This window comes from Blastomonas sp. AAP53 (assembly GCF_000331245.1).
Classification (GTDB): Bacteria; Pseudomonadota; Alphaproteobacteria; order Sphingomonadales; family Sphingomonadaceae; genus Blastomonas.
On record NZ_ANFZ01000009.1, the window covers coordinates 342,466 to 400,136 of the forward strand.

Annotated in this window: 50 protein-coding genes; 31 read left to right on the forward strand and 19 right to left on the reverse strand. The window is 63.1% G+C overall.

Translation table 11 applies throughout. The features are described 5' to 3' along the window. Positions 1-212: 212 nt before the first annotated feature. From D618_RS0108560 to D618_RS0108580, 5 genes are all read left to right on the forward strand, one after another. Positions 213-1,358 carry an acyl-CoA dehydrogenase family protein gene (locus tag D618_RS0108560; RefSeq protein WP_017671094.1) on the forward strand — a complete coding sequence of 382 codons (1,146 nt, stop codon included), beginning with the start codon at positions 213-215 and terminating at the stop codon, positions 1,356-1,358. A 10-nt stretch (positions 1,359-1,368) separates the two neighbouring features. Beyond that, the gene (locus D618_RS0108565; RefSeq protein WP_017671095.1) at positions 1,369-2,424 is read left to right on the forward strand and encodes an enoyl-CoA hydratase/isomerase family protein; all 1,056 of its coding nucleotides are present in this window, start codon (positions 1,369-1,371) and stop codon (positions 2,422-2,424) included. Beyond that, positions 2,421-3,194 (forward strand): enoyl-CoA hydratase, encoded by a 774-nt coding sequence (locus D618_RS0108570; protein ID WP_017671096.1) that lies wholly within the window; start codon positions 2,421-2,423, stop codon positions 3,192-3,194. The genes D618_RS0108565 and D618_RS0108570 overlap by 4 nt, the downstream gene beginning before the upstream one ends. 87 nt (positions 3,195-3,281) lie before the next feature. Then, the gene (locus tag D618_RS0108575; RefSeq protein ID WP_017671097.1) at positions 3,282-4,064 is read left to right on the forward strand and encodes an alpha/beta fold hydrolase; all 783 of its coding nucleotides are present in this window, start codon (positions 3,282-3,284) and stop codon (positions 4,062-4,064) included. Between the two features lie 103 nt (positions 4,065-4,167). After that, positions 4,168-4,359 carry a hypothetical protein gene (locus D618_RS0108580; RefSeq protein WP_017671098.1) on the forward strand — a complete coding sequence of 64 codons (192 nt, stop codon included), beginning with the start codon at positions 4,168-4,170 and terminating at the stop codon, positions 4,357-4,359. Here D618_RS0108580 and D618_RS0108585 read toward each other — a convergent pair whose 3' ends face one another. Beyond that, positions 4,360-5,916 carry a CpaF family protein gene (locus tag D618_RS0108585; protein ID WP_017671099.1) on the reverse strand — a complete coding sequence of 519 codons (1,557 nt, stop codon included), beginning with the start codon at positions 5,914-5,916 and terminating at the stop codon, positions 4,360-4,362. A 264-nt stretch (positions 5,917-6,180) separates the two neighbouring features. On the opposite strand from D618_RS0108585, the gene D618_RS0108590 reads away from it, so the two are divergent. Then, the gene (locus D618_RS0108590; RefSeq protein WP_152414606.1) at positions 6,181-7,047 is read left to right on the forward strand and encodes a DMT family transporter; all 867 of its coding nucleotides are present in this window, start codon (positions 6,181-6,183) and stop codon (positions 7,045-7,047) included. 13 nt (positions 7,048-7,060) lie between these two features. Continuing rightward, positions 7,061-7,513, forward strand: a complete 453-nt coding sequence (locus D618_RS0108595) for a DUF6265 family protein (protein WP_017671101.1) — start codon at positions 7,061-7,063, stop codon at positions 7,511-7,513. 45 nt (positions 7,514-7,558) lie between these two features. Here the strand turns inward: D618_RS0108595 and D618_RS0108600 are convergent, their stop codons facing one another. The 5 genes from D618_RS0108600 to D618_RS0108620 all read right to left on the reverse strand — a co-directional run bounded on the left by D618_RS0108600 (position 7,559) and on the right by D618_RS0108620 (position 12,422). After that, a complete protein-coding gene (locus D618_RS0108600; protein WP_017671102.1) occupies positions 7,559-7,816 on the reverse strand; it encodes an ATP synthase F1 subunit epsilon in 258 nt (85 codons plus the stop codon). 54 nt (positions 7,817-7,870) lie between these two features. Beyond that, positions 7,871-9,313, reverse strand: a complete 1,443-nt coding sequence (gene atpD / locus D618_RS0108605) for a F0F1 ATP synthase subunit beta (protein ID WP_017671103.1) — start codon at positions 9,311-9,313, stop codon at positions 7,871-7,873. Positions 9,314-9,337: 24 nt separating this feature from the next. Further along, a complete protein-coding gene (locus D618_RS0108610) occupies positions 9,338-10,213 on the reverse strand; it encodes a F0F1 ATP synthase subunit gamma (RefSeq protein ID WP_017671104.1) in 876 nt (291 codons plus the stop codon). A 117-nt stretch (positions 10,214-10,330) separates the two neighbouring features. After that, positions 10,331-11,860, reverse strand: coding sequence for a F0F1 ATP synthase subunit alpha (gene atpA, locus D618_RS0108615; RefSeq protein WP_017671105.1), 1,530 nt, complete (start codon positions 11,858-11,860; stop codon positions 10,331-10,333). A 7-nt stretch (positions 11,861-11,867) separates the two neighbouring features. Beyond that, positions 11,868-12,422, reverse strand: a complete 555-nt coding sequence (locus D618_RS0108620; protein ID WP_017671106.1) for a F0F1 ATP synthase subunit delta — start codon at positions 12,420-12,422, stop codon at positions 11,868-11,870. A 225-nt stretch (positions 12,423-12,647) separates the two neighbouring features. Here D618_RS0108620 and D618_RS18075 point away from each other — a divergent pair, with 225 nt between their 5' ends. Further along, entirely contained in the window at positions 12,648-14,438 is a 1,791-nt protein-coding gene (locus D618_RS18075; RefSeq protein WP_193746700.1) for a methyl-accepting chemotaxis protein, read from the forward strand. An 85-nt stretch (positions 14,439-14,523) separates the two neighbouring features. Next, on the forward strand, positions 14,524-15,579 hold the full coding sequence (gene ada / locus D618_RS0108630) for a bifunctional DNA-binding transcriptional regulator/O6-methylguanine-DNA methyltransferase Ada (protein WP_238550627.1): 1,056 nt from the start codon (positions 14,524-14,526) through the stop codon (positions 15,577-15,579). Positions 15,580-15,585: 6 nt separating this feature from the next. Here ada and D618_RS0108635 read toward each other — a convergent pair whose 3' ends face one another. Genes D618_RS0108635 through lepB form a run of 5 tightly spaced genes read right to left on the reverse strand, consistent with a single transcriptional unit; the run spans position 15,586 to position 21,801 of the window. Next, positions 15,586-17,226 (reverse strand): serine protease, encoded by a 1,641-nt coding sequence (locus D618_RS0108635; RefSeq protein WP_193746701.1) that lies wholly within the window; start codon positions 17,224-17,226, stop codon positions 15,586-15,588. Next, positions 17,201-19,366, reverse strand: a complete 2,166-nt coding sequence (locus D618_RS0108640; RefSeq protein WP_017671110.1) for a primosomal protein N' — start codon at positions 19,364-19,366, stop codon at positions 17,201-17,203. The genes D618_RS0108635 and D618_RS0108640 overlap by 26 nt, the downstream gene beginning before the upstream one ends. Before the next feature lie 46 nt (positions 19,367-19,412). Next, positions 19,413-20,321: a GTPase Era gene (gene era, locus D618_RS0108645; RefSeq protein WP_017671111.1), complete on the reverse strand. Its 909-nt coding sequence runs from the start codon at positions 20,319-20,321 to the stop codon at positions 19,413-19,415. After that, a complete protein-coding gene (gene rnc / locus D618_RS0108650) occupies positions 20,318-20,992 on the reverse strand; it encodes a ribonuclease III (RefSeq protein ID WP_017671112.1) in 675 nt (224 codons plus the stop codon). The genes era and rnc overlap by 4 nt, the downstream gene beginning before the upstream one ends. Next, positions 20,989-21,801 carry a signal peptidase I gene (gene lepB / locus D618_RS0108655; RefSeq protein ID WP_017671113.1) on the reverse strand — a complete coding sequence of 271 codons (813 nt, stop codon included), beginning with the start codon at positions 21,799-21,801 and terminating at the stop codon, positions 20,989-20,991. Before lepB ends, rnc begins: the two co-directional genes overlap by 4 nt. A gap of 124 nt (positions 21,802-21,925) precedes the next feature. Between lepB and pgi the strand changes: the two genes are divergently transcribed. Together pgi and gor are read left to right on the forward strand one after the other, a co-directional pair. Further along, the gene (gene pgi / locus D618_RS0108660; protein ID WP_017671114.1) at positions 21,926-23,443 is read left to right on the forward strand and encodes a glucose-6-phosphate isomerase; all 1,518 of its coding nucleotides are present in this window, start codon (positions 21,926-21,928) and stop codon (positions 23,441-23,443) included. A gap of 25 nt (positions 23,444-23,468) precedes the next feature. Further along, positions 23,469-24,815, forward strand: a complete 1,347-nt coding sequence (gor, locus tag D618_RS0108665) for a glutathione-disulfide reductase (protein ID WP_017671115.1) — start codon at positions 23,469-23,471, stop codon at positions 24,813-24,815. 21 nt (positions 24,816-24,836) lie between these two features. Here the strand turns inward: gor and D618_RS0108670 are convergent, their stop codons facing one another. Further along, positions 24,837-26,243: a helix-turn-helix transcriptional regulator gene (locus tag D618_RS0108670; RefSeq protein ID WP_017671116.1), complete on the reverse strand. Its 1,407-nt coding sequence runs from the start codon at positions 26,241-26,243 to the stop codon at positions 24,837-24,839. A gap of 116 nt (positions 26,244-26,359) precedes the next feature. On the opposite strand from D618_RS0108670, the gene D618_RS0108675 reads away from it, so the two are divergent. The 9 genes from D618_RS0108675 (at position 26,360) to alr (ending at position 38,329) form a co-directional block, all read left to right on the forward strand. After that, on the forward strand, positions 26,360-27,886 hold the full coding sequence (locus D618_RS0108675) for an acyl-CoA carboxylase subunit beta (RefSeq protein ID WP_017671117.1): 1,527 nt from the start codon (positions 26,360-26,362) through the stop codon (positions 27,884-27,886). 131 nt (positions 27,887-28,017) lie between these two features. Continuing rightward, positions 28,018-28,461, forward strand: coding sequence for a methylmalonyl-CoA epimerase (mce, locus tag D618_RS0108680; protein WP_017671118.1), 444 nt, complete (start codon positions 28,018-28,020; stop codon positions 28,459-28,461). 177 nt (positions 28,462-28,638) lie between these two features. Next, positions 28,639-29,421, forward strand: coding sequence for an enoyl-CoA hydratase-related protein (locus tag D618_RS0108685; RefSeq protein WP_017671119.1), 783 nt, complete (start codon positions 28,639-28,641; stop codon positions 29,419-29,421). A 23-nt stretch (positions 29,422-29,444) separates the two neighbouring features. Then, positions 29,445-31,583, forward strand: a complete 2,139-nt coding sequence (gene scpA / locus D618_RS0108690; RefSeq protein ID WP_017671120.1) for a methylmalonyl-CoA mutase — start codon at positions 29,445-29,447, stop codon at positions 31,581-31,583. A 107-nt stretch (positions 31,584-31,690) separates the two neighbouring features. Further along, the gene (gene bioB / locus D618_RS0108695) at positions 31,691-32,677 is read left to right on the forward strand and encodes a biotin synthase BioB (RefSeq protein ID WP_017671121.1); all 987 of its coding nucleotides are present in this window, start codon (positions 31,691-31,693) and stop codon (positions 32,675-32,677) included. Positions 32,678-32,810: 133 nt separating this feature from the next. After that, positions 32,811-33,677 (forward strand): alpha/beta hydrolase-fold protein, encoded by an 867-nt coding sequence (locus tag D618_RS0108700; RefSeq protein ID WP_017671122.1) that lies wholly within the window; start codon positions 32,811-32,813, stop codon positions 33,675-33,677. Next, positions 33,656-35,653 (forward strand): acetyl/propionyl/methylcrotonyl-CoA carboxylase subunit alpha, encoded by a 1,998-nt coding sequence (locus tag D618_RS0108705; protein ID WP_017671123.1) that lies wholly within the window; start codon positions 33,656-33,658, stop codon positions 35,651-35,653. The genes D618_RS0108700 and D618_RS0108705 overlap by 22 nt, the downstream gene beginning before the upstream one ends. 23 nt (positions 35,654-35,676) lie before the next feature. Continuing rightward, positions 35,677-37,293 carry an MFS transporter gene (locus tag D618_RS0108710; protein ID WP_017671124.1) on the forward strand — a complete coding sequence of 539 codons (1,617 nt, stop codon included), beginning with the start codon at positions 35,677-35,679 and terminating at the stop codon, positions 37,291-37,293. 1 nt (position 37,294) lies between these two features. Then, entirely contained in the window at positions 37,295-38,329 is a 1,035-nt protein-coding gene (alr, locus tag D618_RS0108715; RefSeq protein WP_017671125.1) for an alanine racemase, read from the forward strand. A 4-nt stretch (positions 38,330-38,333) separates the two neighbouring features. Here the strand turns inward: alr and D618_RS0108720 are convergent, their stop codons facing one another. Next, complete coding sequence (locus tag D618_RS0108720; RefSeq protein ID WP_017671126.1) at positions 38,334-39,506, reverse strand: acetyl-CoA C-acetyltransferase; 1,173 nt, start codon at positions 39,504-39,506, stop codon at positions 38,334-38,336. Positions 39,507-39,547: 41 nt separating this feature from the next. Beyond that, positions 39,548-40,438: an alpha/beta fold hydrolase gene (locus D618_RS0108725; RefSeq protein WP_152414608.1), complete on the reverse strand. Its 891-nt coding sequence runs from the start codon at positions 40,436-40,438 to the stop codon at positions 39,548-39,550. Between the two features lie 223 nt (positions 40,439-40,661). Here D618_RS0108725 and phaR point away from each other — a divergent pair, with 223 nt between their 5' ends. The 3 genes from phaR to rnr all read left to right on the forward strand — a co-directional run bounded on the left by phaR (position 40,662) and on the right by rnr (position 45,216). After that, complete coding sequence (gene phaR / locus D618_RS0108730) at positions 40,662-41,243, forward strand: polyhydroxyalkanoate synthesis repressor PhaR (protein WP_026091468.1); 582 nt, start codon at positions 40,662-40,664, stop codon at positions 41,241-41,243. A gap of 111 nt (positions 41,244-41,354) precedes the next feature. Beyond that, positions 41,355-42,893: a proline--tRNA ligase gene (proS, locus tag D618_RS0108735; protein WP_152414609.1), complete on the forward strand. Its 1,539-nt coding sequence runs from the start codon at positions 41,355-41,357 to the stop codon at positions 42,891-42,893. A gap of 61 nt (positions 42,894-42,954) precedes the next feature. Next, the gene (rnr, locus tag D618_RS0108740; protein WP_081590492.1) at positions 42,955-45,216 is read left to right on the forward strand and encodes a ribonuclease R; all 2,262 of its coding nucleotides are present in this window, start codon (positions 42,955-42,957) and stop codon (positions 45,214-45,216) included. A 3-nt stretch (positions 45,217-45,219) separates the two neighbouring features. On the opposite strand, the gene D618_RS0108745 is transcribed toward rnr, so the two are convergent. Further along, positions 45,220-45,675 (reverse strand): universal stress protein, encoded by a 456-nt coding sequence (locus D618_RS0108745; RefSeq protein WP_017671131.1) that lies wholly within the window; start codon positions 45,673-45,675, stop codon positions 45,220-45,222. Positions 45,676-45,807: 132 nt separating this feature from the next. Here D618_RS0108745 and D618_RS0108750 point away from each other — a divergent pair, with 132 nt between their 5' ends. From D618_RS0108750 to lpdA, 4 genes are read left to right on the forward strand one after another with little or no spacing between them, the layout of a single operon-like run. Further along, entirely contained in the window at positions 45,808-47,100 is a 1,293-nt protein-coding gene (locus D618_RS0108750; protein WP_026091469.1) for a pyruvate dehydrogenase complex dihydrolipoamide acetyltransferase, read from the forward strand. A 59-nt stretch (positions 47,101-47,159) separates the two neighbouring features. After that, complete coding sequence (locus D618_RS18080; protein WP_081590462.1) at positions 47,160-47,603, forward strand: endonuclease domain-containing protein; 444 nt, start codon at positions 47,160-47,162, stop codon at positions 47,601-47,603. Next, complete coding sequence (locus D618_RS0108760) at positions 47,600-48,007, forward strand: hypothetical protein (protein ID WP_017671134.1); 408 nt, start codon at positions 47,600-47,602, stop codon at positions 48,005-48,007. Before D618_RS18080 ends, D618_RS0108760 begins: the two co-directional genes overlap by 4 nt. Next, positions 48,000-49,394, forward strand: coding sequence for a dihydrolipoyl dehydrogenase (gene lpdA / locus D618_RS0108765; protein WP_017671135.1), 1,395 nt, complete (start codon positions 48,000-48,002; stop codon positions 49,392-49,394). Before D618_RS0108760 ends, lpdA begins: the two co-directional genes overlap by 8 nt. A gap of 56 nt (positions 49,395-49,450) precedes the next feature. On the opposite strand, the gene D618_RS0108770 is transcribed toward lpdA, so the two are convergent. After that, the gene (locus tag D618_RS0108770) at positions 49,451-50,242 is read right to left on the reverse strand and encodes a DUF4019 domain-containing protein (RefSeq protein ID WP_238550628.1); all 792 of its coding nucleotides are present in this window, start codon (positions 50,240-50,242) and stop codon (positions 49,451-49,453) included. A 165-nt stretch (positions 50,243-50,407) separates the two neighbouring features. Here D618_RS0108770 and D618_RS0108775 point away from each other — a divergent pair, with 165 nt between their 5' ends. The 3 genes from D618_RS0108775 (at position 50,408) to pip (ending at position 53,104) form a co-directional block, all read left to right on the forward strand. After that, complete coding sequence (locus tag D618_RS0108775; protein ID WP_017671137.1) at positions 50,408-51,700, forward strand: amidohydrolase family protein; 1,293 nt, start codon at positions 50,408-50,410, stop codon at positions 51,698-51,700. A gap of 104 nt (positions 51,701-51,804) precedes the next feature. Beyond that, positions 51,805-52,143 carry a hypothetical protein gene (locus D618_RS0108780; protein ID WP_152414610.1) on the forward strand — a complete coding sequence of 113 codons (339 nt, stop codon included), beginning with the start codon at positions 51,805-51,807 and terminating at the stop codon, positions 52,141-52,143. 13 nt (positions 52,144-52,156) lie between these two features. Continuing rightward, a complete protein-coding gene (gene pip / locus D618_RS0108785) occupies positions 52,157-53,104 on the forward strand; it encodes a prolyl aminopeptidase (protein WP_017671139.1) in 948 nt (315 codons plus the stop codon). 21 nt (positions 53,105-53,125) lie between these two features. On the opposite strand, the gene D618_RS0108790 is transcribed toward pip, so the two are convergent. Beyond that, positions 53,126-54,313 (reverse strand): VWA domain-containing protein, encoded by a 1,188-nt coding sequence (locus D618_RS0108790; RefSeq protein ID WP_026091470.1) that lies wholly within the window; start codon positions 54,311-54,313, stop codon positions 53,126-53,128. A 161-nt stretch (positions 54,314-54,474) separates the two neighbouring features. Here D618_RS0108790 and D618_RS0108795 point away from each other — a divergent pair, with 161 nt between their 5' ends. Further along, positions 54,475-55,875, forward strand: a complete 1,401-nt coding sequence (locus D618_RS0108795) for a methyl-accepting chemotaxis protein (RefSeq protein WP_017671141.1) — start codon at positions 54,475-54,477, stop codon at positions 55,873-55,875. A gap of 21 nt (positions 55,876-55,896) precedes the next feature. On the opposite strand, the gene D618_RS0108800 is transcribed toward D618_RS0108795, so the two are convergent. Together D618_RS0108800 and D618_RS18085 are read right to left on the reverse strand one after the other, a co-directional pair. Next, on the reverse strand, positions 55,897-56,739 hold the full coding sequence (locus tag D618_RS0108800) for a MoxR family ATPase (protein WP_017671142.1): 843 nt from the start codon (positions 56,737-56,739) through the stop codon (positions 55,897-55,899). A 120-nt stretch (positions 56,740-56,859) separates the two neighbouring features. Next, positions 56,860-57,552, reverse strand: a complete 693-nt coding sequence (locus D618_RS18085; RefSeq protein WP_017671143.1) for a hypothetical protein — start codon at positions 57,550-57,552, stop codon at positions 56,860-56,862. Positions 57,553-57,671: the final 119 nt, after the last annotated feature.

A 57,671-nucleotide genomic window follows, 5' to 3' on the forward strand; every position in this document is an offset into this window, starting at 1 on the left:
GGCGCTCTGCTAACAGCAGCGGGCCGCTACGTCATCCCGTCGAATGGCATAACTTCTGCAAATCTTCACAGTGCGGGCATTGCACCGGCATTTTCGCATTGGGCCTGACCAAAAGGGCAGGGCGACGCGCTCTGGCCAAAACGGTGCGATTGCATTATTCGCCAAGGCCATAGCGGGGCGGCACGACCCCCAGCCACAGCGACAGGATAGCCATGACCACCCAGTTCGAGCTTACCGAAGACCAGCTTGCCATTCAGGAAGCGGCGCGCAAGTTCACCGCCGACCGGATCACGCCCTTTGCCGCCGAATGGGACGAGAAACACATCTTCCCGCGTGACACGATCAAGGAGGCGGCGGACCTTGGCTTTGCCGCGATCTATGTCAGCGAGGAGAGCGGCGGTATTGGCCTCGGACGGCTTGAAGCCGCGTTGATCATGGAGGCGATGGCCTATGGCTGCCCCTCGACCAGCGCTTTCATCTCGATCCACAACATGGCGGCATGGATGATCGACACCTTCGGATCGGATGATCTGAAGAGCCGCTATCTTCCTGATCTTGTGACGATGGACAAGATCGCCAGCTATTGCCTGACCGAGCCCGGCTCCGGATCGGACGCGGCTGCGCTCAAGACCAAGGCGGTGCTCGATGGCGACCATTATGTCGTCAACGGTTCCAAGCAGTTCATCAGCGGCGCCGGCGCGAATGACGTCTATGTCACCATGGTCCGCACTGGCGAGGATGGCCCCAAGGGGATTTCGTGCCTGGTGATCGACAAGGACACGCCCGGCGTCAGTTTCGGCGCGAACGAGAAGAAGCTGGGATGGCACAGCCAGCCGACCGCGCAGGTCATCTTCGACAACGCCCGCATCCCCGTCGCCAACCGCGTCGGTGCCGAAGGCGATGGTTTCCGTTTTGCGATGATGGGGCTCGACGGAGGCCGCCTGAACATTGGCGCCTGTTCGCTGGGCGGGGCGCAGCGCTGCCTGGACGAGGCGGTGGCCTATACCAACGATCGCAAGCAATTCGGCAAGCGGATCAACGAATTCCAGAACACCCAGTTCATGCTCGCTGACATGGCGACCGATCTGGAGGCGGCGCGGGCTTTACTCTATCTGGCTGCCGCCAAGGTTTCGGCCAATGCGCCCGACAAGACCAAGTTTGCTGCGATGGCCAAGCGTTTGAGCACCGACAGCGGTTCGAAGATTGTCAACGATGCGCTGCAACTGTTTGGCGGCTATGGCTATTTGCAGGATTATCCGATCGAGCGCTTCTGGCGCGACCTGCGGGTGCATTCGATCCTCGAAGGCACCAACCAGGTGATGCGGATGATCGTCGCGCGCGAAATGCTGCGCCAGTAAGGATGTGACCATGACCACCGATGTTATCACCCGCGTCGAAGGGCGCACCGGCATCATCAGCCTCAACCGCCCCGGCGCGCTTCATGCGCTGACCACCGCGATGTGCCAGGCGATGACCGACGCGCTGACCGGATGGATCGACGATCCAGCCGTCGATGCCGTGATGATCGACCATGCGGAAGGGCGCGGTTTCTGCGCGGGCGGCGACATCCGCATGCTGGCCACCAGCGGCGCGAAGGACGGCATCGAGGCGCGCGAATTCTTCTTCGTCGAGTACCGGCTCAATCACCTGCTGTTCGTCTATCCCAAGCCGATCGTCGCATTCATGGATGGTATCACCATGGGGGGCGGGGTTGGGCTTTCGCAGCCCGCGCGGTACCGGATTGCCACCGAGAACACGCGCTTTGCCATGCCGGAGACCGGTATCGGCCTGTTCCCCGATGTCGGCGGCGGCTGGTTCCTTTCGCGCCTGCCTGGGCGTACAGGCCAGTTCCTGGCGCTGACCGGCGCGCGGCTGGATGGTGCGGAGTGTCTGGCGCTGGGTCTAGCGACGCATTATCTGCCCTCGGACGTTCTGGAGAATGCCAAGAGCCAGATAGCCGAGGCTCCCGACCAGATCGACACGATCCTCGCCGGACTAGCCGTCGAGCCTGCGCCCGCCCGCATCCTGAACAACCGTGAGACCATCGATCGCCTGTTCGCTTCCGATCGCTACGAAGACATTCTGGCGGCGCTGGATGCCGAAGGCTCGGAATGGAGCGCCAAGGAGCTCACGACGCTCGCCTCCAAGTCCCCCCAGACCTGCAAGGTTGCGCTGCGCCAATTGAAGGAAGGCGCGCAGATGCCTGATTTCGCTGCGGAAATGGTCCAAGAATATGCCATCGGCGCACGCGTCGTGCAGATGCATGATTTCATCGAGGGCGTCCGTGCGTTGATCATCGAAAAGGACCATGCGCCGCGCTGGAACCCGGAAACGCCCGAGGGTGTGACCGACGACCTGCTCGATACCATTTTTGCGCCGCTTCCCGCCGATCAGGCCTGGACGCCACTGGAGATTGCACGATGACCTATGAAACCCTGCTCGTTGAACAGCGCGGCGCTGTCACGCTGATCACCCTGAACCGCCCGCAGGCGCTCAATGCGCTCAACAGCCAGGTGCTCGCCGATCTGATCGCCGCCCTGGCGGCGTTCGATGCTGACGCGTCGCAAGGCTGCGCCGTGCTGACAGGCAGCGAAAAGGCGTTCGCCGCCGGCGCGGACATCAAGGAAATGGCGACGCAAAGCTTTGCCGACATGTACGGCAGCAACTTCTTTGCCGGCTATGACCGGGTCACTGCCACGCGCAAACCGGTGATCGCGGCAGTGGCTGGATACGCCCTGGGCGGCGGCTGCGAACTGGCGATGATGTGCGATTTCATCATCGCGGCCGACAATGCCAAGTTCGGCCAGCCCGAGATCAAGCTTGCCGTCACCCCCGGCATGGGCGGATCGCAGCGCATGGCGCGCGCCATCGGCAAGGCCAAGACGATGGACATGTGCCTGACCGGGCGGATGATGGACGCGACCGAAGCCGAGCAGTCGGGCCTCGTTGCGCGCGTCGTCCCGGTCGCCGATCTGGTCGAGGAAGCCGTCAAGGCAGCAAGCACGATCGCCGGCATGGCGCCGCTCGCCACTTTGGCGGTCAAAGAAATGGTCAACGCCGCGTTCGAGACGACATTGCAGCAGGGCGTGGTGTTCGAGCGCCGCCTGTTCCACGGGCTGTTCGGCAGCGAGGACCAGACCGAAGGCATGGCAGCATTCGTCGAGAAGCGCCCCGGCAACTGGACGGGCCGCTGATCGACGCCGGGCTATCGTTGGTGGAGTGAGGCTTAAAACCGCGCCGGCGCGTTCCTATCTTCCTTTGCAGACAGGAACTGCCACACCATGACCCAGACCGCGAATAGTCCTTCCAAGGCTCGCCCGCCGCATCCCTTGCTCACGCTGACCGAGGGACGCGCGGTGTTCGAGCTGGGCACGTTCATTGCGCTTCGCCAGGCGATGAAGCGCCTGCCCAAGGGCGATGGCCATGCGGTGATCGTTCTGCCCGGGTTTCTGGCGGGCGACACCTCTACGCGTCCCATGCGCGGGTTGCTCAAGGATCTGGGTTACGCGACCCATGGCTGGGATCTGGGGCGCAATCTGCGGTTCACCACCGAGCGCGAGCAGGCGCTCTATGCGTTGCTCGACCGGGTCCATGATGAGTCCGGCAGTCCGGTCTCGCTGATCGGGTGGAGCCTGGGCGGGTTGTTTGCGCGCGAGATGGCCAAGCACAGCCCGGACAAGGTGCGGCAGGTGATCAGCCTGGGCAGTCCCATCTCCAGCGACCGCGGCTATACCAACGCCCGCCATCTGTTCGAACGGTTGAACGGCAAGACCCCCGAGCCGCTGCAGCAGGGCCGTTTCCAGTCACTCGAAGAAGCGCCACCAGTTCCGACCACCTCGATCCTCAGCCGTAGCGATGGCATCGTCGCGTGGCGCGCATCGGTGCAGAAGGCCGGCCCGCAGGCCGAGACGCTTGAAGTCCTCGCCAGCCATTGCGGACTGGGGGTCAACCCGATGGTGATGGTCGCGATCGCTGACCGGCTGGCGCAGCCGCTGGATGATTGGAAGCCGTTTGATCGCTCTGGCTGGCGATCGCTGCTGTACCGGAGCAACGCTCAGACGTGATCAGCGTCCGGACCGGAGCCGCAGCCCGTCACCGGGATATTTCAACCGGGGGATGGACAATCGCGGATGCCTCCCCACATGCCGCCATCAACGAGGAGCGCGCATGATGCACAGTGTCTGGGCCCAACTGGCCATTGCCATGTCGGCGCTTGCGGGAACGGCGGTGATTGCGGATGCGCGTCGGATGCGGAGGCGCAATTTCGATCGCGTCGGCTTCATGCCGTGGACGGCGATTTCGGTGCTGTCGCTGACGATCGCGGCCTTCGCCGCCGCGATCGCGCTCAAGGGCTTCTGATTACAGGCAGGCTTCCAGATACGCCTGTTCGAACCCGAACTGCCGCGCTTTTTCGAGCGTATAGGGGCGCAGGCCGGTCGAACGATATTCGCCGATGATCTTGCCGTCGGCGCCTTCATCCATGTATTCGAACTTGAACAGCTCCTGGGTGACGATAACCTCGCCCTCCATGCCGATCACCTCGGTGACATTGGTCACGCGGCGCGAACCATCGCGCAGACGCTTGACCTGTACGATGATGTCGACCGACTCGGCGATCTGACGGCTGATCGCTTCCTTGGGGATCTTGATGTCGCCCATCAGGATCATGTTTTCCATACGACCCAGCGCCTCGCGCGGGCTGTTGGCGTGGAGCGTACACATCGATCCGTCATGACCCGTGTTCATCGCGGCGAGCAGATCGAAGCACTCCGCGCCGCGGATTTCGCCCAGGATGATCCGGTCAGGACGCATACGCAGCGCGTTCTTGACGAGATCGCCGATGCTGATCGCGCCCTTGCCTTCCAGGTTGGGCGGGCGGGTTTCCAGCGGCAGCCAGTGCGGCTGCTGCAGGCGAAGTTCGGCGGCATCCTCGATCGTCAGCACGCGCTCGCCCGGATCGATCATCTTCGACAATGCGTTGAGCATCGTCGTCTTGCCCGAGCCGGTACCGCCCGAGATGACGACGTTGAAGCGGCAGGCGCCTGCGATCTTGAGCGCGGTCGCCATCTTTTCCGACATCGCGCCCCAATCCTTGAGGTTGTCGAGCGTGATCGGTTTTTCGGAAAACTTACGAATCGAGATCGCGGTGCCGCGCAGCGACAGCGGCGGGATGATGACGTTGACGCGGCTGCCGTCCTTGAGGCGGGCGTCGGCCAGCGGCGTGGTCTGGTCGATGCGGCGGCCGACCTGGTTGACGATGCGCTGGGCGATCTGCAGCAGATGTTCCTCATCGCGGAACTGGATCGGCGCGATGGTGAGCTTGCCCTTCTTTTCGATATAGGTCTGCTCAGGGCCATTGACCATGATATCGGTGATGTCCGGATCGTTGAGCAGCTCCTCGAGCGGACCGAAGCCGAGCAGCTCGTCGATCAGCACCTTTTCCAGCGCGAACTGTTCGCGGCGGTTAAGGGTGAGCTTCAGCTCGGCCAGCACTTCGAGAATGATCGGACGAAATTCTTCGGCAAGCTCGTCCTTGGTCAGCGTGGCGGCGGCTTCGGGGTCGACGCGTTCGAGCAGGCGCGGCAACACCTGCTCCTTGATCTTGTGGACCGACGCTTCGAAACCTTCGACCTTGGGGCCGGTATCGGCGACCGAATTGGCCCGATCGGAAAGGCGGGTCATGGCATCGGTCAATGCGACGCTTTCGGGCGTCATGTCCATGATGTCGAGACCGAGAAGGTCGACGGAATCAAGGTCAGGAAACTGATCGCCGCCCATGTCCATCGACAGGCCAAGCCGGGGTTCGGTGGGAGCTGGCGCCGGAGCGCCGCCTTTCATCGGGCGGGCAACCCCGAAGCTGGGCCGTGTGCCCGAGCCCATATTGCCGATTCCGTTCTTTCTGCCAAACGCGCTCATGGTGACCGATTTTCCCGGATAGATGTCGCGAACAGCCCAGATGAGCTGTTCTGGTTCTACGTGGTGAATAGCCTGGAAACTTTGATAATGTCCTAACAGCCTGTGAATGCAGGCAAACAGGAGCTGCCTGGCAGTTCCGCATGGCGCTTGCATCGCCACAATATCGGGCATTAAGCCGGGCAAAAGTTAACAACATCCCAGCAGGCGCACCACTTGGTCAAAAATTCCACAAGCAAGCCTACGTCCAAAGCGTCTGGTAACAACATGGCAGCCGGAATGCTCTATGCGCTGGCGGGCTTTGCTCTGCTGTCGTGCGGTGACGGCCTGATCAAGTCGACAAGCGGCCAGTGGCCAGGCACCGCCGTGGCCGCCTTGCGCTTCACCCTGGGGGCGATGGGTCTGGGGTTGGTGCTGTTAATCCGCGAGGGCCCCCAGGGCTTCCGTTTCCCTAGGCCAAAGGTGCAGTTGGCACGCGGCTTTTTCCTCGCGGCTGCCACGGTGACCTTCTTTTCGAGCATCTTCCTGATGCCACTGGCCACGGCCACGTCGATCCAGTTCATGGCGCCCTTGCTGACTGCGGTGATATCGTCGATCCTCTACAAGGAAACACTCAGCCGTGGCCGGTGGATCGCCACGGTGGCGGCGTTCATCGGTGTGATGATCGTTCTGCGCCCCAGCTTTGCTGATCTGGGCTGGGCGGCGTTTCTGCCGCTGGCGGCAGCGTTTGGCATGAGCGGGTTGATGCTGACGAATGCGCGCGCTGCAGGCTCGGGCAGCGTCCTGCTCAACCAGTTTCTGGTGGCCGCACTCGCTGCGCCGCTGCTGGTGCTTTATGCCGTGATCGGGCATGTGTCCGGCATCGAGCCTCTGCAGGTTGGCTGGCCCAGCACGTATGTGATTGGCGTCTGCGCAACCATCGCCGTCACGGCAAGCTTCAGCCATATGCTGATCTATCTTGCCACAGCGCGCAGTTCGGCAGCCACCGTGGCACCGATGGTCTATATCCAGATCATCGTCGCGATTGCGATTGGCGTGGTCTTCTACCGCGACTATCCTGATCTGGTTGCGCTGGCAGGCACTGGCGTGATCATTGGCAGCGGCGTCTATCTGCTTCGCAGTGGCCGCACATGAGGGCAGGGGTGGCATGGCACTGACGGGCTGGATGATCGCAATGGCGCTGCAGGCGGCAAGCCTGCCCGCCCCACCTGCGTTACCGTGCTGGATCGAGGGGCGCTGGCTATCCGAGGAAGCCGAGGGGCGCTGGACCGAGGAAAACTGGACCGGCTGTCGTGCCGATACCATGATGGGCACAGGCCGTGGCGGACGCGGTGAAACGGTGTCGAGCTATGAATTCATGCGCATTGCGCGAAATGAGAATGGCGATCTGATGTTCTACGGATCGCCGTTCGGCAACCCGGCAGCGGCCTTTCGTGCGGTCAAGGCGGGTCCGAAAGAGATCGTGTTCGTCAACCCGAACCATGACTATCCGCAGCGCATACGCTACTGGATGGAAGGCGACTTGCTGCTGGCCGAAGCGAGCATGCGCGACGGCAGCAAGCCGCAAGCCTGGCGCTACAAACGGATCGTTGGGAAATGAACCAGCTAGCCTGTTACTGGCACGGAGAGTATGGAAAGCGTGGGCTTAGCCCGAAACGCGCTCTGCCAGGATCGTCAGGCCCTGCTCGTTGACTTCGGCAAAGCCACCTTCGATCGCGATCGTCTCGGGCTGGCCACCTTCAGTCTTGTAGATCGAGACCAGACCGTCGCGGACGGTCGACATCAGCGGCGCATGGCCCTCGAGCACACCGAACTCACCCTCTGCGCCGGGCACGACGACCATGTGCACCGCTTCCGAGCGGACCAGCTTTTCAGGGGTTACGAGTTCAAACTGCAGTGCCATTTACAAATTCCTCAATACCCTCTCCCCGCAGGGGGGAGAGGGTAACATTTCCAGTTAAGCCGCTTCAGCCAGCGTCTTGGCCTTTTCGACGGCCTCTTCGATGCCGCCAACCATGTAGAAGGCTGCTTCAGGGAGGTGGTCGTATTCGCCATCGACCACAGCCTTGAAGCTCTTCACGGTGTCTTCGAGCGAGACGAACTTGCCCGAGATGCCGGTGAACACTTCTGCCACGTGGAAGGGCTGCGACAGGAACTTCTGGATCTTGCGCGCGCGGGCGACGGTGAGCTTATCTTCTTCCGAAAGCTCGTCCATGCCCAGAATGGCGATGATGTCCTGAAGCGACTTGTACTTCTGCAGCGTCGACTGAACGGCGCGCGCGGTTTCGTAATGCTCCACGCCGACGACGCGGGGTTCCAGAACGCGGCTGGTCGAATCGAGCGGATCCACCGCAGGATAGATGCCGAGTTCCGAGATCGCGCGGTTGAGCACGGTCGTTGCGTCCAAGTGAGCGAACGAGGTGGCAGGGGCAGGGTCGGTCAAGTCATCTGCGGGAACGTAGATGGCCTGCACCGAAGTGATCGAGCCCTTGTTGGTCGAGGTGATGCGCTCCTGCAACTGGCCCATGTCGGTCGACAGGGTCGGCTGATAGCCCACGGCCGAAGGAATACGGCCGAGCAGAGCCGACACTTCCGAACCCGCCTGCGTGAAGCGGAAGATGTTGTCGACGAAGAACAGCACGTCCTGGCCTTCCTGGTCGCGGAAATATTCCGCGATGGTCAGGCCCGACAGAGCAACGCGGGCGCGCGCACCCGGAGGCTCGTTCATCTGGCCATAGACCAGCGCAACCTTGGAACCTTCGCTGATCGCTTCGCCAGCTTCGTTCTTGGCGATAACGCCTGCATCGAGGAACTCGTGGTACAGATCGTTACCTTCGCGGGTACGCTCACCGACGCCCGCGAATACCGAGGTGCCGCCATGGCCCTTGGCGATGTTGTTGATCAGTTCCTGGATCAGCACGGTCTTGCCGACGCCGGCGCCGCCGAACAGGCCGATCTTGCCGCCCTTGGCATAAGGGGCGAGCAGGTCGATCACCTTGATTCCGGTGACCAGAATTTCCGATTCGGTCGACTGGTCGACGAATGCGGGAGCCTGTGCGTGGATCGGGGCGGTCTGCTTGGCACCGATCGGGCCACGCTCGTCGATCGGCTCGCCCACGACGTTCATGATTCGGCCGAGCGTTTCGGGACCAACCGGCATGCGGATCTGCGCGCCGGTGTCAGTGACGTTCTGGCCGCGGACCAGGCCGTCGGTGCCGTCCATGGCGATGCAGCGCACGGTGTTTTCACCCAGATGCTGGGCGACTTCGAGGACGAGGCGGTTGCCGTTGTTCACGGTTTCCAGCGCGTTCAGAATGGCGGGGATTTCGCCGTCAAAGGTCACGTCGACGACCGCGCCGATGACCTGGCTGATCTTGCCGATATTGTTGGTGGTTGCCATGAGCTGTTTCCTGCTTTCGGACGGTTAAAGGGCTTCGGCGCCCGAGATGATTTCAACGAGTTCGGTGGTGATCGCGGCCTGGCGGCTGCGGTTGTATTCGATGGTGAGCCGGTTGATCAGATCGCCCGCGTTGCGCGTGGCGTTGTCCATCGCGGTCATCGATGCACCCTGTTCAGACGCAGCGTTCTCAAGAAGTGCGCCGAAAATCTGCGTCGTGACGTTGCGCGGCAGCAGCTCGGCGAGGATTTCTTCCTCATCGGGCTCATATTCCACCGCAGCGTCGGTTGCGGGGGCAGCGCCAGTCGGGATCGCTACAGGGATGATCTGACGACCTACCGGTTCCTGCAGCAGTGCCGAGCGGAACTTGGAATAGAACAGATGGGCGACATCGAACTCGCCCTTTTCGAACATCGCAATCAGTTCGGCGGAAATCGCCTGTGCTTCGGCAAAGCCCTGATTCTTGAGCGCGGTGGTGTCGAAATAGCGCACGACCTGCTTGGGATATTCGCGGATGATCATCGCGCGGCCTTTGCGGCCCACGAGATAGAACAGCACCGTCTTGCCGGCGGCTTCCAGTTCGCGCGCCTTCAGCTTCGCAGCCTTGACGATGTTGGCGTTGAATGCGCCGCACAGGCCACGGTCGGATGAGGTCACGATGATCAGGTGAACCTGATCACGGCCTGTTCCGGCCAGCAGCTTGGGGCTCGAATCGCTGATCGAGATCTTCGATGCCAGCGACGCCATGACCCGCTCCAGGCGACCGGCATAGGGACGCGCAGCTTCCGCTGCCGCCTGCGCCTTGCGCAGCTTGGCGGATGCCACCATCTGCTTGGCCTTGGTGATCTTCTGGGTCGACTTGACCGAGGCGATCCGGCCCTTGAGTTCTTTCAGACTGGCCATGGTGTCCTAACTTCAAACCCTGTTCGGTCTCCCCCGGAACATCGGGGGGCCATCTTCTGCTCTAAACCCTCTGCCTGAGGCGGAAGGCTGCCCCCCGCTTGCGCAGGGGGCCAGCAATCAAGCAAACGTCTTCGCGAACGCGTCCAGAGCGGCCTTGAGGCTCGCCTTGGCTGCATCACCCAGATCCTTGGTATCGCGGATCGTGGCGAGCAGGTCTGCGTGTTCGGTACGCAGGAAGCTGAGCATGGCAGCTTCATACTCGTTCACGCGGTTCACCGGCATCGCATCGAGATAGCCGTTGGTGCCAGCGAAGATCGAAGCGGTCTGCTCTTCGAACGGCAGCGGGCTGAACTGAGCCTGCTTGAGCAGCTCGGTCAGGCGCTGGCCGCGGTTAAGCAGCTTCTGCGTCGAGGCATCGAGGTCCGAACCGAACTGCGCGAACGCCGCCATTTCGCGGTACTGCGCCAGCTCCAGCTTGATCGAGCCCGAAACCTTCTTCATCGCCTTGGTCTGCGCAGCAGAACCCACGCGCGACACCGACAGACCAACGTTAATGGCCGGACGGATGCCCTGATAGAACAGGTTGGTTTCAAGGAAGATCTGGCCGTCGGTGATCGAGATCACGTTGGTCGGAATATAGGCCGACACGTCGCCTGCCTGGGTTTCGATGATCGGCAGAGCGGTCAGCGAGCCCGAGCCATTGGCCGAGTTCATCTTTGCAGCGCGTTCCAGCAGACGTGAGTGCAGATAGAACACGTCGCCGGGATACGCTTCACGGCCCGGAGGACGACGCAGCAGCAGCGACATCTGACGATAGGCAACAGCCTGCTTCGACAGATCGTCATACACGATCAGCGCGTGCATGCCGTTGTCGCGGAAATACTCGCCCATGGTGCAGCCGGTGTACGGTGCCAGGAACTGCAGCGGAGCGGGCTCCGACGCGGTCGCGGCCACGACGATGGTGTATTCCATCGCGCCCGATTCTTCGAGCTGACGGACGATCTGCGCCACGGTCGAACGCTTCTGGCCGATGGCGACATAGATGCAGTAAAGCTTCTTGCCTTCATCGTCGCCGGCGTTGGCGCCCTTCTGGTTGATGAAGGTGTCGATGGCGACAGCGGTCTTGCCGGTCTGACGGTCACCGATGATCAGCTCGCGCTGGCCACGGCCGACGGGAACGAGTGCGTCAATCGCCTTGAGGCCGGTCTGCACGGGTTCGTGCACCGAGGTGCGCGGGATGATACCCGGAGCCTTGCTTTCAACGCGCATGCGCTTTTCGGCGACGATCGGGCCCTTGCCATCGATGGGATTGCCCAGGCCGTCGACGACGCGGCCGAGCAGGCCCTTGCCGACGGGGACGTCCACGATGGTGCCGGTCCGCTTGACGACATCGCCTTCCTTGATCTCGGCATCCGAGCCGAAGATCACGACGCCGACATTGTCGGCTTCGAGGTTGAGGGCCATGCCCTGCACGCCGTTGGAGAATTCGACCATTTCACCGGCCTGGACATTGTCCAGCCCGTGGATGCGCGCGATGCCGTCGCCGACGCTCAGCACGCTTCCTACTTCGGATACTTGCGCATCCGTGCCAAAATTGGCGATCTGATCCTTGATAACCTTGGAGATTTCTGCGGCACGAATGTCCATGAGAATGTTAGCCTTTCATCGCTTGGCTGAGCGTGTTGAGACGGGTCTTGATGCTGGAGTCGATCATCTGGCTGCCCATGCGGACAATCAGGCCGCCCAGGATGGACGGATCGACCTTGGCGGTGATCTTGATGCTGTGACCGGCGCGGTCTTTCAGCTGCTTGCGGATTTCGTCGATCTGCGCTTCGCTGAGCGGAAAGGCAGAGGTGACCTCGGCGGTGACTTCACCGCGATGGGCCGCGACAAGCATGTCGAAAGCGGCCAGAATGTTCGAGAGCTGGCCCAGGCGACGGTTGGTCGCCAGGACGCCCAGCAGGTTGCCGGTCATCGTGTCGAGCTTCAGCATGGTGGACAGCGAAGCGACGATGCCTTCGGCCGCCGCGCGGCTGACGGTTTGGCTCTTGGTCAGCGTTGCGAAATCTTCCGACTCGTTCAGTGCGGCGCGCAGCGTGGCAACGCTGCCTTCCACTTCGGCAAGCTGCTTGTCGTCGCGTGCCAGTGAAAAGAGTGCCGAGGCGTAACGCCCTGCCAGACTGGCCTGTATCCCGCCGGAAATGTCCACGCGAATGCTATCCCTTGCCGTTATGGTATTGCATCAGGCTTCAACGGGAGATGTTGACCTCCCTCACCTGTCGGCGCGGCGGTTAGCACTCATCATGTTGCATTGCAAGACGGGGGAACAGATCGCCGATGATGGGGATAATCGCAGGGAATTGGCCGCGTTGCGAACCTTTGGTGAAGGATGCCTTTACCATTTGTTTGTATCGGTGAGGACATATCGCCTCGCATGAAGGCTCACGACAGGTCCACCATGGAATCGCCGCCACTGAAATTGAAATTCGCACAATCGCGGTCGGAACTCGTGGCGTGGCTCGCCGGTCTGAGTGTCCAGGCCAAGATGCGATTGGTGCTGACCGTGATGCTGGGCATGCTGGCCTTGCTTGCCATCGGAGCAATCTCCGTGGTTGGGATCACCCAATACACCACCAGCATGCTGCTAAGCGACAGGATCCAGCCGACCATAAGGCTGCAAGCGGTGGTCGATGGCTATCGCGAGTCCCTGGTGGTTTCAACCAAGGTCAAATCGGGGTTGATGTCGGCCAAGTCCGGGCTTGCGGCGCTCGACACGCTGGACCGGAAAATCGAACAGAACTGGAATTGGCTGGAAAGCAGCAAGTTCGCTCTGGAATTTCCGCAGATGACCAACGGTCTGGAGCGAAACCGGGCGACCGCGGACGCTGCAAAGCTCAAGCTGCGGACGCTGCTGGAGGCTGGATCCAGTGACAAGATCAACGGCTTGATCGAGACCGATCTTCACCGAGGTCTGGATCCGATGCTGGCGACCAGCCAGAACGCGATCGATGTGATGCGTCTGCGGGGGTCGGCGCAGCTCAAGGCCTTGCGCCGGGTGTATATCGTGGCGCTTGTCTTTTCCACGGTGCTGATGCTGGTTGCCGGGTTCTTCGTGCATTGGTGCATGCGCTTTGCCAACAGGGACGTGATGCTTCCGCTGATGTCGCTCGCGCAATACGCCATGCCGGAAAATCGTGACAAGGTTGCTGTACGCAATCTGGGGCTGCGGCGCCGAGACGAGATTGGTGCGATTGCCCGGGCGATCCACCGTTCGCATGCCAAGGCGGATGCGGTGCTGCAGGCTGAAAAGGATCGACAGGCTGCAAAGCTGCAACTCCAGGCCGAACAGATCGATCGTCAGGAAGAACGCAATCGCCGGTCGATCGTGATCGACAGACTTTTTGCCACCTATGAAGCGAGGCTCTCGGAACTCTCGGAAAAACTGGCCAGCGCGGCCCTGGGCATGCGCGAAGGCGTTGAGGAGATGAAGCGCAATGCGGCGCAGGCGCAGGACCTGAGCCATCAGTTCGCCGACCGTGCGAGTCGCGGGGCGCAGTCCGTGAAAGCTATCGACGGCCATGGTCGCAGGTTGCACGAAACCGGAGACGGCGTGCGGGCTCTGGTCGCGGACAGCACCCGCAACATCTACGACGCCCATCACGCCAGCCGGTCAAGCCGCGATACTGCAGCGCAGCTTCAGGCGGTGGCTGGCGAGATTTCGGGAATTCTCGGGCTGATCACGCATATTGCCAAGCAGACCAATCTTCTGGCGCTCAATGCGACGATCGAGGCTGCGCGTGCGGGCGAGGCCGGGCGCGGCTTTGCGGTTGTCGCCCAAGAGGTGAAGAATCTCGCAAGCCAGACCCAGAATGCGGCAGCATCGGTGGAACAGCGTCTTGGCAGTATCGCATCGATGACCGAGCAGGTTTCAAGCGCAGTGGTATCGGTCGATCGGCACGTGGATGTGATTCGCCTGAACGCCGACCGAATCGATGCGGCTGTTTCAGAGCAGGATGACGCCAGCCATGACATCCTGCAGGCACTGGGCGTTCTGCTGGAAGGATCGGGCAAGGTCGTTGCAGAAATCCACGAACTGACCGAAATTTCGAGCATCGCCAATGCGTCGGCAGAAGCCGTGAGCCAGACGGCCGAAAACGTTGCCCGACAATCGCAGGAATTGCGCGAACAGATGCTGGAACTGGCGCAGGCCGTCCGCGCGGCGTGATTTTTTCGCTTTGACCGCATGAAGCAGGACGCAGCGCTTGTCCTGACCGTCTATCTGGGCAACCTCATGCCTTGAGGAGATGGCCGTGCCTGCTTTAGACACCCAATCGCTGCCCGATTGTTCGCTGGATGATGCCGTGGCCTGGGATGCGGTGCTGCGGCGGGACCGGGCGTTTGATGGCCGGTTCGTCACCGGTGTGCTGAGCACCGGAATCTATTGCCGTCCGTCTTGCGCCGCCCGGCATCCTGCGCGGCAAAACGTCCGGTTTTTCGCGGATGGTGCGGAGGCGCGCGCTGCAGGGCTGCGCGCCTGCAAACGGTGTCTGCCCGATGATGTCACCCGCGATGAAGCGGCTGTTCTGACTGCGATCCATGCCATTCGGGCCAGCGAGGAGCCTCTGGCACTGTCCGTGCTGGCGGCGAAGTGCGGCTATTCTCCTGGCCACTTCCAGCGAATTTTCACCCGTCATACCGGTCTTTCCCCCGCTGCCTACGCCCGCGCCCTGCGCGCAGAACGCGCGCGCGAGGCATTGACGGGCAGCGACCGCGTCACCGATGCAATCTACGCGGCAGGGTTCAGTGCGCCCTCCGGGTTTTACGGAACACTTAAGGGGCGGATCGGCATGGAACCTTCGGCATGGAAGAACGGCGGGCAGGGCGTGGTCATCCACTGGACCCAGAGCGACACCAGCCTCGGTCGCATGCTGGTGGCCTGGACCGGCAAGGGCGTTTGCCGCCTGTCGTTCAACGAGGACGCCCATAGCCTGGCGCAACGATTTCCCGGCGCGCAGTTGATCGAGGCAGGGGCAGAGGCGAGCCAGTTCGTGTCGGCGGTTGTCGCCGGTATCGAGGCGCCGTCCAGCAACGCCAGCATTCCTGTCGATGTTCGCGGAACGGCGTTTCAGGAGGCGGTGTGGAAAGCCTTGTCCGACATCCCGACCGGCGAAACGCGCAGCTACGCCCAGCTGGCAGCGAGCATCGGCAAACCTGCGGCTGTCCGGGCGGTGGGCTCTGCCTGCGGTGCCAACCCGGTCGCGGTGCTCATCCCATGTCACCGTGCCTTGCGCAGCGACGGGACGCTTGGCGGCTATGCCTATGGATTGCCAATCAAGGTCGAACTGCTCAAGCGCGAGAGCGATTGAACCGCGCTATTGCCCGGTTCCGGTCCTGGCCTTCGCCTTGGCGGTGCAGCTATAGGTCAAAACCTCGTTCGGCTGCGCTGGCAGCGCCTGGCGCAGTGCCTTTTGCATATCCTCCAGATCGGCCATCATTGCAGGGTCGGTGGTGCAGCTCTTGTTCGAATAGCGCGCGCGTATCTTGCGGGCGTTATCCATGGCCGCCAGCCCCAGCTGGAAATTCTCGGTGCGAAATTCGCGCGTTTCGGGGTTGAACTGGTTGATCGCCACGAGCTGATCCTCGTTGCGCACGAACACGCGGGTCCAGCCGTCTGCATCTTGCCCGTATTGCGTGCGGTCATTGACACACCCGCTTGGCGTCCAGTCGATGTCGACAGAGGGCGGCGTGGACGAGATGATCTTGCTGCGTTCGGGCACGATGCGGCACTCGAACATGCCGGCACTCGCCCCGGCAAGCGCGTCCTTCTGGCCCAGCTCCGCCTTGACGGCTGCGAGCGCGATGTCCTCTGCCTGATCGAAGCCGGGACGCAGCGCGAAGCCCAAGGCAGAGGTCAGCACCAGCGCCGCCGTGACGCCTCCGGCAATCTTGCGCCGGTCCATATCGCCGCGATCGTGCAGCACCCAGGTCGCTCCTGCACCCAGTCCCGCCAGCACTAGCATGACCGCGGCAAAGGCGACATGGTTCTCGCGCGCAGCGATGACAGCGTATTCGGCATCGCGCAGGGCCCGCTCTTCGATGTCGCGCTGGTCTGCCCTGGCGGACTGTTGCCGCTCGCGTGCATCGACCGCTGCCTCGGCAGCGCGGGTGCGTTCCTCAGCCGACAGGTCGGCGACAGAGCGGCAGGGCGAATCGGCGAGTTGATACTGGACCTTGGCCGATCGCAGGAAGGTGAACAGCTCGCGGTTGGAGACGGCAAAGCCATATTCGGCATCATTGCCATCGGAGAGCGATCCGAAGCTGTTCACGCCAGCGACGCGGCCGCACAGATCGACCAGCGGGCCGCCGCTGTTGCCCTTGGCCAGCGCAGCGGTGTGCAGGATCGTGTCGAAATCGCGTGTCGTCCGCCCGCCGGATATGACCCCCGGTGTCTTGACCGGGGCCATCGGAGCCACCGTTTCGCGCGCATCGAGCCCCTGCGCGCGGTCTACCGCAGCCGGATAACCGATTGCCATCACCGACGCGCCATCGTCCAGCGGTGTCGCCAGCAGCGCCACGCTGGGCAGGCGGCCCTTTTCCAGCTGGATCAGCGCCAGATCATTGCGCACTGATATTGCTGTCAGCTTGCCACCATAAGTGGTGGTGCCTTCCGACGGGATGATGCCGATGCGGATGCTGGCATCCTCGCGCATTGGGGCGACCAGGTGTGCGTTGGTGATGATCTTGTCAGGCGCGACGGCAAAGCCGCTGCCATGGCCGACGTAGAATGTCTCGCCGTCTTCCTCTGCGACCAGCACGACGCGGACCACGGAACGGCTGGCCGCTTGAATGTCGTTGGGGTCGGCGGAAAGTGGGGTGGCCACCACTGTGGCGAGCATGGCGAGGGCGAGGGCGATCAGGCGCATCGGGTTCATGTCGGCCATCTCATAGTCGCTGGTGACCGAGCGTCCAGCGGGAAACGAACGGCGGTCACACAAAGCTGTACGGATCGACATCCACCGCCAGTCGCACGCCCGGCGGCCAGCGCAGCGGTTGCAGCCATTCGCGGATGATCCGCTGCATTTCCACGTTGCGCCGGGCATGGACGAGCAGGCGGAAGCGGTGCCGTCCGCGCAGCAGGGAGAGCGGGGCAGGGGCTGGGCCATAGACCGCAAAGCCATCGAGCTCCGGCGCGGTGGCACCGGCCTGGCGCGCTGCATCGCGCGCCTCGTCATGGTCCTCTGACGAGATGATGATCGCCGCCAGCCGCCCGAATGGGGGGACGTTGGCATCGCGCCGCGCCTGGGTTTCGGCGGTGTAGAACGCCTCGCGGTCGCCCTGGACCAGAGCATCGATCACTGGTGCGTCGGGGTGACGGGTCTGGATGAACACCTCGCCGGGCTTGGCCGCTCGCCCGGCGCGACCTGCAACCTGCGCGATCTGCTGGAACGTGCGCTCGCCCGCGCGCAGATCGCCGCCCTCCAGCCCGATATCGGCATCGATGACGCCAACAAGCGTCAGTTCGGGGAAGTGATAGCCCTTGGTGACCAATTGCGTGCCGATGATGACGTCGATCGCATGCGCTTCCACGGCAGCCACGAACTCCGCCGCCTTTTCCGGCGACCAGATCGTGTCCGATGTCACGATGGCGCGCCTGGCTTGCGGGAACAGGGCAGCGACCTCATCGGCGATGCGTTCGACGCCGGGGCCGCAAGCGACCAGGCAATCGCTTTCACCGCATTCGGGGCAGGCGCTGGGCGAGGGTTCGGCATGGCCGCAATGATGGCAGGCCAGGCGGCCCGTCAGCCGGTGATCGACCATCCAGGCGCTGCAATTGGGGCATTTGAACCGGTGCCCGCAGTTGCGGCATAAGGTCAGCGGCGCATAGCCGCGCCGATTGAGGAACAGCAGCGATTGCTCGCCCTTGTCGAGCCGTTCCTGCATCGCAGCCAGCAAAGGCGGCGCGATCCACTGCCCGCGCGGGGGAGGGTTTTCGGTGAGGTCGATCAGCGCAATGCTCGGCAGCTGCGCACCGCCATAGCGGTGGGTGAGCACCAGCGCTTCGTAGCGACCCGCCTCGGCCATGACGCGGCTTTCCAGCGCGGGCGTGGCGCTCGACAGCACCACCGGGCAACTATCGAACCGTCCGCGCATCACCGCGACATCGCGGGCGTTGTAGCGAACGCCATCTTCCTGCTTGAAGCTGGTCTCGTGCGCCTCGTCGACGATGATGACGCCCAGGTTGGCATAGGGCAGGAACAGGGCGGAGCGTGCGCCGACGATGATGCGGGCATCGCCGTTGATGATCGCGTTCCACGCCCGCCGCCGCTCGGTCTGTTTCAGGCCGGAGTGCCAAGGCACCGGCGCTGCACCGAAGCGCGCCTCAATGCGGGTGAGGAACGGCTGGGTCAGCGCAATCTCAGGCAGCAGCAGCAGCGTCTGCTTGCCTTGCCGCAAGGCCTCTGCGACGGCCTCGAAATACACCTCGGTCTTGCCCGAACCGGTCACGCCGTCGAGCAGGAACGGCATGGGCTCGCTGCCGCGCACCGCCTGCGCAATGCGATCTGCAGCGGCCTGCTGTTCATCGTTGAGCGCGGGCGTGATGAACGCGGGGTCGGGGCGCGGATAGGGGCGATCGACGGGAACCGCGATTGCTTCGAACGCGCCTGCCTGCACCAGCGAGCGGATCACGCCTTCGGACACCCCGGCCAGCGCGGCCAGTTCGCGCACCGTCGCCTGCGCATCGCCGAGCGTGTCATAGGCGATCTGGCGCTGCGGCGTCATGCGGGGAGGGGGCGTGCCGTTCAGCCGGTATTCGGTGATCGCCTTGCCCGGTCCCAGCAGCGACCCGCTGGGCAGCGCCATGCGCGCAACGGCTGCGGGGCTGGCGAGGTAATAATCCGCCGTCCATTCGATCAGACGGCGCAGCGCTGCAGACAATGGCGGGATATCATATCTTGCCGCCACCGGGCGCAACCGGCTGGCCTCGATGTCCTCGGCACCAAAACCGTCGGTTTCCCAAACAATCCCATCGATGCGGCGCGGGCCCAGCGGCACCTGAACCACCGACCCTGCAGGCAGGTCCATCCCTGCAGACACGCTGTAGTCCAGCGGGCCGATGGCGGAATTGAACAGGAGGACGCGCACGCGATTCATCGTGCCTTATCCCATAGGGAGTGCGAGGGCGTGCGTACAGGCGGCGTTACTTCACCCAGCCCAGCCCGATGGTCTCATAGATTTCGCGGTCCTCGTCCCAGCCTTCCTGCACCTTCACATGCAGGAACAGGTGGACATTGACACCCAGCACCTTGGACAGCTCCGCGCGGGCCTTTTCGCCGATTTCCTTGATCCGCGCGCCGCCCTTGCCCAGCACGATGGCACGCTGCGTGTCGCGGGCGACCAGGATCTGCTGATGCACCTCGACCGACCCATCCTTGCGGGTGATATACTGTTCGGGCACCACCGCGCTGGCATAGGGCAGTTCGGCGTGGAGCTGGTTGAACAGCTGTTCGCGGGTGATTTCGGTGGCCAGAAGCCGTTCGCTGGCATCGGACACCTGATCTTCCGGGAAATGCCATGCGCCTTCGGGCATTGCTGCCGCCAGCCAGGTCTTGAGTTCCGCCACGCCATCGCCGGTCAGCGCGCTGACGAAGAACACCTCGTCGAAGCCGCCCGCCGCATGCAGATGCTGCGCCTGTACCAGCAGCTTGTCCTTTGCGGCGATATCGACCTTGTTCAGCACCAGGATCTTGCGCTCGGGCCGCATCGCAACCTGCTCGATCAGCCGCTCGAGACGCTCCGACCGCTTCGCCTTGGCATCGACCACCAGAGCGATGACATCGGCCCCGTCCGATCCTTCCCAGGCGGCGCTGACCATCGCGCGGTCGAACCGGCGATCGGGATCGAAGATGCCGGGCGTGTCGACCAGCATGATCTGCGTCTTGCCCGCCAGCGCGATGCCCAGCAGCTTGGTGCGCGTCGTCTGCGCCTTGGGGCTGGTGATCGCGACCTTCTGCCCCACCAGATGGTTGACCAATGTCGATTTGCCGGCATTGGGCGCGCCCAATACGGCCACCAGGCCGCAGCGCGAGGGGGTGTTGTCTTCGCTCATCGTCCATGCTCCGCGAGAAATTGTTTTGCCGCCAGCGTCTCCGCCTCCTGCTTGCTGGTGCCGGTCGCCTCGGCGCTGCCGAGTCCCTTGACCTCTACCCGTACATTGAACCTCAGATCGTGGTCCGGCCCGGACTTGCCGAGCAGCGTATAGACCGGGGTCTTGCGATTGCGCGCCGCCGCCCATTCCTGCAACTCGGATTTCGGATGACGCGGCGCTTCGCTGATCGCGCCGATGCGATCGGCCCAATGGCGCTCGATAAACGCCCGTGATGCCTCAATCCCGCCATCGATGTACAGCGCGCCGATCAAAGCCTCGACGACATCGCCCAGAATGTTGGTGCTGCCCGCGCCGCCATCGTCACGCGCCTGCTTGCCCAGCCGCATCAAGGGACCCAGGTTGCAGGCGCGCGCAATCTCGGCACAGCTTTCGCGCGAGACCAGCCGGTTGAGAAACGCCGACATCTGACCTTCTGCTGCCTTGGGGAAGCGGGTGTAGAGCAGATCGGCCACGACCATGCCCAGCACCCGGTCGCCCAGAAACTCGAGCCGCTGGTAATCAGGGGTGATGCCGGTGCTGCCGTGGGTCAGTGCCTGCACGAACAGCGCTGCGTCGCGCGGCTGATGATCGATGATGGGCAGCAGCGCCGACAGATTGATGTCCGGGTTCAAAACCCTTCCCCGATGCGGTCCCACCGCGCGGCGGTGAACCAGGTCCATGGCAGCAACCAGTTGGCGGACCCGTCGGTGGAGAACACCGATACCAGCGCCCTGCCGACCAGATATTCCTGCGGAACGATGCCGATTCCCTGGCCTTCGACGGCAGGGAAGCGACTGTCGAGACTGTTGTCGCGGTTGTCGCCCATCAGGAACATATGGCCCTGCGGCACGATGATCGCTTCGGTCGTGTCGCGCGGCGCATCGATCAGGTCGAGCACGAAATAGCTTTTGCCATTGGGCAAAGTCTCGCGGAAGCGGGGATAGCTGCACACCGCGGTGCCATCCTTGGCGGGGATTTCGAAGCTGCGGTCATAGCAGCGCGTGTTGGGGGAAACCGGGATCGTGAAATCGGCAACGCGCTCCTTGCGGATCGGCTCGCCATTGAGCCACACGGTGCCATCGCGCATCTGGATGGTATCGCCGGGCAGGCCGATCACGCGCTTGATATAGTCTGCGCTGGCACTCGGCGGGGCCTTGAACACCACCACATCGCCGCGCTCGGGCTGGCTTGCCATGATCCGCCCGGGGATCAGCGGCAGATTGAACGGCAGGCTGTAGCGCGAATAGCCGTACGACCATTTCGACACCAACAGATAGTCACCGACCACCAACCGGGGCTGCATCGATTCCGATGGAATGTTGAACGGCGAGATGATGAAGCTGCGCAGGATGAAAAAGAATATCGCAAGCTTGACCAGAAATTGCAGAAAATCCGCCGTTTCCGACTTGGGCTTGGGCGTGGTGGCAGCGGTTTCGTTCATCCTACCCCTTTGCTGACCCGCATTTGCGGCGTCAAGTCCTGACGCATTTCGGCAAACCCTCTCGCCAAGCCCAGAGCGGGTCGCTAAACCCCCCACCACGCCCGCTGAGCCCGAAAGGTACACCATGTCCGACAAAGCCGATACCATCTGGCAATCGATTGCAAACGCACCGCGCCACACGCTTTCCAAACTGTTCGCCGAGGATGCGGCGAGGCTTGAACTGCTTTCGACGAGAGTAGCGCTGGCAGGTACCGATATTCTTTTCGATTTTTCCAAGACACACCTTGATGCAGCGCTGCTGGCGCAGTTCGAGCAGCTCGCCGAGGCGATGCATCTCGCGCAGATGCGCGATCAGTTCCTGTCCGGCGCGAAGATCAACTCGAGCGAGGATCGCGCGGCCGAACACACCGCTGAACGCGGCATGGGCGCCGCGGATTCGGTCGAGAGTGCAAACACCTTGCACGCCCGCATGGCCGCATTGGTCGATGCGATCGATCAGGGCGTATTCGGCGAAATCAGGCATGTGCTGCATATCGGCATCGGCGGATCGGCGCTGGGCCCCAAGCTGGTGATCGACGCTTTGTGCCGCGACAGCGACCGCTATGACATCGCCGTCGTCGCCAATGTCGATGGCGAAGCGCTGTCCGAGGCGGTGGCGAAATTCGATCCGACCAAGACTTTGGTCGCCATTGCGTCGAAGACCTTCACCACCACCGAAACGCTGATGAATGCCACCAGCGCCATCGAATGGATGCGTGAGGGCGGGGTCGAGGACCCTTATGGTCAGCTGGTGGCGCTCACCGCCGCACCCGACAAGGCCGCCGAATGGGGCATCGATGAAACCCGCATCCTGCCGTTTTCCGAAACCGTGGGCGGGCGCTATTCGGTCTGGTCGAGCATCGGCTTTCCGGTGGCCATGGCGCTCGGCAACGAAGGCTTCGCCGCGTTCCGCGCTGGCGCTGCTGCGATGGACGCGCATTTTGCCAGCGCGCCTTTCACGCGCAACATGCCGGTACTCGCCGCCTTTGCCGACCTGTATTACGCGCAGGTCCGCGGCTGCCAGACCCGCGCCGTGTTTGCCTATGACGAGCGCATCCGCTTGTTGCCCGATTATCTCCAGCAGCTGGAGATGGAGAGCAACGGCAAGGCGGTGCAGCGCGATGGCACCGCTCTGGGTCGCCCGAGCGCGCCGGTTACCTGGGGCGGGGTGGGCACCGATGCGCAGCATGCGGTGTTCCAGCTATTGCACCAGGGCACGCACCTGATCCCGGTCGAATTCATCGCGGCGCGGCTGGCAGCGCACGAGTTCGACGAGGCACACCACCGGGCCTTGCTCACCAACTGCTTTGCGCAAGGGGCGGCGCTGATGCAGGGCAAGGCCAGCGAAGATCCGCAGCGCAGCTACGCCGGCGATCGCCCGTCGGCCACCATCCTGCTCGACAGCGTCGATCCCGAAAGCCTCGGCGCGCTGATCGCGTTCTACGAACACCGCACGTTCGCCAATGCGATGTTGCTGGGGATCAATCCTTTTGACCAGTTCGGAGTTGAACTGGGCAAGGAAATCGCCAAATCCATGGGCAACCGCCAGTCCGGCGATTTCGACCCGTCCACCGCCGCCCTTATCGAGGCGGCAGGCCTGTAACGGTCGATCCCAGGAGTAAGATTGAATGAGCGAATATGATTATGACCTGTTCGTCATCGGTGCAGGGTCGGGCGGGGTGCGCGCCTCGCGCATTGCATCGTCGTACGGCGCCAAGGTTGCTGTAGCAGAGGAATATCGCGTCGGCGGCACCTGTGTCATCCGTGGCTGCGTGCCCAAGAAGCTGCTGGTCTATGGATCGCACTTTGCCGAGGATCTGGAAGACGCGCAGAACTATGGCTGGACCATCGAAGGCACCAAGTTCAGCTGGCAGGTGCTGCGCGACCGCGTGCTGGCAGATGTTGACCGGTTGAACGAGGCATACAAGAACACGCTCAACAACCATAATGTCACCATCATCGAGGAACGCGCGACGATCATCGCGCCGCACCGCGTCAAGCTTGCCAGCGGGCAGGAGATCAGCGCCAAGTACATCCTGATCGCGGTTGGCGCGCGGCCCTATGTGCCGGAATTCCCTGGCGCCGAACATTGCCTCACCTCGAACGAGATGTTCCACCTCGACGAACTGCCGCGCCGCGCGGTGATCGCGGGCGGCGGCTATATCGCCAACGAGTTCGCCGGCATCCTCAACGGCCTTGGAGCCAAGGTCACGATCGTCAATCGCGGCGACACCATCCTGCGCGGCTATGACGAATCGCTGCGCGACCGCTTGCTGCAGATTTCGATGACCAAGGGCATCGAATTCAAGTTCAAGGCGCCGTTCGAGAAGATCGAGAAGCGCGAGGACGGCACGCTCGATGTGTTCCTGAAGGGGCAGGACCCTATCCATACTGATCTGGTGATGGTCGCGACAGGCCGCGTGCCCAATGTCGAGGGTCTGGGGCTCGAACATGCCGGCATCACCACCGACGATCAGGGTGCGATCCCGGTCGACGAATACAGCAAGACGACCTGCGACAGCATCTACGCAGTGGGTGATGTCACCAACCGCGTGCAGCTGACCCCGGTCGCCATCCGTGAGGGCCAGGCCTTTGCCGATACCGTGTTCGGCGGCACGCCCAAGACGGTGGATTACAACTGCATCCCGACGGCCGTGTTCTCGCAGCCGCCGATCGCATCGGTCGGCCTGACCGAGGGCGAGGCGCGCAACCGCTATGGCAATATCCGCGTGTATTCGTCCGACTTCCGCCCTATGCGCAATGTGTTTGCGCACCGTGCCGAACGTGGGCTGTACAAGATGATCACCGAAGAGCCTTCGGGCAAGATCCTGGGCCTGCACATGATTGGTCCGGATTCGCCTGAAATCCTGCAGGCGGCAGCGATTGCGGTCAAGGCGGGGCTGACCAAGCAGGCGTTCGACGATACCGTCGCGCTCCACCCCAGCATGGCCGAAGAGCTGGTGCTGATGAAGTAAGCGCCGATGCGCGCTTGATCGTTACCCGATCTGGTACGGCACCATGCCGCGCCGGTCGGGATCGATCAGCAACGGGCGATCAGTGGGCGGAAACGCGCGCTGATCGCAATTGTCGCGCGGGCAGGTGCGGCAACTTATCCCGATCGGGGTGATGGCTCCGGCAGAGGCGGTGTCCAGCCCGTCAGCGTATATGAAATGCTTGGCGTGCTCGACCTCGCAGCCCAGGGCTACGGCATAGCGGCGGGGCTTGCGGCCATAGCTTCCCGAGGGCTTGACCAGTCCCTTGGCCATCGAGACATAACGCACGCCGTCGGGTGTTTCGGCCAGCTGCACCAGGATGCGGTCGGGGATCGCGGCGGCCTCATGCACCACCCACAAGGGACACGCCCCGCCGAAGCGCGCGAACTGCAGCCGCGTCGCGCTGTGCCTTTTGGTGATATTGCCCGCCATGTCGACCCTGCAGAAGAACACCGGAAGCCCGCGCGCGCCGGGGCGCTGCAGCGTCGATAGCCGGTGGCAGGCCTGCTCGAAGCTCACCCCGAAGCGGTGGGTGAGCTGGTCGATATCGTGGCGGCATGCCATCGCCGCCTCGCGAAACCGCCTATAGGGCATCATCAGCGCGCCGGCGGCGTAATTGGCCAGACCCACCGAGACGAGCTGCTGCGCCTGCGTGCTGCGCAGGCTGGCATTGGCCACCAGAATGGCGATCGCAAAGCGCATCTCGAGCGCCATCAGCCGGTGCGCGAGCAGGAAGTAGCGCGATTCCGGTGCCAGCCCGTCCGCGAGGGACAGCGTCCGGCTGGCCGCGTCGAACTGGCTCAGCGGCGAGACCGGATCGGCAGCGCGCAGCGACTTGACGGTGATGCCATGGTCGCGCTGCAGGCGGGCGGTCAGGCCCTCGATGCTGAGGCCATCGCCCAGCTCCTCGGCGATCGCTTCTGCGGTGCGGTCGAGCTGGTCGATATAATTGCCAGCCTCGTGAAACCAGTCGCGCACCTCTTCCCAGGGCAGGCGCGCGCTGTGCTGACCTGTCGCCGCGAGGCTGTCATCGAGCATCGCGGCGCGCTCCTGCGCCTGGCGATAGCCCTGGTACAGGTTGGTGACGATATGGCTGAGTTCGGGGTGGCTGTCGCGCAGCCGGGCAAAGCGCACCGGGTCGACCTCGATCCCTGCCAGCACCGGATCATCGAGCAGCGTCTGCCAGTTGACCGAGGGCGCTTCGCCGGGGGTCTCTTCCAGCTCGAACGCGAAATGGCGCGAGAGCGCGGTCAGCACCTGCGGCGTGATCGGCCGCTCGTCATTCTCGATCTGGCTGAGATAGCTGGTCGAGATGCCCAAAGCCTCGGCCATCGCGGCCTGATTGAGCCCCGAGTGGCGGCGGACGGCGCGGACTCTTTGCCCGGCGTAAAGGCGTTTGCGGCGTGACATTGCCTGTCCGCGCCTAGTTTGCAAAGTCGTGCTTTGCAAGTTCGCTATTTAACATTTGCCTGGGGGCGCAAAGGCTGGAAAGGAAGCATCCCGAGTTTCTGAAACAGGATGATGCGATGCAGGCCATATTGGAAGAACTGGAAGTCCGGCGCGGCAAGGCGCAGCTGGGCGGCGGCATCAAGCGGATTGAAGCGCAGCACGCCAAGGGCAAGCTGACCGCGCGCGAGCGGCTCGACGTGCTGCTCGATCCCGGCAGCTTCGAGGAACTCGACATGTATGTCGAGCACAACTGCACCGACTTTGGCATGCAGGACCAGATCATCCCCGGCGATGGCGTGGTCACCGGATCGGGCACGGTCAATGGCCGCCTGGTCTTCGTGTTCAGCCAGGACTTCACCGTGTTCGGCGGATCGCTGTCCGAGCGGCACGCGCAGAAGATCTGCAAGATCATGGACATGGCGCTGAAGGTCGGCGCGCCGGTGATTGGCCTCAACGATTCCGGCGGCGCGCGCATTCAGGAAGGCGTGGCGTCGTTGGGCGGTTATGCCGAGGTGTTCCAGCGTAACGTGCTGGCCTCCGGCGTGGTACCGCAGCTCAGCCTGATCATGGGGCCTTGCGCGGGCGGCGCGGTGTACTCGCCTGCGATGACCGACTTCATCTTCATGGTGAAGGATTCAAGCTACATGTTCGTCACCGGTCCCGATGTGGTCAAGACCGTGACCAACGAGGTGGTGACGCAGGAAGAGCTGGGCGGTGCGGTGACGCACACCGCCAAGTCGGGCGTCGCTGATGTGGCGTTCGACAATGACATCGAGGCCTTGCTCGCCGCGCGCGACCTGATCGATTACCTGCCGCTCTCGAACCGCGAAGACCTGCCCGAACGGCCGACCGCCGACCCGTTCGACCGGATCGAGAACAGCCTCGACACGCTGATTCCGGCCAACCCGAACATGCCGTACGACATGCACGAGCTGATCAAAAAGACGCTCGACGAGGGTGAATTCTTCGAGATCCAGCCGACGCACGCGGGCAACATCATCACCGGCTTCGGCCGCATCGAGGGCCGCACCGTGGGCGTCGTCGCCAACCAGCCGATGGTGCTGGCGGGCTGTCTCGACATCAACTCGTCGAAGAAAGCCGCGCGCTTCGTCCGCTTCTGCGATTGCTTCGACATTCCGATCATCACCTTCGTCGACGTTCCCGGCTTCCTGCCCGGCGTGGCGCAGGAACACAGCGGCATCATCAAGCACGGTGCGAAGCTGCTGTTCGCTTATGCCGAGGCGACGGTCCCCAAGATCACCGTCATCACCCGCAAGGCTTATGGCGGCGCATACGACGTGATGGCCTCAAAGCACCTGCGCGGTGACCTCAACTACGCCTGGCCCACCGCCGAAATCGCGGTGATGGGGGCAAAAGGCGCGGTCGAGATCATCTTCCGCGGCAAGACGCCCGAAGAAATCGCCGAGCGCACCAAGGAATATGAAGCCCGCTTCGCCAACCCGTTCGTCGCGGCGAGCAAGGGCTTTATCGATGAGGTGATCATGCCGCATTCGACCCGGCGACGGATCGCGTTGGGGCTGCGCAAGCTGCGGAACAAGCAGCTGGAGAATCCCTGGAAGAAGCATGACAATATTCCGCTGTGATTGCGGATGATCGGATATTTTCCCGTCACCCTGAACTTGTTTCAGGGCCCATTTCGCCGGATTGAGCCAAAGCGCGAGACGCGAAATAGGTGCTGAAACAAGTTCAGCATGACGGAATTGGAGCAAGCGTGATGAAACTAGGCCGTCTCAACCATATCGGCGTCGCCACGCCTTCGATCGCGGATGCCATCGTGTTCTACCGCGATGTCATGGGCGCGACCAAGATTCATGATCCTTTCGACCTGCCCGAGCAGGGGGTGAAGGTGTGCTTTGTCGATACGCCCGGAGCTGATGGCGCGATGAATGGCACGCAGATCGAACTGATCGAGCCGCTGCCGGGCAATGCCTCGATCGCGGCGTTCCTCGAGAAGAACCCGAACGGCGGGCAGCATCATATGTGCTATGAGGTACCCGATATTCACGCAGCGAAAGCGGAGTTCGAGAGCATCGGCAAGCGTGTGCTGGGTGAGCCCCGCATTGGTGCGCATGGCACGCTGATCTTCTTCGTGCACCCCAAGGATATGGGCGGGGTGCTGACCGAGATCATGGAGACGCCAAAGGGCGAGGAGCACTGATACTTGCTCCTCCCCCCAACGCGGGGGAGGATAGGGAAGGTTGCCGACGTGTCGGCTACCGAACCTTGGAGAGGGGGAGCACCCTCTCCCAGCTTCGACTAGGCGCTTGCAGCGCCAAGTCTGCGCAACCCTCTCCCGTCAAGGGAGAGGGACGAATAACAGGAGAGAGTTGCGACCATGACCTACGAAACCATAAAGCTCGATATCGCCGACCAGATTGCCACCATCACGCTCAACGTGCCCGAGCGGCTCAATGCCTGTTCGCTGCCGATGGCGGGCGAGATCAACGATGCGCTCGATCACCTCGGCGATGCGCGCGCGCTGGTCATCACCGGCGCGGGCAAGGGTTTCTGTTCGGGCGCGGATCTGACCGGCGGGCGTGACAGCTCGATCTCGGGCGGGCAGGGCAGCTACAAGGCGCTGACCCAGCATTACAACCCGATGCTGCTCAAGCTGCACCGGCTGCACATCCCGACGATCAGCGCGGTCAACGGCCCCGCCGCCGGCGTCGGCTGCTCGATCGGCCTTGCGCCCGATTTCGTCGTCGCGAGCGAGAAGGCCTATTTCCTCCAGGCATTCGTCAACATTGGCCTGGTGCCCGATGGCGGCGCGAGCTGGATGCTCACCCGGCTCATCGGTAAGGCGCGCGCGACCGAGATGATGATGCTGGGCGAGAAGATCCCCGCCGCGAAGGCGCACGACTGGGGCATGGTCTACAAGGTCGTCGAGCACGACAGCCTGATGGACGAGGCGATGGCGCTGGCGAAGCGTCTCGCGTCGATGCCCACCGTGGCACTCGGCATCATGCGCAAGAATCTGGTCGAAGCGCTCGAATGCGATTTCCACACTGCGCTCGCACGCGAGGCCGAGGGCCAGCGGATCGCAGGCGACACCAACGATGCACGCGAAGGCGCAATCTCCTTCCTGCAGAAGCGCAAGCCCAACTTCACCGGCAGCTGATCCAAACACACGGGACCGATAGAATGACCGACACACCCAACATCACCGACTGGCAGGCGCTCGCCGAAAAGGAGGTCAAGGGACGCGATCTCACCTGGCAGACGCCAGAGGGGATCGCGGTCAAGCCGCTGTACACGGCGGACGATGTGTCGGTCGATCCCGGCCTGCCGGGCTTTGCGCCGTTCACCCGCGGGGTGCGCGCCAGCATGTATGCGGGCCGCCCCTGGACGATCCGTCAGTACGCCGGCTTCTCCACCGCCGAGGAATCGAACGCCTTCTATCGCCGCAACCTGGCTGCGGGTCAGAAGGGGCTGTCGGTCGCGTTCGATCTGGCCACGCACCGCGGCTATGACAGCGACCACCCGCGTGTCACCGGCGATGTCGGCAAGGCGGGCGTCGCCATCGACAGCGTCGAGGACATGAAGATCCTGTTTGACGGCATCCCGCTCGACAAGATGTCGGTCAGCATGACGATGAACGGCGCGGTGATCCCGATCCTCGCGTTCTTCATCGTTGCGGGCGAGGAGCAGGGCGTTGACCGCAAGCTGCTCGACGGGACCATCCAGAACGACATCCTCAAGGAGTTCATGGTCCGCAACACGTACATCTACCCGCCCGAACCGTCGATGCGGATCATCTCGGACATATTCGGTTACACGTCGCGCGAAATGCCCAAGTTCAACAGCATCTCGATCTCGGGCTATCACATGCAAGAAGCCGGCGCGACGCAGGTGCAGGAGCTCGCCTTCACCATCGCCGATGGCATGGAATATGTGAAATACGGCGTTGCCTCGGGGCTGGACATCGACAAGTTCGCCGGGCGCCTCTCGTTTTTCTTCGCGATCGGCATGAACTTCTTCATGGAAATCGCCAAGCTGCGCGCCGCGCGCGTTCTGTGGCACCGGGTGATGACGCAATTGGGCGCGCAGGACGATCGCTCGAAGATGCTGCGCACCCACTGCCAGACATCGGGCGTGTCGCTGACCGAGCAGGACCCGTACAACAACGTCATCCGCACCACGATCGAGGCAATGGCCGCGATGTTGGGCGGTACGCAATCGCTGCACACCAATGCGCTGGACGAAGCCATCGCATTGCCCACCGATTTCTCCGCACGCATCGCCCGCAACACGCAGATCGTGCTGCAGGAAGAGACCGGGATGACCAAGGTGGTCGATCCGCTGGGGGGCAGCTATTATATCGAGAGCCTGACGCAGGAGCTGGTCGACAAGGCGTGGGAGATCATCGAGCGCGTCGAGAGCGAAGGCGGAATGGCCAAGGCCGTGGCGGCTGGTTGGCCCAAGGCGATGATCGAGGAAGCCGCCGCCGGACGCCAGGCACGCGTCGATCGCGCGGAGGACGTCGTGGTGGGCGTCAACAAGTATCGCCTGCCGAGCGAGGACCAGCTCGAGACGCTCGATGTCGACAACGCGAAGGTTCGTGAAGGCCAGGTCGCACGGATCGCGGCGGTCAAGGCCTCGCGTGATGAGGCTGCGTGCCAGGCCGCGCTCAATGCTTTGCGCGAAGGTGCAAAGGGCGATGGCAATTTGCTCGCGCTCGCGGTCGATGCCGCGCGTGCCCGCGCGACGCTCGGCGAAATCAGCCAGGCGATGGAGGACGTATTCGGGCGCTATGCAACCGTCCCGACCCCGGTCAAGGGCGTGTACAGCGCGCCGTATGTCGATGATGGCCGCTGGGCGCAGGTGGTCGAGGGCGTAAAGGCCGTTGAGCGGCGGTTGGGTCGCAAGCCCAAATTGCTCGTCGCAAAGATGGGGCAGGACGGGCATGATCGCGGAGCGAACGTGATTGCCTCGGCGTTCGGCGACCTCGGCTTCGAGATCGTCTCGGGGCCATTGTTCCAGACGCCCGAGGAGACCGTCGTGCTTGCGCTCGAGAGCAACGTCGATGTTGTCGGCGCATCCTCGCTCGCCGCCGGGCACAAGACGTTGATCCCTTCGCTGATCGCAGGTCTCAAGGATGCCGGGCGCAACGACATCAAGGTGATCGTCGGCGGCGTCATCCCGCCGCAGGATTATGACTTCCTCCGCGATGCCGGGGTGCAAGGCATCTACGGCCCCGGATCGAACGTCGTCGAGTGCGCAGCCGATGTGCTGCGTCTGCTGGGGCATAACATGCCACCAGTTCAGGAAGCTGCAGAGTGATAGCCCCAACCACCCCCACCCGTTTGTCCCGAGCGACGTCGAGGGACCTGCCGCATACGTGTCTCGACTTCGCTCGACACAAACGGAGATTTTGAGTGACCACCGAAATGAGAACCGACTGGACCCGCGAAGACATTACCGCGCTGTTCGACCTGCCGTTCAACGACCTGATGTTCGAGGCGCAGAGCGTCCACCGCGCGAACTTCCCGCGCAACGAAGTGCAGCTTTCGACGCTGCTGTCGATCAAGACCGGCGGCTGCCCCGAGGATTGCGGCTATTGCAGCCAGTCCAAGGACGCTGACAGCGGCGTCAAGGCGACCAAGCTGATGGACGTGCAGGCGGTGCTGCAGGCAGCCGCCCAGGCCAAGGACCATGGATCGGGCCGGTTCTGCATGGGCGCTGCGTGGCGCAACCCCAAGGACAAGGACATCCCCAAGCTCGCTGCGATGGTCAAGGGCGTGCGCGAGATGGGCATGGAAACTTGCATGACGTTGGGGATGCTCACCGCTTCGCAGGCCAAGCAACTCGCCGATGCGGGGCTGGATTACTACAACCACAATATCGACACCGCGCCCGAAAACTACGCCAACGTCATCACCACCCGCACCTTCGAGGACCGGATGGAGACGCTGGACAATGTCCGCTCGGCGGGCATCAACGTATGCTGCGGCGGCATCGTCGGCATGGGCGAGACACGCTCGGACCGCATCGGCTTTATCCACGCGCTCGCCACCATGCCGCACCCGGAAAGCGTGCCGATCAATGCGCTGGTGCCTGTCAAGGGCACGGTGCTGGGCGACATGCTCGCCGATACGCCGCTCGCCAAGATCGACGAGATCGAATTCGTCCGCACGGTCGCGGTCGCGCGTATCACGATGCCGCACTCGATGGTGCGCCTCAGCGCGGGCCGCGAAAGCATGTCCGAAAGCTGCCAGGCCCTGTGCTTCATGGCGGGCGCGAACAGCATCTTCACCGGCGACAAATTGCTCACCGCACCCAATGCCGGCGATGACAAGGACGGCGCGCTGCTGTCCAAGCTCGGCATGAGGGCGATGGCCGCGCAGCCGCACGGGCATCTGGAGGCGGCGGAGTGAAATCCCGTTTGCCTTTCCGTCCCCCTGAACTTGGTTCAGGGCCCATTTCTCCCCACGCGGCTTCGGCTGTTGGGGCGGGATGGATCCTGAAACAAGTTCAGGATGACGGATTGGTGATGGCAGAAGCCCGCGCATGAATTTCGTCCGATCGGCCTTTATTGCGATCGCACTCGCCTGCGCTGTGCCCGCCGCTGCGCAGCCGGTGCCGATCACCATCGGCGAGACCCACACTTTGGCGTCGAAACCGCTGGCGCAGGAGCGGGCGGTCAACGTCTATCTGCCCGCTGATTACGCGACTTCGGGCAAGACCTATCCGGTGCTGTACCTGATCGACGGCGGGCTGGATCAGGACTTTCTGCACATCACCGGCACCAGCGCGCTCGGCGCATTATGGGCGCGGTCACGGGATGTCATTGTCGTGGGGGTGGCGACGCAGGACCGCAAGCGGGAGCTGATCGGACCGACACAGGATACGACGCTGCTCAAGGAGTTTCCGACCGCAGGCGGTGCTGCGGCGTTCCGCGCATTCATCCGCGATGAGGTCATGCCGCTGGTCACCAAGACCTATCGCACCAGTGGCGAAACCGCCGTGATCGGGGAATCGCTCGCCGGGCTGTTCATCGTCGAGACCTACCTCACCGAGCCCGACCTGTTCGATCACTATGCTGCGATCAGCCCCAGCCTGTGGTGGGAGGGCGGCAAGCTCGCCAAATCTGCTGCCAGCTTGCTCAAGACACCAACATCACGGCCGCATCGGCTGTATCTCACGATCGCCAATGAAGGCGGCCAGATGCAGGCGGCCATGAACCAGCTGGTCAAGGCGCTTGCCGCCAGCCCGCGCGAGGGCCGTACCTGGTGCTATGCGCCGCACCAGAAGCTGACCCACGCCACCATCTACCACAGCGTCTCGCCCGAGGCGTTGCAGTATCTGTTCCCAACCGAGGTCGACCATGACCCGCAAAGTGGATTTGACGTATCATGCCAATCACCAAGATCCTGATTGCCAACCGCGGCGAGATCGCCTGCCGCGTCATCCGCACCGCCAAGAAGATGGGCATCAAGACCGTCTCCGTCTATTCGGATGCCGATGCGCGCTCGCCCCATGTCGAGATGGCCGATGAGGCCGTGCACATCGGTCCGTCGCCTGCCGCGCAGTCCTATCTGCTGGCGGACAAGATCATCGAGGTATGCAAGGCGACCGGCGCGGATGCGGTGCATCCCGGTTACGGTTTTCTGTCCGAACGCACGAGCTTTGCCGAGGCGCTGAAGGCAGCCGGCATCACTTTCATCGGCCCACCCCCCGGCGCGATTGCCGCGATGGGCGACAAGATCGAATCCAAGAAGCTCGCGCTGGAAGCGGGCGTCAACGTCGTCCCCGGCTTCGTCGGCGAGATCGACGATACCGAGCACGCGGTGCGGATTTCCGAGGAGATCGGCTATCCGGTGATGATGAAGGCGTCGGCAGGCGGCGGCGGCAAGGGCATGCGCCTAGCCTATAACGAGCAGGACGTGCGCGAAGGCTTCGAGGCGACCAAGCGCGAGGGGCTCGCCAGCTTCGGCGATGATCGCGTGTTCATCGAGAAGTTCATCCTCCAGCCGCGCCATATCGAAATCCAGGTGCTGGGCGACCAGCATGGCAACATCGTCTATCTGGGTGAGCGCGAATGCTCGATCCAGCGCCGCCACCAGAAGGTGGTCGAAGAAGCACCGTCGCCCTTCGTCACGCCCGAGATGCGCAAGAAGATGGGCGAACAGGCTGTCGCACTGGCGCGCGCAGTCGGCTATTATAGCGCGGGCACGGTCGAACTGATAGTCTCGGGCGCGGACAAGACCGGCGATGGCTTCTACTTCCTCGAGATGAACACCCGGCTTCAGGTGGAGCATCCCGTCACCGAACTGGTCACCGGTCTCGATCTGGTCGAACAGATGATCCGCGTCGCCAATGGCGAGCCGCTCGCCTTCACGCAGGACGATGTGAAGCTCACCGGCTGGGCGGTCGAGAACCGGGTGTACGCCGAAGACCCGTATCGCGGCTTCCTGCCCTCGATCGGCCGTCTGGTGCGCTACAATCCGCCGAAGCAGAAGAAGGGCGTGCGCGTCGATGATGGCGTCGAAGAGGGCGGTGAGGTCTCGATCCATTACGACCCGATGATCGCCAAGCTGATTACCTATGGTGAAACGCGGCTTGAGGCGATTGACCGGCAGATCCTCGCCATCGACCGGTTCGAGCTGGAAGGCCCGGGGCACAATCTCGATTTCGTCTCGGCGCTGATGCAGCATCCGCGCTTCCGCTCGGGCAACATCACCACCGGCTTCATCGCCGAGGAATATCCCGATGGCTTTCATGGGAGCCCGGCATCGCCCGAACTGCTCCAGCGGCTGGCGGCGATGGCGGCGTTCATCGCCACCGCCGAAGCTGACCGCGCACTGCGGATCAGCGACCAGCTGGGCAACCGGCTCACCCCGCCGTCCGAGTGGCGCATCCGCCAGGGTGATATCGCGATGGAGGTCTCGGTCAGCGAGGACGCGATCGTGGTCGATGGCGCGATCGTCGACATGAGCATGGGCTACACGCCGGGCGACCGCATGGCCGTGGCCGATTTCGGTGACGAGGAAGACAGCGACGAGCTGGCGGTCAAGGTGCAGCGCACCCGCACCGGCTTTGCGCTGACCGCGCGCGGCGCGACGCACCGGTTCGAGGTCCTGCCCGCGCATGTTGCGCAGCATGCCCGGCACATGATCGAGAAGGTGCCGCCCGATCTGTCGCGCTTCCTGCTGTGCCCGATGCCGGGCCTGCTGGTGAAGCTGCACGTGGCTGAAGGCGACAAGGTACAGCCCGGCCAGCCGTTGGCGATCGTCGAAGCGATGAAGATGGAGAACATCCTGCGCGCCGAAAAGGCAGCGACGGTCAAGACGATCAGCGCTGCCGAAGGGGATAGCCTTGCTGTCGATGCAGTGATACTCGAACTCGAATAGGGACGCATTTGGGGAGATGCTGGATGACCGCAACGGTCGCAGCGGACGGGGATATCGTGACGCCAAGCAAGTCGGAAATCCGGCTGGTGATCGGCGCATCATCGCTTGGCACCATTTTCGAATGGTATGATTTTTTCATCTACGGCACGCTGGCCGCGATCATCGGGCGCACGTTCTTCCCCAGCGGAAACGTGACGCTCGAGACGCTGCTGGTCTGGGCGGGCTTTGCTGTCGGCTTTGGCTTTCGTCCACTGGGCGCGATCCTGTTCGGCTTTCTGGGTGACAGGCTGGGGCGCAAATATACCTTCCTCGTCACGGTCACGCTGATGGGAATTGCCACCGCCGGCGTCGGCCTGATCCCGTCTGCCGACACCATCGGCATCGCCGCGCCGATCATCATCATCTTGCTGCGCATCCTGCAGGGGCTGGCGCTGGGCGGTGAATATGGTGGGGCGGCGATCTATGTTTCCGAGCACGCGCCGCCTGAAAAGCGCGGTTTCTATACCAGTTTCATCCAGGCCAGTGTTGTCGGCGGTTTCGTGCTCAGCCTCGTGGTCGTGCTCGGCTGCAAGGCGATCATGAGCGACGAGCTGTGGAACGACTGGGGCTGGCGGGTGCCGTTCCTGCTCTCGCTGCTGCTGCTCGCGGTGTCGCTATGGATGCGCCTCAAGCTGTCCGAAAGCCCGGTGTTCAAGGCGATGAAGGCGGGCGGCGAGCTCGCTGGCAACCCGTTTGTCGAAAGCTTCACCTATCCCGGCAACAAGCAGCGGCTGTTCGTCGCGCTGTTCGGGATCGCAGCGGGCCTGACGGTGATCTGGTACACCGCGATGTTCTCTGCATTGTCGTTCCTCAAGGGGCCGATGCGGGTCGATGATACCGCAGCGGAAATCATCGTCGGAGCGTCCGCCTGCATCTCGATGATGTTCTACATCTATTTCGGTTCGCTGTCGGACAGGGTCGGTCGCAAGAAGCCGATCGTATGGGGCTATGCGCTCACCCTGGTGCTGGTGTTCCCGCTATTCTGGCTGATCGGCAGCGTCGCCAATCCCGCGCTCAATTCCGCCATGGAGCGCGCTCCGGTGGTGATCTCGGGCCCGCAATGCACCTACTCGCCCTTTGCCAAGGAGCAGGAGACCGATTGCGGCAAGCTGCTCGCCCAGTTCACCGCCAAGGGTGTTGGCTATACGCTGACGCAGGGGCCGCGGGTCGCGGTCAAGATCGGTGATACGGTGGTGGCCGATACCAGCAGCACAGGCGTCGATGCGGCGCTGGCTGCTGCGGGCTATGATTTCACCCCGCGTGTTCCCCCGGCGCTCAGCATATTGGTGATCGTGCTGGCGCTGGCGGGCCTCGGCGCCCTGTCGGCCGCTACCTACGGCCCGGTCGCAGCCCTGCTGTCGGAAATGTTCCCGCCGCGCATCCGCTATAGCTCGATGTCGATCCCCTATCATTTTGGCACCGGCTATTTCGGTGGGTTCCTGCCGTTTATCGCGAGCTTCATCATCGCCAAGACGGGCAATCCCTATTCGGGGCTGTGGTACACCTGGGCCGTGGTGCTGATGGCGTTCCTGGTCTCGATGTTCATGCTGCGCGAGACGCACCATCCCGGCAGCCCGGGGACCGCCCCGGCGAATTACTGATATGGCGAACATGCGGCTGGTTCTCGATGGCGCAGCGCTGGCCGAAAACTGGCGCGCGCTCGATCGACTGAGCGGTGCTGCCACCGCCGGCGCGGCGGTCAAGGCCGATGGCTATGGTCTGGGCGCGACCGATGTCGTCCCCCGGCTCGCGCGGGCAGGCTGTGCCGACTTCTTCGTGGCGCATTGGCATGAGGCGCAGGCGTTGGCAGGGCTGGTCGATCCGGCGCGCCTCGCGGTGCTGCACGGCATCGCGCCGGGCGAGGAAGCAGTCGCGGTATCAGGGATTGCAGTCCCTGTGCTCAACAGCGCCGATCAGATCGCCCGCTGGAAACAGGCAGGCGGCGGGCGCTGCCATGTGATGATCGACACCGGGATGAGCCGCCTGGGCCTCGACTGGCGCGACGATATTGCTGGACTGTGCGCAGGGCTGGACGTCGACCTGTGCCTCAGTCACCTTGCGTCCGCCGACGAGGACAGCGCGCAGAATGCGGCGCAACTCCAGCGGTTCGAGCAAGTGCGAAATCAGGTGGCGGCGCGGCGCTACAGCCTGGCCAACAGTGCCGGAATTGCCCTGGACGGCGCGTATCATTTCGACTGCACGCGCCCCGGGCTCGCGCTGTATGGCGGAGTACCCTGCGCGGCGCTGGCCGAACAAATTCAACCGGTGATGCGGTTGGAAGCGCGGGTCCTGCAGGTGCGGCAGGTGCGCGCGGGCGACACGGTCGGCTATGGTGCGACGTTCGCCGCATCGCACGACATGCGCACTGCCACCGTCTCGCTGGGCTATGCGGACGGCTTCAAGCGCGCGCTTTCGTCCATAGGTGGTTTTGTCGGCGCAGCGCAGCACTTGCCGCTGCTCGGCCGTGTGTCGATGGACCTGACCTGCATCGACATCACCGCTGCGCCAGGCCTGGGCGAGGGCGACTGGATCGCCGCCGACCTGGACCTTCTGAAGGTCGAGGCCGCGACCGGGGTCAGCCAGTATGAATGGCTGACCCAGATCGGACGGCGGTTCGACAGGCTTTGGGTGGACTGAGCCTTTATCGCTCGATGCAGACCGCGATGCCCATGCCACCGCCGATGCACAAGGTCGCCAGACCCTTCTTGGCGTCGCGGCGGCCCATTTCGTAAAGCAGCGTGGTGAGCACGCGCGCGCCGCTGGCGCCGATCGGGTGACCGATGGCGATCGCGCCTCCGTTGACGTTCACCTTCTCCGGATCCCAGCCCATTTCCTGCGTGACCGACAAAGCCTGCGCGGCAAAGGCTTCGTTGGATTCGATCAGGTCGAGCTCCTCGACGCTCCAGCCGGCCTTGGCGAGCGCACGGCGGCTGGCTGACACCGGGCCGATGCCCATGATCGAGGGGTCGACGCCCATCGATGCCCAACTGGCAATCCGGCCCAGCGGCGTGAGCCCGCGCTTGGCGGCATCTTCCTCGCGCATCAGTACCAGCGCGGCTGCGCCATCGTTGAGGCCGCTGGCATTGGCGGCGGTAACGGTGCCGTCCTTCTTGAACGCAGGCTTCAATCCGGCGACGCTTTCATAGGTTGCGCCCGCGCGGATATACTCATCATCGGTGACGACGGTATCGCCCTTGCGGCCCTTGATGGTGACCGGGGCGATCTCGTCCATGAAGCGGCCGTCGGCGCGCGCGTGCTCGGCCAGGTTCTGCGAACGGACGGCAAAGCGGTCCTGCGCCTCGCGGCTGATCTGGTACTTTTCGGCGAGGTTTTCAGCGGTGATGCCCATGTGATACTGGTTGAACACATCGGTCAGGCCATCATACACCATGGTGTCGACGAGCTTGAGGTCGCCCATCTTCTGCCCGGCTCGCAGCATCTGGCAGTGCGGCGACATCGACATGTTTTCCTGGCCGCCGGCGATCACGACATCGGCATCGCCATTGGCGATCGACTGGAAGCCCAAAGCTACCGCGCGCAGACCCGATCCGCAGACCTGGTTGACGCCATAGGCGGGCACTTCCTTGGGGATGCCGGCGTTGATCGACGCCTGGCGCGCCGGGTTCTGGCCCTGACCTGCAGTGAGCACCTGGCCCAGGATGACTTCGGAAATCTCTTCGGCGCTCAGGCCCGATTGCGTCAGCGCGGCCTCGATCGCGATCCGGCCCAGTTCGTGCGCGGGCGTTGCGGCATAGGCCCCCAGAAAGCTGCCCACAGGCGTGCGCTTGGCGGCGGTGATGACGATGCTGGACATGGCCTGGAAACTCCATTTGCGTAAAGGAAAGTTCGTTCCTGCTAGATAGAGCCTTCGTGTGACAATATCCACCGTTTGAGCATCGGCCACAATGTTCGGGGCGCGCTGCCGCCGATGACCATGCCGACATGTCCTGAGGCCATAACCTCGCGCCCGGGCATGTCGGGCGAGCAGGCCAGCGGGACGATGGCATCGCTCGCCGAAGCGAATTCCATCACCGGCCCGCGGATCGCGCCGGGGGCAATGGCAATGTCGCCCACCGTCCACTGGCCCTTGCCGGTGATATCGTCACGGTAGAGCTGCTCGAACAATTGTTCCCCCAGCGCAAAGGGCAGGGGCTCGCCCCCATTGGCCCAGTCCTCCACCGCAACGAATCGCTGGGCGCTGGCGCTGTCCGGTGGCATCGCACCGAATTTGAGATATTTCTCCATCAGCTTGTCGGGTGAAAGTGTCCAGAAACCGTGCTGCATGACCTCCATCGGGACGAGTCCCATGGCTTCGCAGCTTGAGCGGTGGTGCTGCCACATTCGGGTCAGCTCTTCGCGCCTTGCAGCGGGATAGCCGCTGAAATGCCAGGGCGTGGCGATCAGCGACAAGCTGCGCACCGGCAGGTGACAGGCTGCTGCCCAGGCAATCAGCCCGCCCAGGCAATAGCCGACCAGATGCACCGGCCCATCCACTGCCTGCAGCAGCGGGAGCAGCCTGTGCATCACGAAGCTGTCAAGGGTATCGGCGCGATCTTCGGGCGTTATCGGCCCCCAATCCAGCAGGGCGCACCGAACACCCTGTTCCTCCAGCCATCCCATGAGCGAGCATTGAACGTCCATATCCAGCACATCAGGCGCATTGATGGGCGACGGAACGAACACCACGCGCGGGGCACCAGGTGTACCAGTATCGGACGCAGTTGATCCTGCTGCGCTGCGCAACATGGCCTTGCCGTGCTGCAGCAATGGTCGACCAGGCGGGCGCAAAAAGCCTCGATCGGTTCGCTGATAGCGGTCAAGCGCCTGCAAAAGCTGGATCAACCTGGCAGGATCATCAGCCAGCTGCTGTCGCGCCAGCGCGAGGAAAAGTGGCAAAGGGCGGGGTGCATGTTGCAGTGCACTATACTGCGGTGCTACAGTGCGGCAGGATATAGCGGGAGACGAACGCATGGCCAAATCTGGCACCTCGGATTCGGATGATGTCATCATCATCAAAAAGTACGCCAATCGCCGTCTTTATAATACCCGGTCGTCGAGCTATATCACGCTCGATTTTCTGGCCAAGCTGACGCGTGAAGGCAAGGACTTCCAGGTTGTCGATGCCAAGACCGGCGACGACATCACGCACAACATCCTCACCCAGATCATCATGGAAGAAGAGTCCAGCGGCCAGCAGATGCTGCCGGTCGGCTTCCTGCGCGAACTGATCTCGATGTATGGTAACTCGATGCAGTCGATGATACCCCAGTATCTGGAAGCTTCGATGGATGCATTCCGCAAGAACCAGGAAAAGTTCCAGAGCGCGATGGAAGGTAGCATCAAGAACAGCCCGTTCGCGCAGCTCGCCCGCCAGAACCTGGCCATGTTCGAAGCGGCATCGAGCGCCTTCAATCCGCGCAAGGACAAGCAGGCTTCCGCTTCGACTGTGGTTCAGCCGTCGTCCGGCTCTTCCGACGATGAAATCGCTGCGCTTAAGGCCGAACTGTCGGCGATGCAGCGCAAGATCGACAGCCTGGTCGACAAGAGCTGACCGGTTTATCGACGAACAGCATCGGGGCCCGCGCAGCACGCAAACTGGTGATTGCCTGTTGGGTTTCATCGGCCTAGGCACGCGGGCCTTGTTCTACAGCATCAGGACTGAATTCAAGTGACCCAGAAGAACGCACTGCCCGTCACCCGGCAGGAAGATTTTGCCGCATGGTATCAGGCCGTGATCCAGGAAGCCGATCTCGCCGAGGAATCGGGTGTGCGCGGTTGCATGATCATGCGGCCCTGGGGCTATGGCATCTGGGAACGCATCCAGATGCTGCTTGATCGCAAGATCAAGGAAACCGGTCACGAAAACTGCTATTTCCCGCTGTTTATCCCGTTGAGCTATTTCGCCAAGGAAGCCGAGCATGTCGAAGGCTTTGCCAAGGAAATGGCGGTGGTCACCCACCACCGGCTGAAGATGGAAGACGGCCAGCTGGTCGTCGATCCCGAAGCCAAGCTGGAAGAGCCTCTGGTGGTTCGTCCGACCTCGGAAACCGTCATCGGCACGGCGTTTTCACGCTGGCTGCAGAGCTGGCGCGACCTGCCGATCATGGTCAATCAATGGGCGAACGTGGTGCGCTGGGAAATGCGCACGCGCATGTTCCTGCGCACCTCCGAATTCCTCTGGCAGGAAGGTCATACCGCGCACGAGAGCGAAGCCGATGCGATGACTGAGACGCTGACCATTCTGGCGATGTACCGCGATTTCGCGCAAGGCGCGCTCGCCATGCCAGTGATCGCGGGCGAAAAGCCCGAGAACGAACGCTTCCCCGGTGCCGTTGCGACCTATTCGATCGAAGCGATGATGCAGGATGGCAAGGCGCTGCAGGCCGGCACCTCGCATTATCTGGGCCAGAATTTCGCGCACGCGCAGAACATCCGCTTCCAGGACCGCGAAGGCCAGTTCCAGTTTGCGCACACCACCAGCTGGGGCGTTTCGACGCGTCTGGTCGGCGGTGTGATCATGACGCACGGCGATGACGATGGCCTCAAGGTTCCGCCGCAGGTCGCGCCGCACCAGATCGTGATCATCCCGATGCTGCGCGAAAATCCCGAGGACGAGGCGCTGCTCGCCTATTGCGCAAAGATTCGCGCGGCCCTGCTCGATGCCTCGGCGTTCGGCGAGCCGCTGCGCGTGCTGATCGACAAGAAGGCAGGCAAGGCCGGACCCAAGCGCTGGGGTTGGGTCAAGAAGGGCGCGCCGATCATCCTCGAGATCGGTGGCCGCGATGCCGCAGGCGAGCAGGTGACCATGCTGCGCCGCGATTCGCTGTACGGCGAGGACGGCAAGCTTGCCAACCAGGCGATGCACTGGGAATCGTTCGTGGGGCAAGCGCCTGCGCTGCTCGACCAGATTCAGACCCTGATGTTCTGCGCTGCCAAGCAACGCCTGGACGCCGAGGTGCGTAGCGATGTCACAGACATGGAACAGCTCAAGACACATTTCGAGGGCAGCAAATACCCCGGCTGGGTCGCGGTCGATTGGTGCCGCCCGACCGGCGAGGCACTCGACAAGGTCGTCGAGCAGTTGAAGGCGCTCAAGCTGACCATCCGCAACACGCCCGAAGGCTCGTCGCCTACCGGATCGACCTGCTTCTTCACCGGTGCTCCGGCGGTCGAGCGCGTGCTGCTCGCCCGGGCCTATTGAGCGGCAGGTGGCGCAGGATCGTCCCGGCAAGGCCAAGGCTCCCCGCTCGCACGACGGTGGCATGCCCGATCGTGCGGCGATCCTGAAGTTCATTACCGAGTCCTACGAGCCTGCGGGCAAGCGCGAGATCGCCAAGCACTTCAAGCTGCGCGGCGCAGAGAAGATCGCGCTCAAGGCACTGCTCAAGGACATGGCCGATGAGGGCCTGATCGACAGTGCTCCGGGCCGGGCGTTCCACAAGATGGGCGGCCTGCCCAAGGTCACCGTGCTCAAGATCATCGAGGTCGAAGGCCGCGAACTGATCGGCGTTCCCGACAACTGGCAGGCCGAGGGCATGCCCGCGCCCAAGGTGCGGATATCAGAGCGCGGCCGTTCAGGCGCGCTGGCCGTGGGTGACCGGGTGCTGGCACGCACCGAAGAGGCCGGCAGCGGCTATCGCGCGTTCGTGATGAAGAAGTTGCAGCGCGCCGGTGAGCAATTGCTGGGCGTGGTCGAACGCGACGATGCGAATGGCAAGCTGTGGCTCAAGCCGGTGGACAAGCGCATCCGGCGGCTGGTGCCGATTTCCGATCCCGGCAAGGCCGAACCTGGCCAGCTAGTGCTCGCCGAGCAGAGCGGCCTGCGCGACCGCGTATCGGCCAAGGTGACCGAAGTGCTGGGCGAACCCTTTGCGCCTCGGTCGTTCAGCCTGATCGCGGTCCACAAGTTCGGCATTCCGCTGGAGTTCCCCGAAGAGGCGATCACCGAGGCCGAGCGCGCGGCGAAGCTGCCGCTGACCCCTGACATGCGCGAAGACCTGCGCCATGTGCCGATCGTCGCCATCGATCCGGTCGATGCGCGCGACCATGACGATGCCATCTGGGCCGCGCCCGACGAGGACCCCGCCAATCCCGGTGGCTATCGTGCGATCGTCGCCATCGCCGATGTCTCCTATTATGTCCGCCCCGGCGGCGCGATCGACCGGTCTGCGCGCAAACGCGGCAACAGCGTCTACTTCCCCGACCGCGTCGTGCCGATGCTGCCCGAGGTGCTGTCGGCCGACATGTGCTCGCTCAAGGCCGGGCAGGATCGCGCCGCGATGGTCTGCCATCTGGTGATCGACGCCAAGGGCAAGCTGACATCGTGGAAATTCACCCGCGCGATTGTCCGGCTCGCAGGAAACATCGCTTATGAGGACGCGCAGGCGGCGATCGATGGCGAAAAGCCGCACGATCTGACCGACAGCGTCCTGCGTCCACTCTGGGCGTGCTGGAAGCTGCTGTTCAAGGCGCGCGAGGCGCGCGAACCGCTCGATCTCGATCTGCCCGAGCGCCGCATCGTGCTCGACGAGGCGGGCCGCATCGTCAGCGTCGCGACACGCGAGCGGCTCGATGCGCATCGGCTGGTCGAGGATTACATGATAGCGGCCAATGTCGCGGCGGCAAAGGCACTGGAGGCCAAGAAGGCGCCCGTCGTCTACCGCGTCCACGAACCGCCATCGCGCGAAAAGCTGGTCGCGTTGAAGGATTACCTCGAAACCTTCGAGATTTCGTTCGCTCTGGGCCAGGTCGTGCGACCTTCGACGTTCAACGGCATCCTGGCCAAGGTGACGGACGAAACCGTCAAGCCCCTGGTGATGGAGCAGGTGCTGCGCAGCCAGACCCAGGCCTATTACGGGCCACGCAACATGGGGCATTTTGGCCTGTCGCTGGCGTCTTATGGCCATTTCACCAGCCCGATCCGCCGTTATGCCGATCTGCTGCTGCATCGCGCGCTGGTCGATGGCTTTGGGCTGGAACAACCCAATACGCCCAAGCTCGACCTGCCGCCGACCACCGGGCTCGCGGACCACGACGCTGCCTCGCTCGACCGCATCTGCCAGCTGATCAGCCAGTTCGAGCGGCGCGCGATGGAGGCCGAGCGCGAGACCGTAGATCGCTATGTCGCCGCGTTCCTGGCGACGCGTGTTGGCGAAATCCACAAGGTGCGGATTACCGGCGTGCAGAATTTCGGTTTCTTTGCGACGATCGAGGAGTTCGGCGGTGACGGGCTGGTCCCGGTGTCGACGTTGGGTGCGGAACGTTTCTGGTACGATGAAAAGGCACAGACGCTGACCGGCGAGACGACGGGCGAGCAATATGCGGTCGGCCAGCGGCTGGAGCTGCGATTGGCAGAAGCCGACCCGATCACCGGCGCGGTCAAGTTCGAGCTTCCCGAGGGCGGCAATTTCATGCGCACGCCCTATCGCGGCAGACCCGATGGCAAGCCGGGCGGAAATCGTCCGGGCCGCCCGCCGATCAAGCGGCGCGGCAGGCCATCGAACATCCGCCACCAGAGCCGCTAGGGCTCAGCTCATCCGGTCGACGTCTTCGTCGCTGAGGCTGCCCGGAACGATCGTCAGCGGGCAGGGCAGGGCGCCGGCATCGGCTCCGGCGAAGTGTGTGATCAGCGGACCGGGTGCGCCGGTGGCCGCAGCGCCCAGTACGAGCATCGCCAGGTCCGGGCACTCCTGCATGTAGTTGCGGATTTCACGCGTGGCATCGCCCATGCGCACGGTGATGACCGGGCGCTGGCCCATGTCCTCGAACAAAGCGCCCGCGGCATCGGTAACCAGTGCCTCGGCACGGCTGTGCGCCTCATCCTCGATCGTGGCCTGCACGCCGCCCCAGGCGACGAAATCCTGCTTGGGAACCAGCGCCAGGATATGCACCTGGCCGCCGGTATGCTGCGCCCGGCGCGAGGCAAAGCGCAGCGCGGTCAGCGCCTCGCTCGTTTCGTCCATGATGACCAGATATACCCGCATGTTTGGTTCGCCCCGTTTGTTGCGCGAGAGCCTGCGCCAAAATGATAGGTGTGGCAAGGGCGTGCCCTCTTGACCCTACGGCTTGAAGCGCCGAGAACGGCCCCGATCCGTGAATCAGGGGAAAAGAACCCAATGCCTATTAATCTGAAAATGCCTGCCCTCTCGCCCACGATGGAGGAAGGCACCCTTGCCAAATGGCTGGTCAAGGAAGGCGATACCGTCGCGTCCGGCGATCTTCTGGCGGAGATCGAAACCGACAAGGCGACGATGGAATTCGAGGCAGTCGACGAGGGCGTGGTCGCCAAGATCCTGATTCCTGCCGGAACCGACAATGTGAAGGTCGGTGAGATCATCGCGATCATCGCGGCTGAAGGCGAAGAGGTGAGCGATGCCGCTCCCGCGCCTGCTCCGTCGCCCGCACCGGCTGCGAAGGAAGAGGCTGCCGCGTCAGCACCGGCGCCAGCGCCCGCCGCAACCCCGACGCCTGCATCGGCCAGCGCGGGCGATGAAAATCGCATCAAGGCCAGCCCGCTGGCCAAGCGCATCGCCGCTGCCAAGGGCATCGATCTTGCCGCCATCAAGGGTACCGGCCCCGGAGGCCGTATCGTCAAGGCCGATGTCGAGGACGCCAAGCCCGGCCAGGCGACTGCCGCTGCGCCGCAAGCTGCTGCTGCTCCCGCCGCCGCCACGCCTGCACCGGCTCCCGCCGCAGCGCCTGCTCCGTTCACCACCGATATCCCGCACGAGGCATCCAAGCTCTCGAACATGCGCAAGACGATCGCGCGTCGCCTGACCGAGGCCAAGCAGACGATCCCGCACATCTATCTCACCGTCGATATCCAGCTCGACAAGCTGCTCAAGCTGCGCGGCGAGCTCAACAAGGCATTGGAAGCGCAGGGCGTCAAGCTGTCGGTCAACGACCTGCTGATCAAGGCGCTGGCAAAGAGCCTGATCCAGGTGCCCAAGTGCAACGTCAGCTTCGCCGGCGACCAGCTGATCAGCTATAGCCGCGCGGACATCTCGGTCGCGGTCAGCACCCCTGCGGGCCTGATCACGCCGATCATCGTCGGCGCGGAAACCAAGGCGGTAGGCGCGATCTCCACCGAGATGAAGGAACTCGCCGGCCGCGCCAAGGACGGCAAGCTCCAGCCGCACGAATATCAGGGCGGCACCGCCAGCCTGTCGAACATGGGCATGTTCGGCATCAAGCACTTCGAAGCGGTGATCAACCCGCCGCAGGCGATGATCATGGCGATCGGCGCGGGCGAAAAGCGCCCGTATATCGTCGACGACGCGCTCGGCATCGCCACCGTGATGAGCGCCACCGGCAGCTTCGACCATCGCGCCATCGACGGCGCCGACGGCGCGCAGCTGATGGCCGCGTTCAAGGATCTGTGCGAGAACCCGCTGGGGATGCTGGCTTGATGAGATCGTGACACTCAAGCCCCTCTCCCCTTGCGGGAGAGGGGTTGGGGAGAGGGGGCATGCGTGAAAGTGCGGGAAATGCTCAGCAGGAATTTCTCCGCCGGCGTGCCAAAGCCATGCGCAGTGAGCCCACCGACGCTGAATTGAAGCTCTGGCAAATCTTACGCGGAAAACGTCTAGCAGGGTTCAAGTTCAAACGTCAGGTGCCGGTTGACCGCTACATCGCCGATTTCGTCTGCTTCTCTCGCAGGCTGATCATCGAAGCGGATGGCTCCCAGCATGTGGACAGCGAGTACGACACCCAGCGCGATGCCTATCTACGCAGCCAAGGCTTTGAGATAATGCGGTTCTCGAACTATGACATCCTGACCAATGACGAAGGTGTCGCGGAGATGATCTTGGCGGTTTTGGACAAATTTGAGTATGGTGCGAGCCCCCTCTCCCCAACCCCTCTCCCGCACGGGGAGAGGGGCTCTAATGGCGCTGAGGGCACCGCATCATGACGATCCTCACCCTCATCCTGCGCCGTCTGCTGCTGCCTACCGCCATCGCCACGCTCGCCAGCCGCTTCGTGTTCACGCTCTTTCAACTGGGCACGGCGAGCCTGTCGGACATGTTCGTCGGGGTGGAAGACGCGTATTACACCTTCATCATGGTGTTCGTGATCCTGCTTGGCGTGACTGTGGTTGCGTATGGGTTCGCACGGTTCAACGTGCCGCCATGGCTGCGCATCCTGCTGCTGCTGGGTGTCGCGGCCGAGAGCGGGTTCCTGCTCGTCCTGTTTCTCACCGAAGTTGTTGCCTACGCAGAGCTTGCTTATGCTCCCGCCGTCGCTGCGGGCCTCGTGTGGATGCTCTGCAATCCTGATCTTCTGAAACGCCGAAAGAAAGTGACCGTTCATGGCTGAAAGTTTTGACCTCATCGTGCTGGGCTCGGGCCCTGGCGGCTATGTTTCCGCGATCCGCGCGGCGCAGCTGGGCCTCAAGGTCGCGATCGTCGAGCGCGAGAAGCTGGGCGGCATCTGCCTCAACTGGGGCTGCATCCCCACCAAGGCGCTGCTGCGCACCTCGGAAATCTTCCACTACATGACCCATGCGGGCAATTACGGCCTGACCGCCGACAAGGTGGGCTATGAACTCGACAAGATCGTCGCGCGCAGCCGGCAGGTCTCCGGCCAGCTCAACGCGGGCGTGAAGGGCCTGATGAAGAAGAACAAGATCGCGGTGGTCGAAGGCACCGGCAAGCTGACCGGCAAGGGCAAGCTCACCGTCACGCAGGGCGACCAGACCCGTGAGCTCGAGGCCAAGGAGATCATCGTCGCCACCGGCGCGCGCGCGCGCGACCTGCCGTTCGCCAAGGCCGATGGCAAGCGCGTGTGGACCTATCGTCACGCGATGACCCCGACCGAAATGCCGAGCAAATTGCTGGTCATCGGATCAGGCGCGATCGGCGTCGAGTTTGCCAGCTTCTACAGCGACATGGGCGCGGAAGTGACCATCGTCGAGATGCTCGACCGCATCCTGCCGGTGGAAGACGCCGATGTCAGCGCGTTCATGGAAAAGGCGCTCAAGAAGCAGAAGATGACGATCCTCACCGGCGCGGGCGTCGAGGCGCTGGCCGACAATGGCAAGGGCGTCACCGCCAAGATCAAGACGAAGGACGGCAAGAGCGAGGAACACCAGTTCAGCCACGCCATCGTCGCGATCGGCATCGTGCCCAATACCGAGGATATCGGGCTCGAGGCGCTGGGCGTCGAGACGAACCGCGGCCATATCGTGGTCGACGGTTTCGGCCAGACCAACGTCCCCGGCATCCGCGCGATCGGCGATGTCACCGGCCCGCCGTGGCTGGCGCACAAGGCGAGCCACGAGGGCATCATCGCGGTCGAACATATCGCAGGGAAAAACCCGCACCCGTTCGAAACCTGGAACATCCCCGGCTGCACCTATTCGCGCCCCCAAGTCGCCAGCGTCGGGCTCACCGAGGCCAAGGCCAAGGAGGCCGGGCACGAGGTCAAGGTCGGCAACTTCCCCTTCATCGGCAACGGCAAGGCGATCGCGCTGGGCGAGGCCGAAGGCTTCATCAAGACCGTGTTCGACGCCAAGACCGGCGAACTGCTGGGCGCGCACATGATCGGCGCGGAAGTGACCGAACTCATCCAGGGCTATGTCATCGCCCGCCAGCTCGAGACCACAGAGGAAGAGCTGATGCACACAGTCTTCGCACATCCCACGCTGAGCGAGATGATGCACGAGGGTGTGTTGTCAGCTTATGGGCGGGCGATTCACTTCTAATTGATGGGCAGGGCGCGGAGGGCATCGGAACCTTGCCCTCCGCTGCTTGTCCAAAATCAGCCTACAGTAACTCCCACAACGACCCATTTCCCATCCTCGCGGTCGAGCGTCACCGTTTCCACCGCCTGCTGCCTGTTCGCATAGACCGTGCGGAACTTGATGACTTCGTAGCCTGCGGGCGGGGCGGGGAGGTTTTGTTGGCTGATCAGGGTGCGCGAGACGGTGGTGCCGTAGCGGGCGAAGACCTCTTCGGAGACCTGGGTCCAGATCTGCAGCGTGTTGAGCTTGCGGAAGGCGGTGCCGGTGGCGGCGTAACTGTCTTCCCAGCGTTTCTGTTCGATCATCGTCAGGAAGGCGCGGGCGGCGTTCACCACTTCGGGGGTTACCGGCTCCGATGGCGCATCCTGCCCCACATCCTGAAACGCGATCTGGGTCGGGGCAGGGGTGGCGTTCGTCGGCGCCGTAGTGGTGAACGGCAATGTCGTGAGGGCCAGCAGGCCGAAGGCGAGGGTCATGAGAACTCCTGTCAGGATCAGGGAGCGGTTTCGCTCCGCGCCGGGGGTCGGCGCACTCTCCTGATCGGCGGTCGGCGCGCGCAGATCATCCCCGATTGCGTTGTGTCCCAAATATTCGGGGGTAACACTCCCGCCCTCGGCGGCCAGCAACAGCCGCGCGGCCTCTCGGCTGCTCGAGACCGCCATCTTGCGCCGCGCATCGCGCAGCCGCTCGTTGATCGTGTGCACCGACAGCCCCAGCGTGCGCGCAATCGACTTGGCGTCGTGCCCGCGCACGATCAGGCGGAGCGTCTGCTTTTCCTTCTCGGTCAGCGATCCGAGCCAGTCCGTCATCGATGTGTCCATCATGGCATCGATGCTAGGCCGCAGCGATCGGGCCAGCCACCCCCAAAAATTTGTAGGTTCAGTGCAGTCCACCCGGTTTCGCTTGCCAGTGCCGTAGGGCGCTGTAATCCTCGGGTCATAGAATATGCGGCAGGGGCCGATCAGGGGATCATCATGAAAACAGAAGCTTTTTCCATCGCAGCGGCGCTCGCCATGTCAGTCCTCGCAGCGCCGGTGCACGCGCAGGATGCTCCGCAACGATCGGTCATCACCGCAGCGAACATGATCGATGTCACCACCGGCAAGGTGACCGAGTTCCCCGCAATCTTCACCGAAAACGGCCGCATCACCTCGATCGCCGATGCGCGCACGGTGCGCTGGGGATCGGACGTCACGCATATCGACCTGTCGGGCAAGACGCTGCTGCCGGGCCTGATCGACATGCACGTGCACCTCGACAGCTCGCCGACCTATGGCGGGTACAACAGCCTGCAGTTCACCGACCGCTTCTGGAGCTTCGTCGCCGCATCGAACGCACGCGCGATGCTCGACGCCGGGTTCACCACGGTGCGCAATGTGGGCTCCGAAGGCTATAACGATGTCGCGCTGAAGCAGGCGATCGGCGAGGGCTGGGCGATGGGTCCGCGCATCGTGCCCGCTGCGCACTCGATTGGCGCGACCGGTGGCCATTGCGACCAGACGTACCTGCCGCCCTCGTTCGCGGCAAAGTCGCCTGCGGTCGGCGATGGCCCTGTCGAACTGCGCCAGAAGGTGCGCGAGCAGCGCAAATATGGCGCAGAGGTGATCAAGGTCTGCGCCACTGGCGGGGTGTTCTCGCGCAACACCGAGCCCGGCCAGCAGCAGCTGTCCGAAGAGGAACTGCGCGCGATTGCCGATGAGGCGCATCAATGGGGTCTCAAGGTCGCAGCGCACGCGCATGGTGCCAGCGGCATCAAGGCGGCGATCCGTGCGGGCATCGACACCATCGAGCATGTCAGCCTGGTCGATGACGAGGGGATCAGGCTCGCGACCGAACGCAAGCAGCCGGTGTGGTTCGCGATGGACATCTTCAACACCGATTACACCCAGGCCGAAGGCGCCAAGAACGGCGTGATGGAAGACAATCTGCGCAAGGACCGCGAAGTGGCGCAGATCCAGCGCGACAACTTCCGCAAGGCGCATCGCGCGGGTGTGAAGATGGTGTTCGCCACCGACGCCGGCGTGATGCCGCATGCCACCGCTGCGGGCCAGTTCAAGGTGATGGTCGAATACGGCATGACCCCGCTGGAGGCGATCCGCGCGGCGACGGTGAACGCCGCTGAGGCGCTCGGCCAGACGGCGGATGTCGGCGCCATTGCGGTCGGGCGCTATGCCGATATCATCGCGGTGGATGGCGATCCGCTGGCCGATGTGCGCGAGCTGGAGACCGTCGACGCGGTAGTGCAGGGGGGCGTGCAAATCCGCTGATCGGTTGTGCGGTAAATTGCCGCAACACCTGCGCAAATCCGCTTTCACGCCACCCAGCGCGGTGCTAATTGCTGCGCACAATTTGCTTTCTGGGGAGATAAGCAGTGAGTCTCACTTTCATGATCGCCATGGCCATGGTGGCTGCGCCCGCGGATCCGGTGGAAGCCGCGCGCAAGGACTTCAACGAATGTCTGGTGAAGTTCACCAACGAGAGTCTCGACGCGAAGAAGGGAGCGTCTGATTTCACCAAGGAATCGGAAGCTGCCTGCCCTGCGGAGAAGACCAAGCTGATCGAGGCGATGGTGAAGTCCGAAATGCAATATGGCGGCAAGAAAGCCGAGGCTGAAAGCTATGCTAGCGAAGAGACGCAGATGATTATCGACAGCTATGTCGGCAGCTATGGCGACTTCCTGGCCAGCAACACCCGCCACGGCAAGTCGTAAGCCTGTCAGCGCCATGCGTGCCCTCTATCCGCCGCTCGAGCCCTATGCCACCGGCATGCTCGATACCGGCGAGGGGCACCAGATCTGGTACGAGCGGGTGGGAACGCCAGGGGCCAAGCCTGCGGTGTTCCTGCATGGCGGCCCCGGCGGGGGCTGCTCGCCCGATCACCGGCGACTGTTCGATCCCGAACTGTACGATGTCATGCTGTTCGACCAGCGCGGGTGCGGGCGATCTGCGCCACACGCTGCGCTGGAGAACAACACAACCTGGCATCTCGTCGCGGATATCGAACGGCTGCGCGTTCTGGCGGGTGTCGACGCCTGGCTGGTCTTCGGCGGGTCCTGGGGCTCGACGCTGGCGCTTGCCTATGCGCAGACACACCCCGATCGGGTTTCACAGCTGGTGCTGCGCGGCATTTATACCTGCACCAAGCCCGAGCTGGACTGGTTCTACCAGTTCGGTGTCTCGCAGATGTTTCCCGACAAGTGGGAGCGGTTTGTCGCGTTGATCCCCGAGGCCGAACGCGGCGACATGCTGGCAGCCTATCATCGGCGGCTGACCGGCGATGATCCGGACCTGCAGGTCGCAGCGGCGCGGGCCTGGAGCCTGTACGAGGGCGAGACGGTGACGTTGCTGCCCGATCCCCGGCTGACCGAGCAGCATGACGACGGGCATTTCGCGCTCGCCTTCGCGCGGATCGAGACGCATTATTTCGTCCACGGTTGCTGGCTGGAGCCGGGGCAATTGCTGCGTGATGCGCACCTGCTTTCGGCCATTCCCGGCACGATCGTCCACGGGCGTTACGACATGCCATGTCCTGCGCATTATGCCTGGGCGCTGCACAAGGCGCTGCCGCAGATGGACTTCCGTCTGGTCGAAGGGGCAGGGCATGCCTATTCGGAGCCCGGCATCCTCAGCCGATTGATCGAGGCCACGGATCGGTACGCAGGCAAGGCCTGAACCCGCTGGCGCTCAGCGGCCTCAGTTGCCGTGCTTGCGCACCAGCTCGCGCATCGCATCGTCCAGCCCTTCGATCGTCAGCGGATACATGCGGTCCTTCATCAGATCCTTGATCATCCGCACCGACTGCGAATAGCCCCACTGGTTCTCCGGCACGGGGTTCAGCCAGGCGGCGGCAGGATAGGTGTTGGCAACCCGCTGCATCCACACCGCGCCCGCCTCGTCGTTGAAATGCTCGACCGATCCGCCCGGATGGCTGATCTCATAGGGGCTCATCGAGGCATCGCCGACGAAGATGACCTTATAGTCGTGCCCGTATTTGTGCAGGATATCCCAGGTGTTGGTCCGCTCGGTAAAGCGGCGGCGGTTATCCTTCCACACGCCTTCGTACAGGCAGTTGTGGAAATAGAAGAATTCGAGATTCTTGAACTCGGTCTTCGCTGCCGAGAACAGCTCCTCGCACAGCTTGATGAACGGGTCCATCGATCCGCCGACATCGAGGAACAGCAGCAGCTTGACCGCATTGTGCCGCTCGGGCCGCATGCGGATATCGAGCCAGCCCTGACGCGCGGTGCCATCGATCGTGCCATCGATGTCGAGCTCGTCCGCAACGCCCTCGCGCGCGAACCGGCGCAGGCGGCGCAGCGCGACCTTGATGTTGCGGGTGCCCAGCTGCCGGGTGTCGTCGAGGTTCTGGAACTCGCGCTTTTCCCAGACCTTGATCGCGCTCTTGTGCTTGCTCTCGCCGCCGATGCGCACGCCTTCGGGGTTGTAGCCGGAATTGCCGAACGGGCTGGTGCCGCCGGTGCCGATCCACTTGTTGCCGCCCTGATGGCGCTTTTCCTGCTCCTCGAGCCGTTTCTTCAGCGTCTCCATGATCTCTTCCCACGATCCCAGCGACTTGATCTTTTCCATCTCCTCTTCGGAGAGGAATTTTTCGGCAACCGCCTTCAGCCAATCTTCGGGAATTTCGGCGCTGTCGTTGCCCTGGAACGTGGTCTCCAGCCCCTTGAACACCTTGGCGAACACCTGGTCGAACCGGTCGAGCAGGCCTTCGTCCTTCACCAGCGTGGCGCGAGAGAGATAATAGAATTCTTCCGGGCTGCGATCGATGACCTCGCTGTGCAGCGCCTCGAGCAGGACCAGATGCTCCTTCAGCGACACCGATATGCCGGCGCTGCGCAATTCGTCCATGAAAGAAAAGAACATCGGTCGCGCTTCCCTGCTATTGCTGCTTTACGTTCGCGTTAGGGGCACGATGCCGATTGCCAGGCGATCTGGCAAGCTCCAAGCGCACCGGCACATGGTCTTCACGCCACCTTAACCATCTTGGCGTAAGGGTTAAGTCATTGCACTGACAAGGGTCAATCATGCATCAGCATCGCACCGTCAATCCCGAGAGCGATGCCATTCAGGACATGGCCGAAGGCTGCGGCGAATCGGTGATCGGGTCTAGCCGGGTCGGTGGGATCGTCGGATCTGTCCGCGAGCGAATGGCCCTGCTGGGTGAAAAGCGCTCCTATCTCGAAACGATTGCCCGCAACCTGTCGGATGAGCAGGAACAGGTGGTCATTGCCACCAACACCGCCCGCCGCAAGAGCCAGGCCGCTTTCGACAATCTGGAGATAAGCTCGGAGACGATGCAGGTGTCTGCTTTGGAGCTGCACGATCTGATTGCGCTGATCCAGGGCCTGGGCGAGGATGTCAAGCGGTTCGCCAACGCCATGGCAGACGTGGTGACCGCCAGCCAGACCATCGACTCGATTGCACGATCGACCAACATGTTGGCGCTGAATGCCGCGATCGAGGCGGAGCGTGCGGGCCCAGCGGGCGCGACCTTCGCGGTCGTGGCAGCCGAAGTGAAGAAGCTCGCGCAGGATACGCGGCAGGTTACCGACCGGATATCGACAACCATGCATTCGCTCGGCACCGAGGCAAGCCGCTTTGTGTCGCAAGTCGAACGCGGCGTCGATCAAAGCCGCAGCGCGCAACGGCATTTCGAGACGATAGATGCCGCGATCAAGCAGGCCGGAGCCATGGTGCGCGATGTCGCGACCCAGACCGACGCCATTGCCGAATCCAGCGCCGGTGTTCGTTCGGACACCGGAGAACTGTGCGACAACCTGTTTGTGTTCATGGAGGATGTCGCCGGATGCAGCTCGCATCTCGACGATGCTCTCGGGCAGACGGTTGCGCTGGAGGCGCTGTCGAACGTGGTGTTCAACAAGCTGCTGCACACCGGCCTTTCGCACCGCGACAATCCGTTCGTCGAGCTGGCGATCGACACATGTGACGAGATCAGGGGGATTATCGAGACCGCGATCGACGACGGATCACTGGCGATGGAGGATGTCTTCGACCGCGAGTACAAGCCGCGCAGCGAACCCAACATCGAGCGGTTCGACAATCGTTTCAACCAGTTTGCGGATGACCGCATCCGTCCGATCCTCAACCGCTTCTGGGGCGAGGATACGCAAACATACGGGGCGGTCATTTCCAACCAGGATGGCTATCTGCCCACCCACATCACCGCGCGCTCGCACGCGCCGACGGGCGATGCGCAGCACGATACCGCACATTGCCGCAACCGCATGATCGTGCTGGACCGGACAACGCGTGAAGCGCTCGCGCACAGGGCCGACCGATATTACGCCGGAGTGTATCGCTTCGAACCTGTCGCCGGTGAAGGGTCCATCCTGCGCAATATCTTCGTGCCGCTCTGGATCAAGGGCCAGTATTGGGGCAATTTCGAGCTTGCCTATATCCGCTGAGCAGCGGCGGCTGAAGGCCGATCAGCTGTTGCGGCGGGACATGAAGGCCAGTCGCTCGAACAGCATCACATCCTGTTCGTTCTTCAGCAGCGCGCCGTGCAATGGCGGGATCGCCTTGCTGGGATCGCGTGACTGAAGGACTTCCAGTGGCATGTCTTCGTGCAGCAGCAGCTTGAGCCAGTCGAGCAGTTCGCTGGTCGACGGCTTCTTCTTGAGGCCGGGCACCTCGCGAACATCGTAGAAGATTTCGAGCGCCTTCTGCACCAGGATCTTCTGAATGCCGGGGAAGTGGACGTCGATGATCGCCTGCATCGTCTCGCGGTCAGGGAACTTGATATAATGGAAGAAACAACGGCGCAGGAACGCGTCGGGCAGTTCCTTTTCATTGTTCGAGGTGATGACGACGATCGGGCGTTCCTTGGCCTTCACCAGCTCCTTGGTCTCGTAGACATAGAATTCCATGCGATCGAGTTCCTGCAACAGATCGTTGGGAAACTCGATATCCGCCTTGTCGATCTCGTCGATCAGCAGCACGGGCAGTTCGGGCGCGGTGAACGCCTCCCACAACTTGCCCTTCCGGATGTAATTGGCAATGTCATGGACGCGCTCGTCACCCAGTTGGCCGTCGCGAAGCCGCGCGACCGCATCATATTCGTACAGGCCCTGTTGCGCCTTGGTGGTGGATTTGATGTTCCATTCGATCAGCGGCGCCTTGGCCGCGGCGGCGATCTGGTGTGCCAGCACGGTCTTGCCGGTGCCAGGCTCACCCTTGACGAGGAGCGGACGACGAAGCGCAACTGCGGCGTTCACCGCTACCTTCAGATCGTCGGTTGCAACGTAATCGCTGGTGCCTTCAAAGCGCATGACGAGGGCCTTCCTGCCGCTGTTAACTGGTTGGTTAAGCGATAGGGGCGTTGCTGCGGATTGGCAAGCGTGCAGACGATCTGCGCTTTACGTTTACGTTTGCGTCAGGCGGAGGAGCGCTCAGACGCCGTCCTGCAAGCGGCGCGCCATCGCGCGTTCGGCCAGCATGTCCCAGAACTGGCGATGCTGCAGCAGCATTTGGGACGCGCCAAACCCGATGGCGCGGCCGATTGCGCCATTGGCACTGAGCTCGTGTGCCATTTCCAGGGTTTCATCGGGCGTAGGCAGCGCGCACGGGCGAACATCCAGGCTGGTGCGATCAGCGATGATGTCCATCACGGTGCGGACATGGACCCAGTCGAGCGCCAATGCAAAGGCAGCGCCCAGTGCGCATCCCTGCCGGTCGGACTGCGACAGGGCATTGAGCGCGCCGCGCAGGTTGATGATGGCAGGGGTGCATTTGTCTTGCCCCGGTGTGCTGGTGATCGGACCTGCGGCGACGGTCAGCCGGGTCAGCAATGCGCGCTCACCGACAAAGGCTTCACAGGCATGGGCCAGCCATTTGCCTACATTCGGGTCGGCGCTGCGCGTTGCGGCATAATCGATCAGGCCAGGATAGCGCCCGTGCAGCAGGCACAGGTAATGCGCGGCGTCGGCCAGATCGACGGCACGGGCCGGGTTGGCCCGGTCGGTCAGTGCGATGACGAAGTCATGCGTCGCGCTCGTTCCCTGATCGAGCGCAGCCACCAGCGACCGTGGTGAAACGGCTTCTGGCTGAGCGCGATCGAAGGCTCCGGGCGAAATGAACGACACGATGCACTATCCCTGCATGGTTGGGCGCGGCGGCGATACGGTGTGGTAGGCAAGCGCGCAGCCTGCCCCCACAGGTCCGCCCTAACCGATCAGCCTAAAGAGTTCGTTTACGCCGGCCG

Excerpts from the sequence above, each read along its gene's own strand:
- mce (WP_017671118.1), top strand. The coding sequence starts at position 28,018 with ATGAAACTAGGCCGTCTCAACCATATCGGCGTCGCCACGCCTTCGATC.
- D618_RS0108705 (WP_017671123.1), top strand. The coding sequence starts at position 33,656 with ATGCCAATCACCAAGATCCTGATTGCCAACCGCGGCGAGATCGCCTGC.
- lpdA (WP_017671135.1), top strand. The coding sequence starts at position 48,000 with ATGGCTGAAAGTTTTGACCTCATCGTGCTGGGCTCGGGCCCTGGCGGC.
- D618_RS0108720 (WP_017671126.1), bottom strand. The coding sequence starts at position 39,506 with ATGTCCAGCATCGTCATCACCGCCGCCAAGCGCACGCCTGTGGGCAGC.
- D618_RS0108795 (WP_017671141.1), top strand. The coding sequence starts at position 54,475 with ATGCATCAGCATCGCACCGTCAATCCCGAGAGCGATGCCATTCAGGAC.
- D618_RS0108760 (WP_017671134.1), top strand. The coding sequence starts at position 47,600 with ATGACGATCCTCACCCTCATCCTGCGCCGTCTGCTGCTGCCTACCGCC.
- D618_RS0108585 (WP_017671099.1), bottom strand. The coding sequence starts at position 5,916 with ATGAGCGCGTTTGGCAGAAAGAACGGAATCGGCAATATGGGCTCGGGC.
- D618_RS0108700 (WP_017671122.1), top strand. The coding sequence starts at position 32,811 with ATGAATTTCGTCCGATCGGCCTTTATTGCGATCGCACTCGCCTGCGCT.
- atpD (WP_017671103.1), bottom strand. The coding sequence starts at position 9,313 with ATGGCAACCACCAACAATATCGGCAAGATCAGCCAGGTCATCGGCGCG.
- pip (WP_017671139.1), top strand. The coding sequence starts at position 52,157 with ATGCGTGCCCTCTATCCGCCGCTCGAGCCCTATGCCACCGGCATGCTC.
- era (WP_017671111.1), bottom strand. The coding sequence starts at position 20,321 with ATGAGCGAAGACAACACCCCCTCGCGCTGCGGCCTGGTGGCCGTATTG.
- D618_RS0108590 (WP_152414606.1), top strand. The coding sequence starts at position 6,181 with ATGGCAGCCGGAATGCTCTATGCGCTGGCGGGCTTTGCTCTGCTGTCG.
- D618_RS0108640 (WP_017671110.1), bottom strand. The coding sequence starts at position 19,366 with ATGAATCGCGTGCGCGTCCTCCTGTTCAATTCCGCCATCGGCCCGCTG.
- D618_RS0108575 (WP_017671097.1), top strand. The coding sequence starts at position 3,282 with ATGACCCAGACCGCGAATAGTCCTTCCAAGGCTCGCCCGCCGCATCCC.
- lepB (WP_017671113.1), bottom strand. The coding sequence starts at position 21,801 with ATGAACGAAACCGCTGCCACCACGCCCAAGCCCAAGTCGGAAACGGCG.
- D618_RS0108685 (WP_017671119.1), top strand. The coding sequence starts at position 28,639 with ATGACCTACGAAACCATAAAGCTCGATATCGCCGACCAGATTGCCACC.
- pgi (WP_017671114.1), top strand. The coding sequence starts at position 21,926 with ATGTCCGACAAAGCCGATACCATCTGGCAATCGATTGCAAACGCACCG.
- phaR (WP_026091468.1), top strand. The coding sequence starts at position 40,662 with ATGGCCAAATCTGGCACCTCGGATTCGGATGATGTCATCATCATCAAA.
- gor (WP_017671115.1), top strand. The coding sequence starts at position 23,469 with ATGAGCGAATATGATTATGACCTGTTCGTCATCGGTGCAGGGTCGGGC.
- D618_RS0108595 (WP_017671101.1), top strand. The coding sequence starts at position 7,061 with ATGGCACTGACGGGCTGGATGATCGCAATGGCGCTGCAGGCGGCAAGC.
- D618_RS0108565 (WP_017671095.1), top strand. The coding sequence starts at position 1,369 with ATGACCACCGATGTTATCACCCGCGTCGAAGGGCGCACCGGCATCATC.
- D618_RS0108745 (WP_017671131.1), bottom strand. The coding sequence starts at position 45,675 with ATGCGGGTATATCTGGTCATCATGGACGAAACGAGCGAGGCGCTGACC.
- D618_RS0108675 (WP_017671117.1), top strand. The coding sequence starts at position 26,360 with ATGCAGGCCATATTGGAAGAACTGGAAGTCCGGCGCGGCAAGGCGCAG.
- rnr (WP_081590492.1), top strand. The coding sequence starts at position 42,955 with ATGCCCGATCGTGCGGCGATCCTGAAGTTCATTACCGAGTCCTACGAG.
- D618_RS0108770 (WP_238550628.1), bottom strand. The coding sequence starts at position 50,242 with ATGACGGACTGGCTCGGATCGCTGACCGAGAAGGAAAAGCAGACGCTC.
- D618_RS0108560 (WP_017671094.1), top strand. The coding sequence starts at position 213 with ATGACCACCCAGTTCGAGCTTACCGAAGACCAGCTTGCCATTCAGGAA.
- atpA (WP_017671105.1), bottom strand. The coding sequence starts at position 11,860 with ATGGACATTCGTGCCGCAGAAATCTCCAAGGTTATCAAGGATCAGATC.
- D618_RS0108750 (WP_026091469.1), top strand. The coding sequence starts at position 45,808 with ATGCCTATTAATCTGAAAATGCCTGCCCTCTCGCCCACGATGGAGGAA.
- D618_RS0108580 (WP_017671098.1), top strand. The coding sequence starts at position 4,168 with ATGATGCACAGTGTCTGGGCCCAACTGGCCATTGCCATGTCGGCGCTT.
- D618_RS0108610 (WP_017671104.1), bottom strand. The coding sequence starts at position 10,213 with ATGGCCAGTCTGAAAGAACTCAAGGGCCGGATCGCCTCGGTCAAGTCG.
- D618_RS0108600 (WP_017671102.1), bottom strand. The coding sequence starts at position 7,816 with ATGGCACTGCAGTTTGAACTCGTAACCCCTGAAAAGCTGGTCCGCTCG.
- D618_RS0108725 (WP_152414608.1), bottom strand. The coding sequence starts at position 40,438 with ATGTTGCGCAGCGCAGCAGGATCAACTGCGTCCGATACTGGTACACCT.
- D618_RS0108570 (WP_017671096.1), top strand. The coding sequence starts at position 2,421 with ATGACCTATGAAACCCTGCTCGTTGAACAGCGCGGCGCTGTCACGCTG.
- D618_RS0108800 (WP_017671142.1), bottom strand. The coding sequence starts at position 56,739 with ATGCGCTTTGAAGGCACCAGCGATTACGTTGCAACCGACGATCTGAAG.
- alr (WP_017671125.1), top strand. The coding sequence starts at position 37,295 with ATGGCGAACATGCGGCTGGTTCTCGATGGCGCAGCGCTGGCCGAAAAC.
- D618_RS0108635 (WP_193746701.1), bottom strand. The coding sequence starts at position 17,226 with ATGTCGATCCGTACAGCTTTGTGTGACCGCCGTTCGTTTCCCGCTGGA.
- scpA (WP_017671120.1), top strand. The coding sequence starts at position 29,445 with ATGACCGACACACCCAACATCACCGACTGGCAGGCGCTCGCCGAAAAG.
- D618_RS0108790 (WP_026091470.1), bottom strand. The coding sequence starts at position 54,313 with ATGTTCTTTTCTTTCATGGACGAATTGCGCAGCGCCGGCATATCGGTG.
- bioB (WP_017671121.1), top strand. The coding sequence starts at position 31,691 with ATGAGAACCGACTGGACCCGCGAAGACATTACCGCGCTGTTCGACCTG.
- D618_RS0108670 (WP_017671116.1), bottom strand. The coding sequence starts at position 26,243 with ATGTCACGCCGCAAACGCCTTTACGCCGGGCAAAGAGTCCGCGCCGTC.
- D618_RS18080 (WP_081590462.1), top strand. The coding sequence starts at position 47,160 with ATGCGTGAAAGTGCGGGAAATGCTCAGCAGGAATTTCTCCGCCGGCGT.
- D618_RS0108710 (WP_017671124.1), top strand. The coding sequence starts at position 35,677 with ATGACCGCAACGGTCGCAGCGGACGGGGATATCGTGACGCCAAGCAAG.
- D618_RS0108775 (WP_017671137.1), top strand. The coding sequence starts at position 50,408 with ATGAAAACAGAAGCTTTTTCCATCGCAGCGGCGCTCGCCATGTCAGTC.
- D618_RS18075 (WP_193746700.1), top strand. The coding sequence starts at position 12,648 with ATGAAGGCTCACGACAGGTCCACCATGGAATCGCCGCCACTGAAATTG.